General features: G+C 65.5%; 42 protein-coding genes, 2 tRNA genes and 1 pseudogene (1 of these 45 running past the window's edge). 27 read left to right on the top strand and 18 right to left on the bottom strand.

Annotated elements, in window-relative coordinates; translation table 11 throughout:
* The 6 genes from GVL12_RS17945 to GVL12_RS17970 all read left to right on the top strand — a co-directional run.
* Window positions 1-3,036, top strand: a 3,036-nt coding sequence (locus tag GVL12_RS17945) for an Ig-like domain-containing protein (RefSeq protein WP_159916536.1), incomplete at its 5' end; no start/stop codon positions are given.
* Window positions 3,037-3,135: 99 nt separating this feature from the next.
* The gene (locus GVL12_RS17950) at window positions 3,136-4,653 is read left to right on the top strand and encodes a TolC family protein (protein ID WP_159916538.1); all 1,518 of its coding nucleotides are present in this window, start codon (window positions 3,136-3,138) and stop codon (window positions 4,651-4,653) included.
* Window positions 4,654-4,673: 20 nt separating this feature from the next.
* Window positions 4,674-5,468 carry an efflux RND transporter periplasmic adaptor subunit gene (locus tag GVL12_RS17955; RefSeq protein ID WP_200843874.1) on the top strand — a complete coding sequence of 265 codons (795 nt, stop codon included), beginning with the start codon at window positions 4,674-4,676 and terminating at the stop codon, window positions 5,466-5,468.
* A 3-nt stretch (window positions 5,469-5,471) separates the two neighbouring features.
* The gene (locus GVL12_RS17960) at window positions 5,472-7,016 is read left to right on the top strand and encodes an HlyD family efflux transporter periplasmic adaptor subunit (protein WP_200843875.1); all 1,545 of its coding nucleotides are present in this window, start codon (window positions 5,472-5,474) and stop codon (window positions 7,014-7,016) included.
* 224 nt (window positions 7,017-7,240) lie between these two features.
* Window positions 7,241-9,229 (top strand): site-2 protease family protein, encoded by a 1,989-nt coding sequence (locus GVL12_RS17965; protein ID WP_200843876.1) that lies wholly within the window; start codon window positions 7,241-7,243, stop codon window positions 9,227-9,229.
* A 306-nt stretch (window positions 9,230-9,535) separates the two neighbouring features.
* Complete coding sequence (locus GVL12_RS17970) at window positions 9,536-10,039, top strand: hypothetical protein (protein WP_159916544.1); 504 nt, start codon at window positions 9,536-9,538, stop codon at window positions 10,037-10,039.
* 57 nt (window positions 10,040-10,096) lie between these two features.
* Here the strand turns inward: GVL12_RS17970 and GVL12_RS17975 are convergent, their stop codons facing one another.
* The 3 genes from GVL12_RS17975 to fabF all read right to left on the bottom strand — a co-directional run bounded on the left by GVL12_RS17975 (window position 10,097) and on the right by fabF (window position 14,476).
* Window positions 10,097-10,558: a PA2169 family four-helix-bundle protein gene (locus GVL12_RS17975; RefSeq protein WP_159916546.1), complete on the bottom strand. Its 462-nt coding sequence runs from the start codon at window positions 10,556-10,558 to the stop codon at window positions 10,097-10,099.
* Window positions 10,559-10,754: 196 nt separating this feature from the next.
* The gene (locus tag GVL12_RS17980; RefSeq protein WP_159916548.1) at window positions 10,755-12,887 is read right to left on the bottom strand and encodes a TonB-dependent siderophore receptor; all 2,133 of its coding nucleotides are present in this window, start codon (window positions 12,885-12,887) and stop codon (window positions 10,755-10,757) included.
* 317 nt (window positions 12,888-13,204) lie between these two features.
* A complete protein-coding gene (fabF, locus tag GVL12_RS17985; RefSeq protein WP_159916550.1) occupies window positions 13,205-14,476 on the bottom strand; it encodes a beta-ketoacyl-ACP synthase II in 1,272 nt (423 codons plus the stop codon).
* A 102-nt stretch (window positions 14,477-14,578) separates the two neighbouring features.
* Here fabF and GVL12_RS17990 point away from each other — a divergent pair, with 102 nt between their 5' ends.
* The 3 genes from GVL12_RS17990 (at window position 14,579) to GVL12_RS18000 (ending at window position 17,546) form a co-directional block, all read left to right on the top strand.
* Complete coding sequence (locus tag GVL12_RS17990) at window positions 14,579-15,169, top strand: TetR/AcrR family transcriptional regulator (RefSeq protein ID WP_159916552.1); 591 nt, start codon at window positions 14,579-14,581, stop codon at window positions 15,167-15,169.
* A gap of 184 nt (window positions 15,170-15,353) precedes the next feature.
* Complete coding sequence (locus tag GVL12_RS17995; RefSeq protein WP_159916554.1) at window positions 15,354-16,565, top strand: MFS transporter; 1,212 nt, start codon at window positions 15,354-15,356, stop codon at window positions 16,563-16,565.
* A 417-nt stretch (window positions 16,566-16,982) separates the two neighbouring features.
* Window positions 16,983-17,546: a fasciclin domain-containing protein gene (locus GVL12_RS18000; RefSeq protein WP_159916556.1), complete on the top strand. Its 564-nt coding sequence runs from the start codon at window positions 16,983-16,985 to the stop codon at window positions 17,544-17,546.
* A 91-nt stretch (window positions 17,547-17,637) separates the two neighbouring features.
* Here GVL12_RS18000 and GVL12_RS18005 read toward each other — a convergent pair whose 3' ends face one another.
* The 4 genes from GVL12_RS18005 to GVL12_RS18020 form a co-directional block, all read right to left on the bottom strand.
* A complete protein-coding gene (locus GVL12_RS18005) occupies window positions 17,638-18,372 on the bottom strand; it encodes a zeta toxin family protein (protein ID WP_159916558.1) in 735 nt (244 codons plus the stop codon).
* Window positions 18,369-18,614, bottom strand: coding sequence for a hypothetical protein (locus tag GVL12_RS18010; protein WP_200843877.1), 246 nt, complete (start codon window positions 18,612-18,614; stop codon window positions 18,369-18,371). The genes GVL12_RS18005 and GVL12_RS18010 overlap by 4 nt, the downstream gene beginning before the upstream one ends.
* 262 nt (window positions 18,615-18,876) lie before the next feature.
* Window positions 18,877-19,971 carry a redox-regulated ATPase YchF gene (gene ychF / locus GVL12_RS18015; protein WP_159916560.1) on the bottom strand — a complete coding sequence of 365 codons (1,095 nt, stop codon included), beginning with the start codon at window positions 19,969-19,971 and terminating at the stop codon, window positions 18,877-18,879.
* 127 nt (window positions 19,972-20,098) lie between these two features.
* Window positions 20,099-21,082 (bottom strand): porin, encoded by a 984-nt coding sequence (locus GVL12_RS18020; RefSeq protein ID WP_159916562.1) that lies wholly within the window; start codon window positions 21,080-21,082, stop codon window positions 20,099-20,101.
* 570 nt (window positions 21,083-21,652) lie between these two features.
* Here GVL12_RS18020 and GVL12_RS18025 point away from each other — a divergent pair.
* From GVL12_RS18025 to GVL12_RS18060, 8 genes and pseudogenes are all read left to right on the top strand, one after another.
* The gene (locus GVL12_RS18025) at window positions 21,653-22,774 is read left to right on the top strand and encodes an FAD-dependent monooxygenase (RefSeq protein WP_159916564.1); all 1,122 of its coding nucleotides are present in this window, start codon (window positions 21,653-21,655) and stop codon (window positions 22,772-22,774) included.
* 64 nt (window positions 22,775-22,838) lie between these two features.
* Window positions 22,839-23,543 (top strand): DsbC family protein, encoded by a 705-nt coding sequence (locus tag GVL12_RS18030; protein WP_159916566.1) that lies wholly within the window; start codon window positions 22,839-22,841, stop codon window positions 23,541-23,543.
* Between the two features lie 94 nt (window positions 23,544-23,637).
* Entirely contained in the window at window positions 23,638-25,452 is a 1,815-nt protein-coding gene (locus GVL12_RS18035) for a M61 family metallopeptidase (protein ID WP_159916568.1), read from the top strand.
* Between the two features lie 94 nt (window positions 25,453-25,546).
* Window positions 25,547-26,326 (top strand): enoyl-CoA hydratase, encoded by a 780-nt coding sequence (locus tag GVL12_RS18040; protein WP_159916570.1) that lies wholly within the window; start codon window positions 25,547-25,549, stop codon window positions 26,324-26,326.
* Between the two features lie 73 nt (window positions 26,327-26,399).
* A tRNA-Met gene (locus GVL12_RS18045) sits at window positions 26,400-26,476 on the top strand.
* 141 nt (window positions 26,477-26,617) lie between these two features.
* Window positions 26,618-26,694, top strand: a tRNA-Met gene (locus GVL12_RS18050).
* 171 nt (window positions 26,695-26,865) lie between these two features.
* Window positions 26,866-27,084, top strand: a pseudogene (locus GVL12_RS26330) (NAD-binding protein); the annotation flags it as partial.
* 179 nt (window positions 27,085-27,263) lie between these two features.
* On the top strand, window positions 27,264-28,853 hold the full coding sequence (locus GVL12_RS18060) for a DUF4394 domain-containing protein (RefSeq protein ID WP_159916572.1): 1,590 nt from the start codon (window positions 27,264-27,266) through the stop codon (window positions 28,851-28,853).
* Between the two features lie 98 nt (window positions 28,854-28,951).
* Here the strand turns inward: GVL12_RS18060 and GVL12_RS18065 are convergent, their stop codons facing one another.
* From GVL12_RS18065 to GVL12_RS18100, 8 genes are all read right to left on the bottom strand, one after another.
* Window positions 28,952-30,289, bottom strand: a complete 1,338-nt coding sequence (locus GVL12_RS18065) for a tetratricopeptide repeat protein (protein ID WP_159916574.1) — start codon at window positions 30,287-30,289, stop codon at window positions 28,952-28,954.
* Window positions 30,289-30,897, bottom strand: coding sequence for a biliverdin-producing heme oxygenase (locus tag GVL12_RS18070; protein WP_159916576.1), 609 nt, complete (start codon window positions 30,895-30,897; stop codon window positions 30,289-30,291). Before GVL12_RS18070 ends, GVL12_RS18065 begins: the two co-directional genes overlap by 1 nt.
* A 36-nt stretch (window positions 30,898-30,933) precedes the next feature.
* Entirely contained in the window at window positions 30,934-32,400 is a 1,467-nt protein-coding gene (locus GVL12_RS18075) for a surface lipoprotein assembly modifier (RefSeq protein WP_159916578.1), read from the bottom strand.
* A 125-nt stretch (window positions 32,401-32,525) separates the two neighbouring features.
* Window positions 32,526-33,296: a hypothetical protein gene (locus GVL12_RS18080; protein WP_159916580.1), complete on the bottom strand. Its 771-nt coding sequence runs from the start codon at window positions 33,294-33,296 to the stop codon at window positions 32,526-32,528.
* Window positions 33,297-33,674: 378 nt separating this feature from the next.
* Window positions 33,675-36,122, bottom strand: a complete 2,448-nt coding sequence (locus GVL12_RS18085; RefSeq protein WP_159916582.1) for a PKD domain-containing protein — start codon at window positions 36,120-36,122, stop codon at window positions 33,675-33,677.
* Window positions 36,123-36,227: 105 nt separating this feature from the next.
* The gene (locus GVL12_RS18090; RefSeq protein ID WP_159916583.1) at window positions 36,228-39,026 is read right to left on the bottom strand and encodes a TonB-dependent receptor; all 2,799 of its coding nucleotides are present in this window, start codon (window positions 39,024-39,026) and stop codon (window positions 36,228-36,230) included.
* Window positions 39,027-39,106: 80 nt separating this feature from the next.
* Window positions 39,107-40,132, bottom strand: coding sequence for a FecR domain-containing protein (locus tag GVL12_RS18095; RefSeq protein WP_159916584.1), 1,026 nt, complete (start codon window positions 40,130-40,132; stop codon window positions 39,107-39,109).
* Window positions 40,129-40,671 (bottom strand): sigma-70 family RNA polymerase sigma factor, encoded by a 543-nt coding sequence (locus tag GVL12_RS18100; RefSeq protein WP_159916585.1) that lies wholly within the window; start codon window positions 40,669-40,671, stop codon window positions 40,129-40,131. The genes GVL12_RS18095 and GVL12_RS18100 overlap by 4 nt, the downstream gene beginning before the upstream one ends.
* Window positions 40,672-40,932: 261 nt before the next feature.
* On the opposite strand from GVL12_RS18100, the gene GVL12_RS18105 reads away from it, so the two are divergent.
* The 9 genes from GVL12_RS18105 (at window position 40,933) to GVL12_RS18145 (ending at window position 53,600) form a co-directional block, all read left to right on the top strand.
* Window positions 40,933-43,089, top strand: coding sequence for a hydantoinase/oxoprolinase family protein (locus GVL12_RS18105; RefSeq protein ID WP_159916586.1), 2,157 nt, complete (start codon window positions 40,933-40,935; stop codon window positions 43,087-43,089).
* The gene (locus GVL12_RS18110; RefSeq protein WP_159916587.1) at window positions 43,086-44,795 is read left to right on the top strand and encodes a hydantoinase B/oxoprolinase family protein; all 1,710 of its coding nucleotides are present in this window, start codon (window positions 43,086-43,088) and stop codon (window positions 44,793-44,795) included. Before GVL12_RS18105 ends, GVL12_RS18110 begins: the two co-directional genes overlap by 4 nt.
* On the top strand, window positions 44,792-46,519 hold the full coding sequence (locus GVL12_RS18115; RefSeq protein WP_159916588.1) for a hydantoinase B/oxoprolinase family protein: 1,728 nt from the start codon (window positions 44,792-44,794) through the stop codon (window positions 46,517-46,519). The genes GVL12_RS18110 and GVL12_RS18115 overlap by 4 nt, the downstream gene beginning before the upstream one ends.
* A gap of 54 nt (window positions 46,520-46,573) precedes the next feature.
* Window positions 46,574-48,169: an ABC transporter substrate-binding protein gene (locus GVL12_RS18120; RefSeq protein ID WP_159916589.1), complete on the top strand. Its 1,596-nt coding sequence runs from the start codon at window positions 46,574-46,576 to the stop codon at window positions 48,167-48,169.
* Between the two features lie 198 nt (window positions 48,170-48,367).
* Complete coding sequence (locus GVL12_RS18125) at window positions 48,368-49,600, top strand: SpoIIE family protein phosphatase (protein ID WP_159916591.1); 1,233 nt, start codon at window positions 48,368-48,370, stop codon at window positions 49,598-49,600.
* A 14-nt stretch (window positions 49,601-49,614) separates the two neighbouring features.
* Window positions 49,615-50,187: a SiaB family protein kinase gene (locus tag GVL12_RS18130; protein ID WP_159916593.1), complete on the top strand. Its 573-nt coding sequence runs from the start codon at window positions 49,615-49,617 to the stop codon at window positions 50,185-50,187.
* A gap of 34 nt (window positions 50,188-50,221) precedes the next feature.
* Window positions 50,222-50,611: a DUF1987 domain-containing protein gene (locus GVL12_RS18135; protein ID WP_159916595.1), complete on the top strand. Its 390-nt coding sequence runs from the start codon at window positions 50,222-50,224 to the stop codon at window positions 50,609-50,611.
* Entirely contained in the window at window positions 50,612-51,373 is a 762-nt protein-coding gene (locus tag GVL12_RS18140) for a GGDEF domain-containing protein (protein WP_159916597.1), read from the top strand.
* A gap of 28 nt (window positions 51,374-51,401) precedes the next feature.
* Complete coding sequence (locus GVL12_RS18145) at window positions 51,402-53,600, top strand: bifunctional diguanylate cyclase/phosphodiesterase (protein ID WP_200843879.1); 2,199 nt, start codon at window positions 51,402-51,404, stop codon at window positions 53,598-53,600.
* Window positions 53,601-53,604: 4 nt separating this feature from the next.
* Here GVL12_RS18145 and GVL12_RS18150 read toward each other — a convergent pair whose 3' ends face one another.
* From GVL12_RS18150 to GVL12_RS18160, 3 genes are read right to left on the bottom strand one after another with little or no spacing between them, the layout of a single operon-like run.
* Window positions 53,605-55,326, bottom strand: a complete 1,722-nt coding sequence (locus tag GVL12_RS18150; protein ID WP_159916601.1) for an ABC transporter ATP-binding protein — start codon at window positions 55,324-55,326, stop codon at window positions 53,605-53,607.
* 1 nt (window position 55,327) lies between these two features.
* The gene (locus tag GVL12_RS18155; RefSeq protein WP_159916603.1) at window positions 55,328-56,257 is read right to left on the bottom strand and encodes an ABC transporter permease; all 930 of its coding nucleotides are present in this window, start codon (window positions 56,255-56,257) and stop codon (window positions 55,328-55,330) included.
* Window positions 56,258-56,290: 33 nt separating this feature from the next.
* A complete protein-coding gene (locus tag GVL12_RS18160; RefSeq protein WP_159916605.1) occupies window positions 56,291-57,274 on the bottom strand; it encodes an ABC transporter permease in 984 nt (327 codons plus the stop codon).
* Window positions 57,275-57,442: 168 nt separating this feature from the next.
* Between GVL12_RS18160 and nikR the strand changes: the two genes are divergently transcribed.
* Window positions 57,443-57,671, top strand: partial view of a nickel-responsive transcriptional regulator NikR gene (gene nikR, locus GVL12_RS18165; protein WP_159916607.1) — the 5' portion only. The gene runs 206 nt beyond the window's last position; only the first 229 of its 435 coding nucleotides appear in the window; it begins with the start codon at window positions 57,443-57,445; its stop codon lies off the right edge, out of view.

Here is a 57,671-nt window from a genome sequence, read left to right on the forward strand (position 1 = left end):
CCCACCATCACCTACGAGTACGAACTCAAGACCCCGGTGGACGACACCAGCAAGTCGCCCACCGACGAGTTCGACGTGACGGTGACCGACAAGGACGGCGACAGCACCACGGTGACCGTGGTCGTGGACATCACCGACGATGTACCGGAAGCCTCCAACGACACCGCCACCGTAGACAACGGCAGCAATATCGCCACCGGCAACGCCCTGGGCAACGACACCCTGGGTGCCGACCGCGATACGCTGGTCTCGGCCATCGCTTCCAACAATGTCTCCGGCAACACTGTCGTGTCCAACCCCGATGGCTCGTTCACCATCGCGGGTGAACATGGCACGCTGACGATCCAGCCCGATGGCGCGTATGAGTATGTGCGCAACAACGGCGAGCCCCTGACGGCCACCGATGTGTTCACCTACACCATCACCGACAAGGACGGCGACACCTCCAGCGCCACCATCACCATCACCATTGCGGACCACACCCCCGTGGTGACGGACAAGGACGGCAACCCGCCCGTGCTGCTTCCTGTCGACCCGGCAGACCCCACGGGCCCGACCCGTCCCGTGATCAAGCCCGACGCCAGCGTCAGCGAAAGCGGCCTGCCCGACGGCAGCGACCCGGACTCGGGCAGCAACATCACCACCGGCACCATCACCCTGGTGCCCGGTGACGGCACGACCACGATCACCATCACGCCCCCGGGCGGCTCACCTGTCACGATCCACCCCGGTGTCAACCCTCCGATCGAGACGCCTCATGGCGAAGTGACGGTAACGTACACACCTGGCAATGGCACGGACGCCCCCACCATCACGTACGAGTACGAACTCAAGACTCCGACCACGGATGACCCGGGCACGCCTCCTGCCGATGCATTCGTGGTCACTGTCACCGATGGCGACGAAGACCCATCTTCCGTGACCGTGGTCGTGGACATCACCGACGATGTGCCCGAGGCCGCCAACGACACCGCCACCGTAGACAACGGCAGCAACACCGCCACCGGCAATGCCCTGGGCAACGACACCCTGGGTGCCGATCGCGATACGCTGGTCTCGGCCATCGCTTCCGACAATGTCTCCGGCAACACTGTCGTGTCCAACCCCGATGGCTCGTTCACCATCGAGGGCGAACATGGCACGCTGACGATCCAGCCCGATGGCGCGTATGAGTACGTGCGCAACAACGGCGAGCCCCTGACGGCCACCGATGTGTTCACCTACACCATCATCGACAAGGACGGTGACGCCTCCAGCGCCACCATCACCATCACCATTGCCGACAAGGCCCCGAGCTTTGGCAGCTCTACAGGTGGAGGCATGACTCCGCCCCATGGTTCGGTCAATGAATCCGGCCTGCCCGAAGGCAGCCACCCAGGTTCAGGCAACACCACAACGGGTGAACTGATCATTGAGGAAGGTGATGGCGCCACCACGGTGACCATCACGCCACCACCCGGCTCTGCGGATACGACGCCCAAGGACCTGACCCCAGGCCAGAGCACCACGTTCGAGACGCCCAACGGTACGGTGACGGTCGACTACGGCACGGACCCGGTGACCGGCAAGCCAAAGATCGAATACACGTATGTGCTGAAGACACCGTCCAGCGGGGACAACACAAGCGATACGTTCACGATCACCATCACGGACAAGGATGGTGATACCGCATCGGTGCCGGTGATCATCGACATCCTGAACGATGCTCCGACCGCCGAAGACGACACCCACACCACCAAGGTGAATGTGCCTGTCGAAGGCAACCTGGGCAGCAATGACACGGCGGGTGCCGACGGCGGTCTGACCTGGCAAAAGGCTACCGAGCCAGCACATGGCACGGTCACCGTCCGCGCAGATGGCACCTACACCTATGTCCCCCACCCGGGCTTTGTCGGCGCCGACACGTTCACCTACACAGTGACGGACAGGGACGGCGACACCTCCACGGCAACGGTCACGATCACGGTGGTCAATACACCGCCCCTTGCCGTCGATGACAGCAACGTCACCGAGCCAGGCGAGCCGGCCACTGGCAACGTGATTGCCAACGGCTCGGCGGGTGACCACACCGACAGCGATCCAGATGGCCAGTCCCTCACGGTCACGACAATCACGGTAGAAGGTGTCACCTATACCGTGCTGCCAAACGACACATTGCTGATGGTGATTCCAGGCAAGGGCGCTCTGCAAATTGGCAGCGATGGCAGCTACACCTTTGTGCCGTATGGCTCATGGAATGGCCAGGTGCCGGACATCCTGTACACGATCTCCGATGGCTTCGGCGGTACGGCAGAGGCCACGTTGCGCATCACGGTCACAGCCGCGCCCTTCAATGTAGAGGTGCCACACAGCCCGTCCGGCGAGATTCCCACGGACCATGGCGGCGGCAGCGAACGACCATTGCACGACCCCAAGGGCGAATCCCCATGGAAGGGCAATGCGTTCCTCGATCCAAGCGTCTTCTGGGAGGACTTCAGCTTCATGCGCGAAATGCGCCTGCCCACGGTCCTGCACCCCATCACCTACGTGAATGTCGAGGTGCAATTGATGCAGCTGGAAAGCCAGTTGCAGGACATGCTGAGCAACTGGTCTGGCTGGTACCACGAGCAGGCCCAACTGATGTCGGCATCCAACCATCTGGCGATGGACCCGAATGTGTTTGTGGCGCACGCCGTGCGCGCTGCACAGCAGGAACGCCGGTTCTGGGAGTTCCTGGCAAGCGGAATGATGGTCAATTTGCCGGTGGAAACGCCGGATCAGGAACGACTCTTCAAGATCGATGCAGACGAAATAGAGTCGTCCAACCGCCAGAACGACAGCGATCCGACCGCAGCAGGGCAGACATCCCAGAGTCCCGCTCCATCCGAAGCCCCGCAAGCGCTGCTGGACCTGCTGCAGCACTGGGATCAAGACGATGCAATGGCCGATCTGGCCGGGTCGAAGGACACGCAGGCCGCGGCGACACAAAGCAAGGCTGCTTCGTTCAGTGACCAACTCAAGCTCCTGGCCCATCAGCTTCCGAGCCACGTGAGCTGATCCAGCTCCTCAAAGTTCTTTCATCCCTTGAAGTTGACCGACGCAGCAATGCGCCGGTCACCCCCCCTCTCTTCATTGTCCGACTGGAATCACACAATCATGACAAGCCGCATTCCTCCTTTCGCTCTTCGCATCACCACCGCCTGCCTGCCTCTGCTGCTGGCCGCTTGCGGATCCATCACGCCCAAGGCATTCAGCACCGATGAAGTCCGGGAGCGTGCCGCTCAGGACATGCTGTCCATGTACAAGGACCAGGAACCCATTGCCGGCCCTATCGACTTCCATGAGGCCGCTGCCCGCGCACTCAAGTACAACCTGGACTACAAGCTCAAGCTGATGGAGCTGGCACTGGCCCGCAGCCTGCACGATGTCTCTACCTATGAGATGCTGCCCAAGCTGGTGGCCGGTGCCGGTTATGCCAGCCGCAACAATGACTCCGGCGGAGTCTCCGTGCTGATCGAGCCACCGCGCACCGTGTCGCTGCAGCCATCGACCTCGCAGGAGCGTGATCGCTCCATGGCCAATTTGTCGTTCTCCTGGAACGCACTGGACTTTGGCGTGTCCTACTACCGCGCTCAGCAAAAAGCCGACCAGGTGCTGATGTCCGAAGAGCGCCGCCGCAAAGTCATCCAGAACGTGCTGCAGGATGTGCGCAACAGCTACTGGCGCGCATTGGGCGCACAGAAGCTGCTGGGCCGCGTGGACACCTTGCTCGATCGTGTGAACAACGCATTGGCCCGTTCCAAGGAAATCGAGAAACAGGGCCTGATGCCTCAGGCACAGGTGCTGGGCTACCAGCGCGCGCTGCTCGATGCGGTGAACACCTTGACACTGCGCCGCCAGGATCTGGAACTGGCCATGTCCGAGCTGCGCGCCCTGATGTCGGTAGCCCCGGGCGTGAAGTTCACACTCGCCGAGCAAAGCGAGTTGCCTCTGCCCCGCGTGCCGGCCAGTATCGAGGCACTGGAAAAAATGGCTCTGGAGCACCGTCCCGAAATCATGGAAGAGTGGTATCGCAAGCGCGTGACGGAAAACGACATCAAGGCCGCCAAGGTCCTGCTGTGGCCCAACATCAGCTTTGATGCAGGCTGGCAGTACGACTCCAACAAATACAGCTACAACAACGACTGGATCGATACCGGCGTGCGCGTGTCCTGGAATCTGCTCAAGCTCGCCCAGTACCCTGCCTTGCAAAACGCCCAGCGGGCCCAGAACGAAACCGACGACATGCGCCGCATGGCCTTGTCCATGGCGGTGCTGACACAGGTGCGCGTGGGTGTGCAGCGCTATGGCCTGTCGCTGTCCGAGCTGAAATTTGCAGAAGAAAGCATGCAAGTCGACCAGCGCCTGCTGAACTACGCCAATGCAGCAGCCAAGAGCCAGTTTGATTCCGAGCTGGAAGTGATCCGCACCGAAGCGCGCGCCTTGCTGGGCGAGTACCAGCGTTATGCGTCCTACTCCAACGCCCAGGCAGCCTGGGGTCGCCTGTACAACTCCGTGGGCCTGGACATCCTGCCGGCCACCGTGGAAAGCCACGATGTGAAGACGCTGGCCCATTCCATGCAGAGCACCATGGCGCAATGGCAGAAGGCGGTGTTCCAGACCGCAACCAAGTGAAGCACCGTCCCATGCTATTCATGAAAAAAAGCAAATATGCGCAGTGGGCACTGGGCTGCACTGCCATCTGGCTGGCCTCTCAAGCACTGGCCCAGACCACGGCAGTGGCGCCCGCGGTCCGCAGCGCCCCCCCCATGGCGGCACAGGCGGACCCTCACGCGATTCGCGTACTGCTCAGCCCCGAACTGGAAACCGTTCTCGCATCCCAGATGCTGGGGCGCATTGCGACCCTGAACGTAGGCCTTGGCACCCGAGTGGCCAAGGGCCGTACCTTGCTGAGCTTCGACTGCAGCGAGGCGAATGCCCGCCTGCGCATGGCCCAGGCCGAGTACGCCAACGCCAAGGAGACCCAGGATGTCAAGGAGCGTTTGCGCAAGCTCGATGCCGCCGGTGACTCCGAAGTCATGCTGGCCCGAACCCAGGCCGACAGGGCCAGGGCAGCGATTGCCCTGACGGAAGTGCAAATGGGGCAATGCGTGGTCAAGGCACCGTTTTCTGGCCACATCGTCAAGCTGCATGTCAAGCCCGCACAAGGCGTGAACGTGGGTGTTCCGCTGCTGGAGATGGTCAGCGACGGCCCGCTCAAGCTGCGCCTGAACGTGCCCTCCCGCTGGCTGCACGCACTCAAGAACGGCACGACGTTTGAGGTGGTCATTGACGAAACGCGCAAGACCTACCCAGCCAAGGTGACCGCCATCAACGCCCGCGTCGATGCGGTAGCCCAGACCATTGAAATGGAAGCACGTATTGATGGCCAGCATCCCGAGTTGCTTGCAGGCATGAGCGGCGTGGCCCGCTTCCCCGGACTTCAATAAACCATGGCAAGCGCATCCCCCTCGGCTGCCGCCCTGGTGGCCCAGTTGGAGGCGCGTGCCCGTGCCTCCAACACGCCAGCTGAGCTGGCTTTCTCCATTGCGAACGACAGCTTTGGGCTGCTCGGTTTTCGACAATCCTTTGTCATGACGGGCAGCGGCAGGCAAGCCCGCCTGCAAACACTGTCTGGCCTGGCGATACCGACCGAAGACAGCCCTTACCTGATCTGGCTGCGCCGCAGCTGGCCCTGGATACAGGAGCGCCTGAACAATCAGGCCGGCTGGCTGCCCTCTGCAGCCTCCCGCGGGCATGAACCAGTTGCGCCTGTAGCCTCCCGCGCAGCTCAGGCTCCAGCATCCGGGGAACCCTCCACCCGGGCACATCAGCCCGCGCCTGATGCCAACAGCGCGCAGACACCTGGCCGACCTGATGCAGCCCATGCAGCAAAAGCAGCAATGCAGCCGCCAGCCGCGCCGCCCATCGAGCAGCCGGCCCCCAGCCCCATGCCCGCCGAAGTGTTTGACGGCTGGCAGGAGTGGTGGCCCGAAGGGCTGTACGCCTTGCCACTCAAGCGCCGTGATGGCGTCATTCTTGCCTGGGCAGCTTTCCTGATGGAGCAAGAGCCCAGCAGCCTGCAAAGGCAGGCGCTGGGTCACTTGGCTGTGTACTGGGGCTATTGCTGGGAAATGCTGGGCGGAAAGCCGCGTCCCAGCCTGCGCCAGCGTTGGCAGGCTCTGGGGAGGAAACGCCATGTCATCTGGGTTGCGCTGGCCATGCTGTGCGTGCTGCCGGTGCGCCAATCGGCGCTGGCACCCGCTGAAATCGTGGCGCTCGATGCAACGACCATCGCCTCGCCACTGGATGGTGTGGTCAAGACATTCCACGTTCGCCCCAATCAGGCCGTAAAGGCAGGCGATCTGCTGCTCTCGCTGGATGACACCACCCTGCGCAACCGACTGGCGGTGACTGCGCAGTCGGTCGCCGTCGCCGATGCGGAATGGATCGCATCCAGCCAGAAGGCGTTTGACAACATGCAAAGCAAAGGCGATCTGACCCTGCTGCAAGGGCGCACCCAGGAAAAGCGCGCCGAACTGGCCGCAGTGCAAGCCCAGCTCACCCGCATCGAAGTGCGTGCACCACACGACGGCATTGCCGTCTTCGGCTCCTCGGACGACTGGCTGGGCCGTCCGGTGGTAACCGGCGAGCGCATCATGCAAGTAGCCAACCCCCAATCGGCGGGCGTGCTGATCTACCTGCCCATGGCCGATGCCCTGGTGCTGGAAGAAAAAGCACCCGTGAAGCTTTTCCTCACGGTCAAGCCCTTGTCGCCTCTGGATGCGACCGTGACAGAGACCAGTTATCAGGCCAGCCTCTCGCCGGACAATGTTTCCAGTTACCGCTTGCGTGCCACGCTGGCCCCTGAGCAGTCACTGGACGATGCGCGCATCGGCCTGCACGGGACCGCCAAGATTTCCGGTGGCTGGGTACCCCTGGCCTACTACCTGCTGCGCAGACCGCTGGCCACCGTGCGTGAGTGGAGCGGTTGGTAATGTCTCAGGCAATTGCCCCGGCTGGTGTGGAGAGCCTGACCGCCAAACCGGGAGGCCAGCCCCCGGACAGGAAAACACCTGCCGCCCTGGGCCCCCTCGGCGCAGGCAAACCGCAAGGCAAGCGTCCTGCAGCCCCACCGGCTGCGCCACTGCGAGAAGACCTCAAGCTCCACCGCAGTGCGGCTTTTGCCGACGGCGCTCCCGCCTGGGCGATCCAGGACCCCGTGAGCAACCGGTTCTATCGCATTGGCTGGCTGGAATACGAGTGCCTGCTGCGCTGGAATCTGCCGCCCGCGCGCATTGCGCAGGGCATCAGCGCCAGCACCACGCTGCAGGTGGATGAGGAGCAGGTGGCCGAGTTTGCCAAGTTTCTGGATCAGCACAGTCTGCTGCGCGCCACGCCACAAAAGGTGGAGCAGCTGCAAAAGAAAAGCGGCGAAGCCAAATGGAAAAGCGGCAAATGGTGGCTTCACACCTACCTATTCATCCGCGTGCCACTGGTCAGGCCGCAGCGCCTGCTGCAGGCCATGATGCCTTGGGTCGCGCCGCTGTTTACATGGACTGCGCTGTGGTTGTTGCTTGGCGCCACGACCTTGGGCCTGATACTTGTCGCCCGCCAGTGGGAGACTTTTGCCAATAGTTTCATGGACATGCTCTCGCCCTCGGGCCTTGCAGGTTTTGCGCTGGCGCTCATTGTCTCCAAGACATTGCACGAGCTAGGCCATGCCCTGGTGGCTACACGGCTGGGCGTGCGGGTGGCGCACATGGGCGTTGCGCTGGTCATCTTATGGCCCATGCTCTACACCGACACCAGCGAATCCTGGCAACTGCGCAACCATAAACAGCGCCTGGCAATCTCCATCGCCGGTGTGAGTACAGAACTGGCACTGGCGGGCCTTGCCACCCTGGCCTGGGCCTTGCTTGACGACGGCCTGCTGCGCCAGTCGATGCTGTATCTGGCCACCACAGGCTGGATACTTTCGCTGGCACTCAATGCCAGCCCCTTCATGCGGTTTGACGGTTACTTCATCCTCTCCGACATCCTCAACTTCCCCAACCTGCACGAACGCGCAGGCGCCACCGCCAAAGCCTTCATGCGGCGCAAGCTCCTCGGTCTCAAGGAGCCGGATCCCGAGCCATTTCGACCGCAAGTGCAGTGGAAATTGCGCCTCTTTGCCTATATCACCTGGCTGTACCGGCTCATCGTCTTTCTCGGTATCGCCTTGGCGGTCTACTTCTTCTTCTTCAAGGCACTGGGCATTTTCCTGCTCGCCGTGGAGTTGTGGTGGTTTATCGCCAAACCTGTTTGGACTGAAATCATGGTCTGGAAAAAACGCTGGCCCGAAGTCCCCACCCGCAACCGCCTTCTCCTCCGGGGTTGCGTGGTGCTGGTGATCGCATTGGCCGCCTTTCCCTGGTCTGCCGACCTCAAAGTGCCAGGCGTCGCGCGCGCCGAACGCCAGCAAGTCATCTACAGCCCTCAGCCAGCCCAGGTCATCGAGCTTCAGCCCCAAGGCTTGGTCGAAGCCGGTCATCCGCTGGCCCAGCTAGACACGCCTGACCTGCAGGCCCGCATGGCCCGCACGCAAGCCAGCGTCACGACCCTGTCCCAGCAGCTTCCACGCCTGATGGGCCAGGAGCAGGGGCTGGATGTTCAGCAAGCCACCATCCGCCGCCTGGAAGAACAACTGGCCGAAACCCGGGCCATCGAAGGCGAAGCAGCCCAACTGCAACTCAATGCCGAGTTCGACGGCCACTGGCGCGATGTGGACCCCCATCTGCGGGCAGGGACCTGGGTCAACACCCGCGTTCCGCTGGGCGTGCTGGTCGATCCCGAAAGCTGGGTCGTGGACACCTATGTCGACCAACAACAGATCAGCCGCATCACCGTCGGCGCCAAGGCCCAGTTCTGGCCCCAGCGCTGGGGCACACCGATGAATGCCACCGTGCTCGAAATAGACAGCACACGCAGCCAGCAGCTCCCCTACTCCATGCTGGATGCACGCCATGGCGGCACCATTGCCACCCAGCCCCACGAGAAGGAGTCACTGCCTGTCCAGCCCCTGTACCGGGTGCGCCTGACACTGGAAGACGCCCCGGCACAAATGCGTGAACTGCGTGGCATGGCACACATTCGCGCCGAGCGCAGCAGTTGGCTGTGGCATGTGCTGCAAAACGGCCTGGCAGTGGTGATACGTGAAAGTGGATTCTGACGCACCGCTCCCCGTGCGTTCTGGCATGCTCCCAGCGCCTGGCCACCTGCCAGCGGTGCAGCAGAAGCCCGAAGACGGCGCGCAGGAAACGGGGAATGGGCCCGGCGGGATGCGGCAACTGCTGCACGCGTGCGGGCCGGGCCGGCCTAAAAAGCCAGCGGCCAGGTGCTGAAGCCCGCGGCGACACGGCTTTTCGTCCTATGGCGCCGGGCGACCGGAAACGCTAGGCTGGACTTTCAAGCAGACGGCGGAAAACGGGCCGCGCCCATGCCAGCCGAATCCGCCCCCAACCTGAGGAGCACAGCAATGGATCCTGCAGAACACCGCGCCTATGGCGTGTTCAAGCCCATCGGTCACATGGTGGTTTCGTTTCCCGATGCGGCCAGCGCCAACAACGGCCATGCGGCGCTCACGGCGCTGGGCAGGTCGGCGGCCGATATCCACCGCTACACCGCCGCACAGATGCTGGCCCAGTGCGATGCCGATATCGCCAGAGCCAGCCCTGCGGCTTCGGTCGGCCAGGAGCTCAATCTGGTGAAAGCCAATCGTGAACTGGCCGCTCAGGGCTTCCACTTTCTCGTGGTGCGCGTGGAGAGCGATGATCTCGCGCGCCAGGCAGCCGATGCGCTGCAGGCCCAGGGAGCGGAACGCGCCCAGCTCTATGGCCATTTCATCATCGAGGAAATGATCACGCGCGCGGCCGACCTGCCCCAGGTCAAGGAGTCGCCGGACACCGGACTGGACCCGCAGACGCCTTCGGGCGAGGAAAAGGAAAGGGCGCAATTGCGCCCTCCGGAATCCAAGTCCTAGCGCATGACGGCCAGCAGGCGCCCCGCGCGGCGGGGCAGCCGTTGCCGTCAGCGGCTTTTATACCTTGTCGGCGCGGCGCGCCGCATCGCGCAGTTCACGGATCTGCAGGTGGTTGCGCTTGGCGCCTTCGTATTGGCGCTGCACGACGACGCGCACATCGGCCGGCAGGTCTTCCTCAAGCGCCTTGCGGTAGCGCTCGAGCGCCTTGTCTTCGCCGCGCTCGGCTTCCTCGAGCATGTTGAGATCGCTGTGGCCCGCAAGCGTGCCCTTCACGGCCACCCAGCCCCGGTGCGCCGCACCCGCGAGCGTGCCGCCGTCGGGGGTCGAGCGGCCGCCGAGCTGGCCGACAACAGTGCGCAGTTCCTCGGCGGCCAGACGGCAGTCCTGGGCGCGCGACAGGAAAGTGTGCTTGAGGCTGGCGGTGCGCGCATGCTCGGCGCTGCTGGTAAAGCCGAATTCGCCATCCTTGCAGTTCTCGATCAGGTCGTTCAAGGTCTCGATGACTTTCTTGTTGTCCATGGTGCGGTTTCCTGGTTGATTGACGAAATGGCCCGCCTCGTTGGGCGGGCCTGGTTCGCGGCATATGCCATGCCCGCGGCTCAGCCACGGGGAAACTCCATTTAACGCCCGCGAAAAACCTCCTGGAGTCGGTCTACGGCCCATGTCGGGCGCATCCAGGGACTACAAGCGCCGGCCCTGCACGATGGCGGCGCAATCAGAAGCGATGATTGAGCGTCAGCTCGCAGCGCCGCCCTTGCCCCGCAAACCACTGGGTGGTCGTGTAGTAGGCCGTCGTGAAGAAGCGCTGGTCGAAAACATTGAAGCCGCGCAGCGTCAATGCGGTGGCCGCGCTCGCCTGCCATTGCAGCGCGAGGTCCGCCGTGCTGTAGGCCGGCAGCGCCAGGATGTTCGCGCTGTCGGCGTAACGCTTGCCGACATGGCGCAGGCCACCGGACAGCGTCCAGTCGGGCTGGAGCTTCCAGCCGAGCCAGACATTGGCGACGCGCTGCGGCACATCCGTGGGCACCTTGCCATTGCGCGAGACGACAGCGCCACCGGCCCACTCGCTGAAATCGTCGTAGCGGGCCTTGAGCAGCGCCACATTGGCATCGACTTGCAGCGCGCGCGCGACCTGCATGGACAGCGTGCCCTCGACACCTTGCGACGAGCGTTTGCCGACCTGGATGCGCAGCGCCGGATCGTGCGGATCGCGCGTCAGCAGGTTGTTGCGCGTGATCGCATAGGCCGCCAACGTCCAGTCGCCCTTGCCCTGCCAGAACGATTGCTTGATGCCGACTTCGAGCTGCCGGCCTGTGGAGACATCGAAACGGGCGTTGGCCGCCGACAGCATCAGCAGGCCGCTGACCGGGTCCGCGGCCTGCGCGGCCTGGGCATAGAGCGAGAGTTCGGGCTGCAGCTGGTAGACAGCGCCGACGCGCCAGCCGCTGTGGGCGTAGCTGCGATCGAAGGCCAGCGTGCCCGCCACGAGGTCGCGGCGGGACAGATCCGCGTGGTCAAAGCGCGCTCCCGCGACCAGGGACCAGCGGTCGGTCAACTCCAGCCGGTCCTCGGCAAACAGCGCGTATTGCTGCGCCTGGTTGCGGGCGCGCGCAATATAGGGCTCGGCGCTGAAGTAATGGCCAGGATCGGGCTGGTGCACGTCGACCGCGCCCGAGCTGCCCGCGTAGTTGTTGTGGCGGTGCCTGAACGCTGCGCGGTTGATGTCAAAGCCCAGCGACAGCTGGTGGGCACGCCCGAAAAGCGCGCCCATGAAAGTCACATCCGTGGTGTTGCCGGTCTGCGTCTGCTCATGGCCGATCTCGGTGTTGTCGGGGCGGTCGATCAGGCCGGTCGCGGCGTTGAACGTATAGGTCTCGGCGTTGCGCCAGTGGCGGCGGCTGGTGATGTGGTAGAGCTTGCTGCGCGCGACGATGTCACCGCCCGGCGCCCATTGCGCGCTCAGCTCGGTCCAGCGGTCGCGAAAGCGGATGTCGCTGTCCTCCACGTTGTAGTTGCGCGTGTGGATCGCGGGCGCCTGCACGCCATGGATCAGCGGCACGCCGAAGTAGCGCATGGGCGCCTGGCGGCCTTGCGCGTGCGCGAGCTGCAGGTGCAGATCGGGCGTTGCATCCCAGCGCAGCGCGGCCGTGGCCGTGGCGTTGCGCGTATCGCCGCGGTCCACCCAGCCATGCGAGCGGTCGGCGCTCAGATCGAGCCGGTATGACCACTGCGCGCCTATCGCGCCGCCGCTGCCAAAAGCCAGCGCGCGCCTGCCCGCGCTGCCGGCCGTGGCCTGGATTTCATGGCGCACCGGCGCGCGCATCGGCTTCTTCGGGATGACATTGACGACGCCGCCAATCGCACCATCGCCATGGACCACCGAAGCCGGTCCGCGCAGCACTTCGATGCGCTCTATCGACCAGGTGTCGAACGGAAAGCTCACGCCCACGCCGCCATATTGGCGGGTTCCGTCATACAGCCGCATCACGGCCGTCGTATCGGTGAAACCGCGCGCCGACAGGCTTGCGCTGTTGCCCGCATGGCCCAGGCTGGTGATTCCCGTGGAGCGGGTGATGGCGTCGAGCAGCAAGGAATCCCCACGCGCTTCGAGCTGCGCGCGCGTGATCACGTCGACGCTGGCCGGCGTCTCGCGCGCGCTCAGATCGAGGCGGCTGCCGGTGCCTACAGAACGCTCCAGGCGGCTGCTGCCGGCGGAGTGAACGGTGATGGTTTCTAGGCCGGGATCTGCCTGCGCGCCGCTGGGCGTAGCGACAAAGGCCAGTGCAATGAGCGAGGGCAGCGGCGAAACCAGGCGGGACAGTGGCAGGCAATGGTGCAACAAAATCATAGCCAATGATTATTGCAAATAATACATCGATAGCTTTAGTGATTAAACGGATTGACGCACTGCGACAAGGCCCCAGCTGAATTCCGCCAAGGCAGCCCCCATCCATGGCCCGCTTCGCAAGCGGATGGCGTCGCCATCGCCGTCGTCAATGCCCTGCTTGCGAGCCTGATCCGGCACTGCCTGGCCACGCAGGTCGGTGCGTCGGCTTCAGCCGAGACGCTGCGCGAAGCGCCGGGCCGCAATGAGCGCCGGCGTGGTGCTCGTACTGCCGCGCCGCAATGGACACGCGCCCGTCCAGAAGCCGGCAACCGACGCCATCAGCCCACAAACCGCCGCAGGATCAGCGAGGCATTGACGCCGCCAAAACCAAAGCCATTGAGCATCGCGTGCTCGATTTCCTGCGCCCTGGCTTCACCTCGGACCAGGTCCAGCCCGTCGGCCAGGGGGTCGGGATGGTCGAGGTTGAGCACGGGCGGCACGATCTGGTCGCGCAATGCGAGCACGGTGAAAATCGCGGCCGCGCCGCCGGCGGCGCCCAGCATATGGCCCAGTGCCGATTTGGTCGCGGTGATCGTCGGGCCCTGGCCCATGCCAAACACCTTGCGTATGGCCGCGAGCTCGCCCCTGTCGCCTACCGGCGTCGACGTCGCATGGGCGTTCAGATGCTGGATGTCCTGCGGCTGCAGCCCTGCCTGGCGCAACGCCATCTGCATCGAGCGCGCGGCGCCCGACCCATCTTCCGGCCCCGAAGTCACATGGTAGGCGTCGGCCGACGTGCCGTAGCCCACGACTTCCGCCAAAGGCGTCGCCCCGCGCGCGAGCGCGTACTCAAGGGATTCGAGCACCAGCAGCCCCGCGCCTTCGGCCATCACAAAGCCATCGCGCGCCGCGTCGAACGGCCGCGAGGCGGTTGCCGGGTCGTCGCCGCCGGAATTCGACAACGCTTTCGCCGCGGCAAAGCTGCCCAGCGCCACGCGATCGATGGTGGCTTCGCTGCCGCCGCACAGCGCCATGTCGGCTTCGCCACTGCGGATCAGCCGCGCCGCATCGCCCATCGCCTGAATGCTCGCCGCGCAGGCCGTGACCGGCGCGCCCAGCGGGCCCTGGAGCTGGTGGCGTATCGACACCTGGCCCGCGGCGAGGTTGGCGAGAAAAGCCGGCACCGTGAACGGCGACAGGCGTTGCGGCCCTTTGCCGTCGGTCGTGCGCACCGCTTCGACAATCGTGCCGAAGCCGCCCACGCCCGAGCCGATGACGGTCGCGGCGCGCTCCTTCTGCGCGGCGCTGGGCTCCCGCCAGCGCGCCTGCGCCAAGGCCTGGTCGGCCGCGCCCAGGGCAAACGCAATGAAGCGGTCCAGGCGCCGCAGTTCCTTGGCGCAAACCACGGCCTCTGCATTCCAGCCGGCGTCGGGGTCTTCGTCCAGGCCCGGGACTCTGCCCGCCACGGCCGCGCCGGTGCCGGCGCTGATCGCGGGATCGAGCGCGCGCACGCCCGACTGCCCCGCCAGCAGCCGCTGCCAGGCCAGCTCCACATTGCAGCCCAAAGGAGAAACCAGCCCCAAGCCGGTGATCACGACACGTCGCCCCATACAACACCTTTCGCTCGCCAAGCCCGTGCGCCGCAGCGCCATGACTCCATTGATGATGGCACTCATCATAAATTACTTTTGATGATGGCTATCATCTAAGCCATGAAAGTCAGCAAAGCCCAAGCCGCGCAGAATCGCGCAGGCATCGTCGAAGCCGCAGCCCGCCTTTACCGCGAAAAAGGCCTGAGTGGCGTCGGGGTCGCGGAGATCACCCGCGACGCCGGCCTCACGCATGGCGGCCTGTACCGGCACTTCGAATCCAAGGATGCGCTGGCGCGCGAAGCCTGTCTGCGCGCCTTCGAGTGGACCATCACGCCGCTGGATGGCCTAGAGCAGGACAGCGATGCCTCTTCCACGGCCAGGCTTCAGGCCATGGTCGACAGCTACCTGTCCGCCAGCCACAGGGACCATCCCGGCGAAGGCTGCCCCGCAGCCGCGCTGGCAGCCGATGCGGCGCGCGCCGGCCCCGAAATGTCCGATGTGTTTGCCCAGGGCGTGGAGCGCAATATCCAGCGCTTCATGCGCGTGCTCGAAGGAGAATCGTCTGAAAAGCGCGCGCAGACCATGGTCATCCTGAGCAGCATGGTCGGCGCCCTGGTGCTGGCGCGCGCGACCGCGGCGGGCAATCCCGCGCTGTCGGAAGAAATCCTGCAGACCCTGCGCGAACGGCTGGTGCCCAGCGCGCCCGCATGAAGCCACAAGCCCGGCATGGTCGCAAGACCTCTTTGAAAAGTATCGGGAAAAACCAACAATCCTTTGGAAATGTAAACTCGCGCCGAGGTCCCTGCACCTTGCGTTTTCCTCTCCCCCTTCCCTGCTTCTTCTCCTCGAATCACCCTATGCCGGCCCGGCCGGCGGGTTGCTGCATTGCCCGCATATGGATAGCACCGTCACACCCCCTTTGTCCTCCCCGGCGTCCGCTGGCAGCACTTCCGCTGCGTCCTTTCTCAAGGCCTTGCTGGCTCTGGGCGTAGGCGGCTTCAGCATCGGCACCGGCGAATTCGTCATCATGGGCCTGCTGCCCGATGCAGCCCGGGAGCTGGGTGTCTCCATCCCGACCGCGGGCCATCTGATCAGCGCCTATGCACTGGGCGTGGTGATCGGTGCGCCGGTGCTGGCGGTACTGGGCGCGCGCATGCAGCGGCGCAAGCTGCTGATGGCGCTGATGCTGCTCTATGCCGTCGGAAATTTCGCCAGTGCCGTGGTGCCTGGCTATGCCAACCTGGTGCTGATGCGCTTTTTCAGCGGCCTGCCACACGGCACCTATTTCGGCGTGGCGGCGCTGGTGGCCGCGCATCTCGCACCACCCGGACGGCGCGCGCAGGCCGTGGGCTACGTCATGCTGGGCCTGACCATTGCCACGCTCGTGGGCGTGCCGTTGGCGGCCGGGCTGGGCCAGTGGCTGGGCTGGCGCGCAGCCTTTGCGCTGGTGGGCGCCATTGCGATGCTCGCGGTGGCACTGGTGTGGCGCTGGATTCCTGCGCTGTCCGCGCCCGCGGGCGCCAGCCCGTGGCGCGAACTTGGCGCACTGCGCAGCAAGCAGGTCTGGCTCACGCTGGGCATTGCCGCCATCGGCTTCGGCGGCATGTTCTCGGTGTTCAGCTACGTCAAGCCCACGCTGATGAACCTCGCGGGCCTGCCGGAGCAAGGCGTCCCATTTGTGCTGGCGCTGTTCGGCGTCGGCATGGTGGCCGGAAATCTGGTCGGCTCGCGCCTTGCGGACAAGGCGCTCATGCCCACCATAGGCGGCATGCTTGCCTGGTCGGGCGCCGTGCTGCTGCTGTTCTGCTTCACGGCCCACAACCTGTGGCTGGGTTCATTCAATGTGCTGCTGGTGGGAACCGCGGTGGCGCTGGGCCCGGCCTTGCAGATACGCCTGATGGACGTGGCCGGCGAAGCCCAGACCCTGGCCGCCGCCCTCAACCACTCGGCCTTCAACCTGGCCAATGCGCTGGGCGCCTGGCTGGGCGGCATCGCCATCTCGATGGGCCTGGGCTGGGAATCCACCGGCTGGGTCGGCATGCTGCTGGCGCTGGGGGGCCTGGTGATCTTCGGCATTGCGCTGGCTGACATGAAGCGCCGGGGCTGAAGCTGCCCGGGCTTGCTGCTCGGCGCGCCCCAAGCCCACAAAAGCCGTTGCAGCATCCGCAGATTGAGCGACACCACCACGGCGGCGCGTGGAAATTCCTCTCGACTCACGTCAAACGCGAGTACCAACGCGAGAATGCGCACGGCTAGAAAGCACCCGGTGTGGCAAGAAATGTGCTCGTTGGAAAGGTTCGCACCTGTTCGAAAAGAAGCCGACATTCCTTGCTGCCATGGGGTTCGCAGCGCATGAAGCGATGGGATTCACATTTTTGAAAATGTTCAGCCACCGCGGAATTCTTCGGCGTCGTGGGTGCAACGCGTGGCCGTCCGAAAAATTCTTGAATCCAAAGCCTGGGGTTGCTGCGTATTCATTTCAGCCGAAACGCTTCGGCATCCACTCAACCTCAAGGAGCTTTCCATGACATCGACCCAAACCACCCGCAAGATCGCCTCGTTCAGTCTTGCCCTCGTGATGTCTGCCGCGTCCGTCGCCGCCATGGCGGATGTGATGGTCGGCGGCGCTCCCATGCTGGCGTCCAAGGACATCATCGACAACGCGGTCAACTCCAAGGACCACACGACCTTGGTTGCCGCAGTCAAGGCAGCGGGCCTGGTCGATACGCTCAAGAGCCCGGGCCCGTTCACGGTGTTTGCGCCCACCAACGCCGCCTTCGCGGCCCTGCCGGCCGGCACCGTGGACACCCTGCTCAAGCCCGAGAACAAGGGCACGCTGACCACCATCCTGACCTACCACGTGGTGGCCGGCAAGTGGGATGCCGCGGCTCTCGCCAAGATGATCAAGGATGGCAAGGGCATGGCCAGCATCAAGACCGTCAGCGGCGGCACGCTGGTGGCCAAGTCCAATGGCTCCAAGATCATGCTCAGCGATGAAAAGGGCGGTACGGCCACGGTGACGATTGCCGATGTCTACCAGTCCAACGGCGTGATCCATGTGATCGACAAGGTGCTGCTGCCCAAGTGAGTCCACGAATGGCAAAACGCCCCGCAAATCACAAATTTGCGGGGCTTTTCAAACCCCATGCCAGGGCATGGGGCAGCTGCGGGCAGTCGCCCTATTCAAACTTGTCCCACAACGCCGTCTTGAACCAGGCAGGCATTTCATCGGTCTTCATCTCGATTTCCACGCCGTCCGTGACTTCCGCCACCCAGACACGATCCGAGACCGAGTTGTCGAAGATGTAGGCCCTGTCCGCATGCATCACTGCTTGCGACAGCAACTCCAAAGAGCGCACATACCGGCTGCGAATCTTGTCTTCTGCCACCGGGTGCCCGCCAGTCTGCACACGGTAGCTCACGCGCGCCACATTGATTTCGGGGTCTGCCGTAGCCACAAAATACAGGTGGGTGCGGTATCCCGCCTGCTGCGCCTTCTGCAGAAACGCCACCTTGTCAGGCGAGGACATGACGGTCTCGAATGTGAAAGAGACCTGGGCCGCCAACAGCTTGTGGCGTATGAAATCGGCCAGCACCGAGGCCCAGTAGGAATTGACAGCCACTGCACCAAATACGACCCGGCCATCCACCAGCGTCAACTGCTGAACCTGTTGCAAAAGCCCGGCGTTCGCCAGCAAGGTGGACGCCTGCAAGAACGCCAGAAGTTCGTCCGCACCCGCCTCGACCTCGAAGTCCGCCAGGCTCAGGCATCCATTCGCACGAATGGCCTTTTCTATCTCATCGGCGTTGACGTAAACGCCCAGCCACTGCGACGGCAGCATGTCCTTGAGCGTGCTTTTTCCCGAGCCATTCGGGCCTGCAAACATTCGCAACCGAGGAACCGGTGCATTCATGCTTTACGTGCCCGCACACGCTTCTCACCGACACGCACTTGTGTTGGCTTTGCGATGCTGCGGATGACACGCACGGCCCCTTCCGCAGTGGTTTCAATCAATTGACCTTGACGCGCCTCAATCACCTTGCCGCTGGTGGTCAGCGCTTGCAAGTAGGCAAGCTTGAACGCACTGCCCGCCAGCTCGGGAATACGGGCCTCCATGCGCTGCATGGACTCTTCACTCATTCGAGTCTGGTTCATCGTTGTCCTCCATGATTCGGTGCTACTCGCACCGGTCCAATTTCTTGAGCCCACACAGGCAAATCCTCAGCCATGGTATCGAGAATTGAGTATGCCCATAAGGCCAGGCACATGCTCAAGCACCTTCAGTGCGGCATCCTGAGCCCATGCCCAATTTTTCCAAAGACAAAGTGACACATCCCGAACTAAAAAAGCCCTGCAAATCAATGATTTGCAGGGCTTTTTGGCACCCCATGCAAGCGCATGAGGCAACAGTCAAAACTCAAACGTTGAACAGGAAGTTCAGCACGTCGCCGTCCTTGACCACGTATTCCTTGCCTTCGGCGCGCATCTTGCCTGCGTCCTTGGCGCCTTGCTCGCCCTTGTAGGCGATGAAGTCGTCAAAGGCAATGGTCTGGGCGCGGATGAAGCCACGCTCGAAGTCGCCGTGGATCACTCCCGCGGCCTGGGGTGCGGTCGCGCCCACGGGCACGGTCCAGGCGCGCACTTCCTTCACGCCGGCGGTGAAGTAGGTCTGCAGGCCCAGCAGGCTGAAGCCGGCGCGGATCAGGCGGTTCAGGCCGGGTTCGTCCTGGCCCATTTCGGCGAGGAACATGTCACGGTCCTCGTCGCTCATTTCCGACATTTCGGCTTCCATCTTGGCGCAGATGGCGACCACGGGCGCGCCCTGGGCGGCCGCGTATTCCTTCAGGCGCTCGAGCAGCGGGTTGTTGTCGAAGCCGTCATCGCTGACGTTGCCGACGAACATCGCGGGCTTGGCGGTGATCAGGCAGAACTGCTTGAGCAGCGGCGCATCTTCCTTGGAGACCGGCACCACGCGCGCGGGCTTGCCTTCGTTGAGCGCGGCCAGGATGGGCGTGAGCAGCGCCACCAGCTTGGCGGCGTCCTTGTCGTTGCCCGACTTGGCGGCCTTGCTGTGGCGGTTGAGCGCCTTCTCGACGGTGGCCATGTCGGCCAGGCACAGCTCGGTCTGGATGACTTCGATGTCCGAGATCGGGTCGACGCGGCCGGCGACGTGGATCACGTTGTCGTCCTCGAAGCAGCGCACGACGTTGACGATGGCGTCGGTTTCGCGGATGTGGGCCAGGAACTGGTTGCCCAGGCCTTCACCCTTGCTCGCGCCCGCGACCAGGCCGGCAATGTCGACGAACTCGACGATGGCCGGGACGATGCGCTCGGGGCTGATGATCTCGGCGAGCTGGTTGAGCCGCGGATCGGGCACTTCGACCACGCCGGTGTTCGGCTCGATGGTGCAGAAGGGATAGTTTTCGGCCGCAATGCCGGCCTTGGTCAGTGCATTGAAGAGGGTGGACTTGCCCACATTGGGCAGGCCCACGATGCCGCATTTCAGGCTCATGGCAGGGCTTTCTGGAAATCTGGGGACAAACCCGGCATTTTAGGGCTTGGTGCATATCCCTGCCAGCCATGCCTGCAGCGCATGGCCGGCCGCCGGGCTGTCCCCTGCGCAGAGCCTGCGCCGGCGATCAGAATGCGTGCGACATTCCCACGCCGAAAGCGGTGCGCGATTCCACATGGGCGTCGCGCTTGTGGCCCAGGCTCGCGTACAGCGTGGTGCGCTTGGACAGCGCGTAGTCGGCGCCGACCGAGACAAAGCGGTTGGTGTCCTGGTTCAGGCGCTGGTGGCCATAGCCGGCCTTGAGCGTGGTCTGGCCCATCTGGTAGGTGCCGCCCAGCGTGGTGGCGCGGGACTCGCCGACATTGCCTGCGCTGCGGCTGAAGTCATGGGCCAGCATCACGGCCGCGCTGCCGAAGCGGTACTTGCCGGCGAGAAATGCGTTCTTGTCGCCCAGGCTGTTGCGCTCGTAGGCAGCCATCGCAGCCACCGCCTGCTGGTCATATTCAAGCACCGCCGAATACGGCCGGCCCGTGGCGCCGAGCGCGGTCTGGCGCTCGGGCGAGGCGCTCAGGCGCAGCGTGAAGCCGGCGATCTGGGGCGAATCGTAGAAAACGCCGTTGTTCAGCCGGCCATACTCGGGCGTGCCGTTGTTGCCGAACGGATCGCTGGGCGTGAGGTAATGCCACTGGTGCCAGGCCGGCGAGGCAATGCGGTTGAAATTGCCCCAGGGATCGAACTTCCAGTCCTGCGCCCACATCGCCGTCAAGGCCCGCCCCACGCGCACCGTTCCCCAGCCGCCTTGCAGGCCCACGGTGGATTCGTCGTGCCAGAAAGGTTTGAAACCCGCGCCTTCGGTGGTGCCGGTATCGAGTTCCAGTCGCGTGCTCAGGCGGAACACCGCTTTGAGGCCGCCGCCCAGATCTTCGAATCCCGAGATCGCCACATTGCTGCGCTGGATGGTGCCCAGTTGATTGACGCCATCGAAACCCCGATAGACGCCGGCGTCGAGCAGGCCGTTGATGGATACCGAGGATTGCGCCCAGGCGGGCATCGATGCCGCAAGGGTGCCAAGGACTGCACAGGCCAGAAGCCGGGGTGGGTTGCAGCGCATGATGAATTCTCCTTTGGTCGTTCGCTTGACGCGACGCAGTCCCGGCCCCTTTTGCAAAGGCGGAAAGCTAGCGCTTCCCGGGACGGGCGGCGTCTGAAAGCGAATGGAATGGAGGCAGGTGCCTCAATGATGGCCGGGCCTGCGCGTCGTGCGCGCGTCACCAGCCGGCAGAAAGCTGCAGGGCCGCACACCCTGTCCGGGCCTTGGCGAGAAGGACCATGACGATGACAGCCGCAGCAGCGTCGAGAGAGCCGCCCGGAGCATTGGAACAAAGCACGAAGCTCCAGGCATTGCCCTGCGGCAGACCTCCCATTCCAGGCTCCAGCGCCCCCTGCAGACAGACGACGGCCGCGAAGCGGAACTCCACCGGCCGTCGTCTTCCAGCGGACATTCTATTCACAGCCTCATGGGTATCCGGATGAAAAACCCCGTCGCGCCGTCAGCGCCGTTTGCGGGAACGTTCTGCGCCCAGGCCGGTCCATACAAGCCTGGGCTGGCTTTCCCGAGGTATTTGCCGCGCGCATTCTGCGCCGGCCACCGAGGAATACACAGCCTCCTACAATCCCCAACATGGCGCAAACCTTTGACATCTGTATTCGTGGGGCCGGCATCGTCGGCCGCACCCTGGCCCTGTTGCTCGCCCGTGAACGCCTGCGCGTCGCGCTCGTGGCGTCTCCAACGCCACCCGCGGGCCACCACGACGTGCGGGCCTACGCCCTGAACGCGGCCTCGCGCCAGCTGCTCGAATCGCTGCGCAGCTGGCCCGACGCCCAGCACGCAACGGCGGTGCGGCACATGGAAGTGCATGGCGACCTCGATGGCAACGTGCATTTCGATGCCCAGGCCCAGGGGGTCGATGCGCTGGCCTGGATTGTCGATGTGCCCGCGCTCGAAGCCCGGCTGGGCGAGGCCGTGCGCTACCAGCCGCTGGTCGAGGTGGTGGCCGCACCCGTGGCCGCGCCGCTCACGGCCGTCTGCGAAGGGCGCGCAAGCCGCACGCGCGCCGAATTCGGTGCCGAGTTCGCGATCACCCCCTATGGCCAGCATGCGATCGCCACGCGCCTGCATTGCGAGAAACCGCACGGCGAGAGCGCGCGCCAGTGGCTTGCGCCCGAAGGCATTCTGGCGCTGCTGCCGCTGGACGGCGCGCAAGGGCAGACCGTGGCCGTGGTCTGGTCGATCGCCCAGGAAAACGTCGACACCTGGATGAACGCCAGCCCCGAAGCGTTTACCCAGCGGCTTGAAGACATCAGCCAGGGCGCGCTCGGCCGGCTCACGCTTGCCAGCGAGCGCCTGAACTGGCCGCTGCAGCAGGCCATGGCCGACCGCTGGAGCGGCGCATCGGCCGATGGCCGCAGCTGGGTGCTGGTGGGCGATGCGGCCCACAATGTCCACCCGCTGGCCGGCCAGGGACTCAATCTGGGCCTGGGCGATGCACAGGCCCTGGCGCGTGTTCTTCAGGAACGCGATGCCTGGCGCAGCACGGGCGACCGCCGGCTGCTGCGCCGCTACGAGCGCGAGCGCAAGGCCGCGCTCGCTCCCATGGGCCTGGCCATGGATGGCCTGCAGCAGCTGTTCACGCGCCGCGAAGCGCCGTTGCAGGCGCTGCGCAACTGGGGCATGAAGGGCTTCGAGCACAGCGGCCCGATCAAGGACTGGATGGCCCGCCAGGCCATGGGACTCGGGGCCTGAAGGCGCAGCGAAGGCCACTGCCTGCCGCGCCCTCCCGCCCCTCAATGACTACGGAATACTCGCAATGAAACTGATTTTCTCCCTGCTGGCCTCTGCGCTTCTGTCCATCGGCATGACGGCCCAGGCGCAGGACGCCAACCTGCGCAAGACGCTGACCGAACGCATTCCCCAGCTCGACAAGATAGAGGAAGTGCGGCCCACGCCCATGGCGGGCCTGTATGAAGTGCGCATAGGTACCGACCTGTTCTACACCGATGCCAAGGGCAACTACCTGATCCAGGGCGAACTGATAGACACCAAGGCGCGGCGCAACCTGACCGAGGATCGCATCAACCAGCTCACTTCGGTGGACTTCGCGGCGCTGCCGCTCAAGGACGCCTTCACCATCGTGCGCGGCAACGGCGCGCGCAAGATGGCGGTGTTCGAAGACCCGAACTGCGGCTACTGCAAGCGCTTCGAGCGCGACCTGCAGAAAGTCGACAACGTCACCATCCACCTGTTTCTCTACCCCATCCTGAGCCCCGATTCGGCCGAGAAGTCGCGCAACATCTGGTGCGCCAAGGACCGGATCCAGGCCTGGCATGACCTGATGCTGCGCGACAAGGTCACGCCGCCGGCGAGCTGCGACACCGCGGCGCTGCAGCGCAACCTGGCGTTCGGGCGCAAGTACAAGATCACGGGCACGCCGACGCTGATCTTTGCGAACAACGCACGCGTGCCTGGCGCGATCAGCGCCGCCGACGTAGAAAAGCACCTCTCGGCCCAATGAGCGCCGGGCGCTTGCCGCGCCCTGCACCTTTCTTTCCTGCGGTCCGGGGCACGGCATTGCATGCGTCCAGGGCCCTGCCCTGAACCGTCACGCCATGCCCGCCACCCAGCACACGCCTACGCCAGCCGCCCCCGCCACCCTTCCCGCCGACGTGCATTACCACGTCAGCGCGCATGACCTGCACGCCCGCCTGTTTGCCATCGAGCTGCGCGTGCAGGCGCCTGCCGCCCAGCAGCAGGTCGCGCTGCCGGTCTGGATTCCGGGCAGCTATCTGGTGCGCGAGTTCGCGAAGAACCTGCAAGGCCTGCAGGCCACACAGGACGGCGCAAGCGTTGCGGTGCGCCAGCTCGACAAGCAGCGCTGGCAGATCGACTGCGTGGCCGGTGCACCGCTGACGCTGAGCTACCAGGTCTGCGCCTACGACAACTCGGTGCGCACCGCCTGGCTCGATGCGCAGCGCGGCTTCTTCAACGGCACCAGCCTGTGCCTGCGCGTGCTCGGCCAGGAAGACACGCCGCACAGCCTGGAAGTCGCGGCCACGGCCGCCACGGCCGGCTGGTCCATCGCCACCGGGCTCGAGCCCGCGCGCATCGACGACCAGGGCTTTGGCCTGTACCGTGCGCTCAGCTATGACGAACTCGTCGACTGCCCCGTAGAAATGGGCCGTTTCTGGAGCGGCTTCTTCGAAGCCGGTGGCGTGCGCCACCAGTTCGTCGTCGCCGGCGCGGCCGAATCCTTCGACCACGCGCGCCTGCTCGAGGACAGCCGCAAGATCTGCGAAGCCGCGATTGCCTTCTGGCAGGGGGCACCCCACGGCCGCTATGTGTTCATGCTCAATGTCGTCAACGACGGCTATGGCGGGCTCGAGCACCGCAACTCCACGGCGCTGATCTGCGGGCGGCGCGACCTGCCGCGCCTGGGCGACGGCAAGACCAGCGATGGCTACACCACGCTGCTGGGCCTGATCAGCCATGAATACTTCCACACCTGGAACGTCAAGCGCCTGCGCCCGGACGCGTTCGCGCGCTATGACTACGACCAGGAGAACTACACCGAGCTGCTGTGGTTCTTTGAAGGCTTCACCAGCTACTACGACGACCTGCTGCTGCTGCGCGCGGGCCTGATCGACGAGGCCCGCTACCTCAAGCTGATCACCAAGACCATCAACCAGGTGCTGCAGACGCCGGGCCGCGCGCTGCAAAGCGTCGCGCAGTCGAGCTTCGACGCCTGGGTCAAGTACTACCGCCAGGACGAGAACACGGCCAACAGCACCGTGAGCTACTACACCAAGGGCGCGCTGGTCGCGCTGTGCCTGGACCTGAGCCTGCGCCGCGAGGACCACAGCACGCTGGACGCCGTGATGCGCGCGCTGTGGCAGCGCTGCGCAGCGGGGCCCATGAGCGAGGCCGACGTGCTGGCCGTGCTGGAGCAGCTTGCGGGCCGCAGCTTCGCGCCCGAACTGGCGCAATGGGTGCATGGCACGCTAGACCTGCCGCTGGCCGAACTGCTGGCCGCGCACGGCGTGCGCCTGCAGGCCGAGCCGCCCCAGCCCGCGCAGCGCCTGGGCCTGCGCGTGCAGGAGAGTCACAGCGTGCTGGTCAAGGCCGTGCTGCGCGGCGGCCTGGCCGAGCGCGCGGGCCTGATGGCCGGCGACGAATGGCTGGGCATAGAGCTGGCCAGCGGCGCGGCCTGGCGCATCGCCAAGCTCGACGACCTGGGCTTCTACGCGGGCCAGGCCCAACAGCTGACCGCGCTGGTCGCGCGCGACCAGCAACTGCTGCGCCTGCCGCTGGCGCTCAGCGAGGCCGATGCGCCCACGGCCAATATCGGCCTGGCGATCAGCGACAACGCGCTGGCGCGGCGCTGGCTGCGCGATGAACCGACGGCCACGGACGAAGTGCTGCCCTGATGCGGACTGCAGGGCGACGAACCGGTGACAGGACCCCGGCGCCGCCTTGGGTATAGTGGCAAACGCAAACACAACTACTACCGGAGATATCCCCTTGGCCTACGAAATGCTGGAAGTTCGCACCGAAGCCGACAAAGTCGGCGTCATCACACTCAACCGCCCCAAGCAGCTCAATGCCTTGAACGAACAGCTCATGACCGAGCTGGGCGCGGCGCTGCAGGCGTTCGATGCCGACGGGAACATCGGCTGCATCATCATCACCGGCAGCGAAAAGGCCTTTGCCGCGGGTGCCGACATTGGCGCGATGGCCAACTACAGCTTCGTCGATGCCTACAAGGGCGACTACATCACGCGCAACTGGGAAGTCATTCGCAGCATCCGCAAGCCCGTGATCGCGGCGGTGTCGGGCTTTGCGCTGGGCGGCGGCTGCGAGCTGGCGATGATGTGCGACTTCATCATCGCCGCCGACAACGCGCGCTTCGGACAGCCCGAGATCAAGCTGGGCGTGATTCCCGGCGCGGGCGGCACGCAGCGCCTGCCGCGCGCCGTCGGCAAGGCCAAGGCCATGGATATGGCGCTGACCGGCCGCATGATGGACGCGACCGAAGCCGAACGCGCGGGGCTGGTGAGCCGCGTCGTGGCGCTCGACAAGCTCATGGACGAAGCCCTGGGCGCGGCGCTGCAGATCAGCGACTTCTCGCAGATCGCGGTGATGGCGGCCAAGGAATCGGTCAACCGCGCGTTCGAAGGCAGCCTCAGCGACGGCGTGATGTTCGAGCGCCGCCTGTTCCACGCGCTGTTCGCCACGCAGGACCAGAAGGAAGGCATGGATGCGTTTGTGAACAAGCGCCCCGCCAAGTTCACGCATCAGTGAAGCAGAAGATTTTTTGCAAGAAATTCCTTGTACGGTGTGAGGCCTCGATTTTTTGCATATAATTGCTGGCTTCGGTCGTATAGCTCAGTCGGTTAGAGCGCAGCATTCATAATGCTGATGTCGCAGGTTCGAGTCCCGCTACGACCACCAAACTGGAAACCGCAGTGTTTGCAAAAGCACTGCGGTTTTTTCTTTGCAGCAGCGAAATTTGTAAGCGCCGTTTCGGCCTGCGGATAAAAATTTCCAACGTGGCTGCAAAGGCAATTTCTTTCTATATAATTTCGGGCTATCGGTCGTATAGCTCAGTCGGTTAGAGCGCAGCATTCATAATGCTGATGTCGCAGGTTCGAGTCCCGCTACGACCACCAAATACAAGCCCCAAGCGCGCAAGCGCTTGGGGCTTTCGCTGTTTGCAGAGGCCGCACTCAGCCCCGGCCCTTTCAGGGACGGCCGGGTGCTGGGCCGGGCGCCCGCTTCGCTGAAAACCTACGCCAGCCCCGTCCCATTTCTTCCGTCCCAGCCAATCACGGGCCGTTGTCGTCGGCGGCGGCACCATGGGGGGCGATGTGGCCGTGGTGCTGGCGCGCGCGGGCTGCCAGACCACGGTGGTGGATCTGCAGGCGGCGATCAATCTCAACAACATCTTTGACAAGAGCTACTACCGCACCATCGGCACGGGCACGGGCACGGGCACGAGCACCGGCAACTGGTACGGAGATCCGCGCAATGTGATGGGGTCGCTGCACGCCGCATTTTGAGTTGACGGCCATGCAGCCAGCGCTGGCGCGCATTGCCGCAGGCAGACGCGCCAGCGCGGCAATACGTATTTCTTTGTTACGCGCTGCATCCAAGCGCGCGCCTCGCGGGTAGTGGATAGGTCGGCACCAAATCTCAAAAAACAAAGTGCGTGACATTTCCTCAACTTCAAGGACATGCAATGAATCGTTTCCAGATCTTTCGCCCTGCAGCGCTCGTGTCGGCTGTTTTCGCTTTGGCTGCCTGCGGTGGCAACGGTGATGCGGATGTACCGGACCAACCGTCGGTCACCTTGGGCAACACCATCGCTGTCACCGCCTCCGGCCGTGTCATCAGTTTCAACCGTACCGCTCCTGGCTCGCTGTCCAGCAATGCTGCGCTTTCCGGCTTGGCGACGGGTGAAACCCTGGTCGGCTTCGATGTGCGTCCGGCCGACGGCCTGATCTATGCGGTCAGCTCGACCAGCCGAATCTATACGCTAGACGCCAAGACCGGTGCGCTGACGTTCAAGTCGGCGCTCAGCACACCCCTGGCGGGCAGCCAGTTCGGCGTCGACTTCAACCCGGTCGCGGACCGGCTGCGCCTGGTCAGCAATACGGGCCAGAACCTGCGCGTGGACGTCACCACGGGCACGGCCACCGTCGACGGCGCCATCAATGGCGTGGCCGGCGCGGTCATCACGGCTTCGGCGTACACCAATGCGTTCGCCGGAGCGACGACCACGCAGCTCTACAACCTCGACGCCGCCGGCACGCTGTACCTGCAGGATCCGCCCAACAATGGGACGCTGGCCAATCCCGTTCCACTGAAGGTCGCGTTCTCGGCCAGCAATGGTTTCGACATCGATGCACGGAACAACCAGGCCTACGCGGCGCTGTCCGTGAACGGCAGCGCCCAGCTCTACACGGTTGCGCTGAGCGGAACGGACGGCGCGAAACTGGTGGGAACAATAGGCACCGGGGAAGCGCTGGTGGGGCTCACGCTCACACAGCCAGACGCACCTGTGGTCTACGCGCTGGATGACGCCTCTCAGCTGAGAAGCTTCTCGCCGTCCACGCCAACCACGCTGTCAGCCCCCATGAAGATCACCGGCCTGGCAAGCGGCGAAAACGTTCTCGGGGTGGATTTCCGCCCAAGCAACGGGCGCCTCTATGCGCTGACGAGTACCGGCCGTCTGCTGACCGTGGATACGGCAAACGGCGCCGCAACGGCTGCTGCGACATTGAGCGCAGACGCCACCGACACAACCCTGCCTTACGCCGGCTTGAACGGCACCAGCTTTGTCGTCGACTTCAACCCGGTGGCCGACCGCCTGCGGGTCATCAGCAACCTCGGCCAGAGCCTCAGAATCAACGTGGACACCGGCGCGACCACGACCGATGGGGACATCAACCGCGGCACGCCCGCCGTGGTGGCTGCCGGGGCCTACACAAACAGCTTCGCCGGCACCACCGCCACCGATCTCTACGACATCGACAGCGCGGAGAATGTACTGGCCAAGCAGGCGCCGCCGAACGATGGCACGCTCGTGAACGTCGGCGCGTTGAATCTGACCGTGAGCGGCGCGGGGTCGCTGGACATCGCGGGAGGCGCCAACGGCCTCGTGCTGGCCGCGCTGCGGTCCGCACCCTCCGGGCCTTTCAGCCTCTACACGGTCTCGTTGACGACGGGTGCCGCCACGCTTTACGGGAACACCAGCGGGGATGCGACGCGCTCCTATATCGGCGGCGCAGCGGGCCCGGTGGTGCGCGACATCGCCATCCGCTATTGAGTCCATGACGCGGCGCGGTCCACGCCTTGCCATCAAGGCAGCGTGGGGCGCTGCGCAAACCGGAAGATGACGCCAAGGCCCGGCGCCCGGCCCGGGAGTCAACGCATCTCTCGCGCTTCATTGCTGCGCAAGCGCTCGGCGCGCTCGGCATGGGCGCGGGCCTGGCCCTCGCGCTGCTGGCTGCGGTAAAGCGTGACCAGGTTGTCGAGCAGCGGCAGCAGTCGCGGCGACTGCGCGCCCGCCGCCTGCTCGGTCAGGGCCAGCGCGCGCAGGAAGCGCGCTTCGGCCTGGGCCAGGCGCCGCTGGCGGTAATCCTGCCCGGCCAGGAAGTTCAGCGCCTGGGCCTGGCCCAGCAAGGGCTCGGCGGCGTCGCCGTGTTCCTCATAGATCGCCAACGCCCTGGCGTAGAGCGCCTGGGCCTTTGCGCCCTCGCCCCGGGCTTCGTGCAGCTGCGCCAGATTGGCGCTGATGCGCGCGGTCTCCAGGCTGTTCGCGTCATGGCCGGCGACGATGACCAGCGCGCGCTCCAGCATGTGCGCCGCGGTCGCATATTCGCGGCGCTGCAACTGCCACAGGCCCAGCTCGTTGAGATGGCCGGCCAGGGCCTGTGCCTGCGGCGCACTTTGCTCCAGCAGCGCCACGGCACGGCCATGCAGCCCGGCCGCGGCGTCGTGGTCGCCATCCTGTGTCAGCATGGCAGCGAGCGCCGATAGCGTGCGCAGCAAGGCCATGGGATCGTTTTCAGCGCCCTGCTCGCGCAGCGCCAGCGCCTGCGCCAGCGCTGCGCGCGCGGCCGCAGACTGGCCTTGCGCCGCGTCGATAAGCGCCTGGCGCTCCAGCGCATCGGCTTTCAGCGCCGGACTCAGCGCCATGCGGTCGTCGAGCAGGCGCTGGTTGTAGCGTGCGGCTGGTTCGGTCTCGCCGCGCGCCGCATGGGCGCGCGCCAGCGCCGACAGCGCCTGGGCGCGCACCGGCGCATCCGGCGGCAGGCGTTCGGCGATGTCTGCGCTGCGCTGCCAGGCGGCCAGCGCCTGATCGCCGCGCCCCAGCGCGTCGAGTGCATTGCCGAAGTTCAGCGCCAGGGCCGCCGTGGCGGCCGGGTCAGCCGCCGACTGCGCGCTGACGGCCAGCGCTTCTTCCAGCAGGGCTGCGGCATCGGCTGCATGCCCCTGGCGCTGGCGCACCAGCGCCAGCAGGTTGAGACTGCCGGCCACGAAGGACTGGTTGTCGCCCTGCCCGGCGCGGGCCTGGCGCAAGGCATCGCGCGCGGCCTGCTCCGCCTGCGCCAGATCGCCCGCCGCATAGGCTTGCTGCGCGCGGTCCTGGGCTGCCTGCCACGATTGCATGGCGCTGGTCTGCGCCTGCGCGGAGGCCGCTGACCCCAGCAAGCACAGCGCCAGCACGCCCGCGCGCACGGTGAATGGCGCGCAGACCATCAGGCCGGCACGGGCAGGAAACGCTCCACATGGCCGCGCGCGGCAGTGAACGCCGCGCGCGCGCCCTCATCCACACCGCCTTCATCGGCCGCGGGCAACTGCACTGCGTCAAGCTGGGCGATAAAGCCGCGCCAGTGCGCCGCCCGGCTGTCGGCCTGCGGCGCCAGATGCCGCGCACCGAAGCCGACGCCCAGTCCCAGCGCCGCGGCCGCCTTGAGCAGAAAGGCCGCGCCTATGTTGGAGCCCTCGATGGTGTAGAGCCAGCCCAGGGCCACGGGGATGTGAGCCACCTCGGCGCCCGCCGTGAAGACCGGCGCCGGCAGCGGCGCGGTATCCAGCGCCACATCAAGGTCCTTGAGGTCCTGCGCGATCAACGCCAGCCGGCTGCGCGCGCGCAGGCCGGGCAGCAGCCCGTTGAGCTGCGGGTCGGCAAACAATGCCTCGGCGTCGCGGTGCAGGCAGTACTGCGTGCGCAGGAAGGCGCCATAGCGTTCGCGGCTGGCAAACGGCTCGGCGGCCATGATGCGCTGGTCCAGTCCGCCGTGTACGTCGCGGGTCGCGAGCTTGAGGCGTTGGCGGCGGCTGTCGTCAGGGGAAAGTGATGTCATGGTGGGTTGGAGAGCAAGGGGCGGCGGCTGCCGGTTTCAGAAAGCCTTGTGGAATCCCAGCGTCAGGCGGTTTTTCTCGTAGCTGTAGGCATGCGGAATGGAGCTGCGGTTGTCGCGGTATTCGTAGGTCATGGTGGGCGTGAGCCCCTGCCAGGCATGGCCCGGCAGCGCCACATTCAGGTAGAGGCTGCCTTCATGGTCGCGCTGGCGCCGGCCGAACACCGCATTCGCGGCCTGGGCCTGGCGTTCGCGCCAGCCATAGGCGGCATTGACCGTCACCTGGCCGGAGAAATTCTTGAAGATGCCGAGCCGGGCGGATTTCTCCCGGTAGAAGAAGATGGGCTGCTGCGCTTCGCTCTTGCGCACCGCCAGACTGGCGTAAGCCTGCAAGCCCGGTGCAATCACATAGCTGCCGAATAGCGAGAGGCTCTTGAAATCACCTTGCAGATTCTCGGCAAACAGCGCAGAAAAACGGCGCTCCTTGTATTCATAGCTGGCTTCGAGCTGCGTGCGCTGCGTCAATTGGCGCATATAACCCAGGCGCGCACCGAAAGCATGGTAGATCTTGCGGCCACCTTCTTCGTTGAATTCAAAAAGCGGAAGGAATTGAAACTGGTTTTTCGCCGAGGAAAACTGGTAGCCCAGATAATTGGTCGAGACAAGATTTTCATAATCCTTCTCATGGCGGTACTGATTGCCGTAATTGATACTGCGCAGCAGAACGCCATGGTTTCCCGCGAGCGGCCAGAGTTTGCTGAGCATGGCCTCGAAATAGATTCCGCTGTCGGGCTTTTTCTCGCCCGGAGTGTTCTGCAGGCAGGTGCCGTAGAAAACCAGGGCACAGGCGTCGACCACGGTCGACATGCTGTTGACGTTGTCCTCGCGCACGGCGGCCAGCGTCAGCGAAAACTGCGGCCGCTCGCGCTGCGCAATGGCCGTGCGGTAAGCGTCGACATGCCGCAGCACTTCGGGCGGCAGCGGCTGGCCGCGCAGCCGGGCGAATGCCGCGTGCGCGTCGCGCAGGCGGCTGTCGTCATAGAGTACGCGCGCCAGATCGAGTTCGGCGCGCGTGAATTCGGGGCTGGCCTGCACGACCTCGCGGTATTTCTCGATCGCCAGGGCATGCGCGCCATCGGCCGCCAGCCGGCTGGCTTCGACGAAAGTGGCCAGCGCCGGATCATGCTGGGGAACCTGGACATATTGGCGCAGCAGCCGTTCGGCGCCAAACCAGTCGCGCCGGTTCACCGCCGTCAATACCGCGCCCAGCAACTGCTGCGCGCGCGCCTGCGGCGTCCTGGTGAGCGCGGCAAATGCGGGGTCGTACAGCGCGCGCTGCGCGTCCTCGGCCAGCGGCGCGGGCGCGGCGGGCCTGCGCGACTGCTGCTCTACGCCCTGCCAGAGCCGGTCGGCGGTGTCCTGCTGGGCCCAGGCAGAGCAGACGGTGAAAACGCCCAGGAATGCGGCCGGCAGGCGTGCCTGCAAGGCTTGCGGAAAAAGAGTCATGAGGAGAAGGGAGTGCGCCGGTTCACGGGAGGGAACCTGCCTTGCATTCCAAGGCAGGTTCCTGGGCACATCATGGGAATTCAGCCTTTGCGGTCTTTGAGATCTTTGAGGTCAGTGATATGCGCTCAGTTGCGGATGCCGCCAAACGCTGCCACATAGCCCGTGCCGCTGGCCGTGCCAGCCACGGCGCTGGTGGTGCCGGCGCCATAGAACTCACCCTTCGCCGTGCCGGTAACGCCGCCGTACGTCGAGGAGCCCGTGAAGGTACCGGTGCTGGCATTGACATTGGTATTGATGCCAAGCGCGGTGGTGGTCGTGCTCGTCAACGGCGACCAGACACCAGCCGAGGTCTCCGACTTCAAGGTCCCGGCCGTGTCATAACGCAGATTGCCGGTCAGGACATGCGTGGGGCTGAAGCCTGGCGCTGCCAGATAAGCCACGGTGGCGTAGTTGGTGTTCGAGGTCGGAACCGCGTAGTTGGTGCGGTCGCCGACATAGAACGCGGCCTGGGCGTTGGTTGCAGGCTCGGTGGCCAGACCGAAATAGACTTCGCGGGCGACGCCGGCAGAAGCGACCGAAGGAATGCGGAACCAGTTGAAGTTGGTCGAGACCGTGCCGCCCTCATCGACATGCTGGTAGCCGTCGAGCTTGTACTTGCTGAACGTCACGCCCGAAACGGCCTGGCTGCCATTGCCGGTGTAGGCAGCAATGCCGCCCAGGTCAATGATATTGCCCGCAGTGTCGACCCCGACGCCGGGCTTGCCGGCGCTGTGCGGGCCGCCGACCACGGTCGAAGCGCCGACATAGACAATGCCGGTATTGGTCGAAGCGCCCGTGACCTGGGCCTGTGCGGCAAAAACGGAAAACAGAGCGGCAGCAATCAAAGTCTTTTTCATTACAAATTACTCTTCAGGAATATGTGTGCATATGCACACGGGTGGTTGAAACACATTAACCCCGACTGAACAACCAGCGTTAATGCCATTGAATGTTTGCCTTGAATTTCATTTGATGCAAGAAAAAAATACAACCACGACACCGAGAATGATATTCAATAAACTACAGGCGCGCCTGCCCCTTCCTCACTCACCAGGAAATTCAAACCAGGCACGGATTTATATTCAACGGAATTAAATAATATTTTCGATATTAGATATTCATTGAGCAATTAACAGAGAACAGGATAATCTGCCGCCACATATAAGAATTGCTTGCGGCCGGCCCGGTCTGCGCCGCCGGCTTCGCAGGAAGCCGCGGCGCAGACCGGGTGCCGGTTACCGGGGGCCGATGAAGAAGGTATAGCCCTCCCTCTCGGCCACGCGGAAGGACCAGGTAAAGCCATAGGATGCAAGCAATGCGGTCTGGCTCGCGGCCTCCTTGTCGAACGCGGCCTTGGCTTCGCTGCTGTTGAAGCTCTCCGACGCAAGGAGCTGATAGCGCGCAGCCAAAGCGGCTTCATCGGCAATGCGGGGCCGTTCGATGGAGAACGTCACCGACTGGCCCTTGCGAATGACCTGGCCATTGACCAGCCCCTTGAAGCTTGGCGCATAGCCGTTGATCGCGGCGCTGGTCTGCAGGCCGGTGATGGTGTAGTCGCGGTCGAACGCCGTCAGTCGGTACCACTCCGTGAGATTGCCCGTCAGGTGGGTACCGGTCACGTTGACCGAGTCATGGCGCGACAGGGGAAAGTAGCTCTGCTCGTAGACCGAATCGTCGGGCGCCGAGTCCTGACCGAAACTGGTTTCAATCAGCAGCGACGGAAAGTTTGCCCGTTCCACATAGGTGATGCTCGCACGCCGGGGTTCGGAGCTGGCCACGCCGTCGCTCACAAGTACCTCGATTTCATAGTCGCCAGCCTGCGTGAGGACACCCAGGCTGCCAAGCGATCCCGCGTCACGGGTCAGCAGTCTGTCGGACAGGCTGGCAAACGCGCCGCTGCCTGCGGGCTGTTTGGTCGCCGAGACAAGGAAGTACAGCGGCGTATCCTGGTCCGGATCAAACGCCTGCAGCGTGGGCTCCAAAAAGTTCAGCGGTCGAAGAATGCGCGGCTGGTCGGCCGCAGGCTCGACCGGGAAATTGCCGTACAGCGACAGCTTGGCAATCACCGGCGGATTGTTTTCGGCCTTGGCAAAGACCGTGCCATGCGCCACGGCCGACGTTGTCGCGCTGTACAGGCCGCCCGCGTCGCGCAGCTTCAGCCGCACGGTATAGATGCCGGGCTGGTCGGCGACCACCGAGGGCTTGGCGCTGGCGGTGCCGGCGTTCTGCAGGGCGGCGGCGCTGCCGTCCGGCCGGTCGATCAGTTCCCAGAGGTAGTCAAAGCGGTCGCCGTTGGCGTCGGTGCTGGTGCTGCCGTCGAACTCCATGGTTTCGCCCTTGAGCACCTTGGCGGACGCGATCGACACCCGCGCGACCGGGGGCAGGTTGGCGCCGGTCTTGATGACGAACTTGCGGGTGTCCACGGCACTGTCGACCTGGCCGTCATTGACCACCAGTTCGGCCTGGTAGGTGCCCGCGGGCAGGCTGCGGCCCAGATTCAGCGAAGAACCGGTGGCCGTCTCCCGGGCACCGGGCGTGGCCGTGTTCCACCAGGTCCACTTGTGGGTCAGCGTGTCGCCATCGATGTCATGGGAGCGGGTACCGGGCGGAGTGGCCCAGGCGCCGATTTCGTATTCGAGGGCGTCGACACCCTCGTACAGCACCGAACCGATGCGCGCCACGGGCGCGGTGTTCGCCGCGCCTTCGGGCTTGGTGACAATGATGGTCGAGCGCTGCGTGGTCGCGACGCTGCCGTCGTAGATGGTCAGATCCACCACATAGCTGCCGCCGGCGTCGGGCACGAACGATGCGCGCGCGCTGCTGGCGTTGGTGATGGTGGCGCTGGACCCTTGTGGAATCGCCTGCGCGATTTCCCGGGCGAAATTCCAGCGGTAATGCAGCGGCGTGCCGTCGGGATCCTGGCTCGCGCTGGCGTCGAGCACGATGGTCTGGCCGCGCACCGCCGTGGCCGGCACGTTCAGCCCGATCACGGGCGCGCTGTTCGTGGTGCTGACGGTGACCACGGCCTCGACCGCGGCGCTGAGCTTGCTGCCGTGGCCTGCCACCAGGGTCGCGCGGTAGATGCCGACCTTGTCCGCGGTGAAACTGGCCTTGGCGCTGGCAGCGCTCCTGAGCGTGGTGGCCGTGCCCTCGGGCTGCTCGGTCAGTCGCCACTGGTAGGTGAGCGCGGCGGCGTCCGCGCCCGTGGGCGCGAGGCTGGCACTGCCGTCCAGCGTGACGGTCGCGCCCAGCAGCACGCCCTGGGTCTGGGGCGTGACCACGGCCAGGGGGTCCGGGTTGGTGGCAGCAATGGTGACGCGCGCGGCGGCGCTGCTGGCCACGGCGTCTTTCACCACCAGTGCGGCGGTGTAGCTGCCGGGCCGGTCCGGCACAAAGGAAGGCTTGGCCGTGGCCGCATTGGCCAACGTCGCGGCGCTGCCGTCCGGACGGGTGGCAAGCGCCCACTCGTAGCTGAGGCTGCCGCCGTTGGGTGTCGTGCTTTCGCTGCCGTCAAGCGTGATGGTGCTGCCGATGGGCACGCTGGCCTGGTCGGCGCGGGCCACCGCCGTGGGCGGGGTCGCGGTGGACCCGCTGTCGCCATCGCCGCCGCCGCCACAGGCGGCGAGCAGCAAGGTGGCGGCGCTTGCCAGCCCTGCCAGCAGGTTGCGCAAAGAGTGTTTCATGATTCTGGATTCCTTCTTCAATGGATGGATGCCGGCACGCGGCATGCGAAGTGATGGATGAAATCGGTGGCGTGGTCGCGCGCCGGCAGCAGGTCGCGGCGACGCTCAGAACTGCACGGTCACGGCGAGTCGCGCCGTGCGGCCCGGCGCGGGAATGAGGCCCAGGCCCAGCGCGTCGAGGTAGTAGCGGTCGGTGAAGTTGTCGAGGTTGAAGTCGACGCTGACGCGGTCGTTGACGCGGTAGCTCGCGAAGAAGTCGAACACCTTGTAGGCATGCCAGGGCACGACTTGCAGGAAGCTGCGGTGGGTGTCGTCGTTGTATTCGGGCGTGCGGTTGCGCTGCCCCATGAACACGCTGCGCACGCCCAGTACCAGCTTGCGCTCGAGCAGGCGCGTGCCCAGCGTGAGGTTGCCGTGCCAGCGCGGCGGAACCATGTTGTTGAAATAGCTGCCCGCAATGCCGTAGTCATTGCAGTTGATGACGCGGTAGCTGCCGGCGTGGCAGACCTCGATCTTGTTGTACCTGGTGACGCCGAATTCGGTGAACACCGGGCCGAGGTCGTAGGAGCCCGAGAGCTCCATGCCCTGGAACAGCGCGCCCTGGATATTGCGCATGACCAGGGCGTTGGCCAGCGCGTTCTCGCTGCCGCCGGTCTCCCACAGGTTGGCCGTGGTACGGGTCAGGTAGTCCTTGGTGTAGTTGCGGAAGTACGCGAACTTGAGCCTGAGCTTGTCGTTGCCGCGCAGCAGGCCGTCCTGGAGGAAATTGACGCCGACCTCCTTGTTCTGGGTGTGCTCGGGGCGCAGGACCACGTCGGGCTGGGCCTGGACGGAGAATCCGCTGGTGCTCTCGAACAGGCTGGGCATGCGCAAGGCCTCGGCGTAGCGGCCGTAGAACTGCAGGCCGCGGCTGCCGGGCTCCCAGCTCAGGCTGACCACGGGCGCCGTGCCGCTTTGCCGGTTGCTGTTGGGCAGCGGGTCGCAGGCGCTCGCGCTTATGTTGTGCGTGCACCAGGGACTGGTGTTGTCGGTCAGCACGATGTCACGCGTGTCGCGCGCGCTGAAGCGGCTGTGGCGCAGGCCGGCATCGAATACCACGCCGGGCACGGGCTTGTACTGCCAGGCCGCGAACAGGCTGGCTTCGTCGCGGCTGCCGCTGTGCCCCGAAAGCGCGTAATAGGTCTCGGCCAGCGAGACCGAGCCGACCTTTTCCGTCTGCAGCGCCAGGCCATAGCGCCACTCGCTCGTTCCCCAGCCTTCGGCATGGCGCAGGGAGGACATGTTCTCCAGGCTCAGCCCCCAGCGCCGGTAGATTTCGCGTTCGTTGTTGTAGAGGTCGGGAACGGTGTCGCTGGGGCTGTTGTTGGTCGCCCCGGTGCGGGTATGCCACAGGTTGGCGCGCAGATCGACCATCGGCCGGGCCTCGGGATTCCAGCGGTAGCGGCTGGTGTAGGTATCGACCGCGACGGCGCTGTTGCGCGGCTGGGAAACGGGTGCGAAGTTGCCGAAGCGGGTGATCTGCGACGGCATGATCTCGCTGTAGGCGCTGCTGTAGCGCAGGTAGCTCAGCTCCAGTTCCTGCTCATTGGGCAGCCAGGTGGTGGCCTTGAGCAGACCCGTCTTGCTCTGGAAGTTGGTGCCGGGAATGCGTTCGCCGGCCTGGAAGACCGAGGCCCCGTGGATGACGGGGGACACCTCGGTATAGAACGGCCGCCGGCGCTCGTCCGATGTGTCGACCCAGGCGCCGGGGCCGTGGGTGCCGGCGTAGTAATTGCCCTGGCGCCGCTGGGCATAGGCGGCCACGAGATCGAACTTTTCCCAGCGCCGGGCCGCGGCGATGCTGCCGGCCCAGCTCCTGGCATCCAGGGCGCCGGGGCGGTCAAGCCCGTCCGCATGGCCCCATTCGGTGGGCAGCGCCGGCGTGCAGATGCTGGCGGTGACGCAGTTGGTGCGGTAGACCGGCGCGGCGCCGAAGAAGTTGCCGGTGAAAAGGCCTGCGGGCGTGCCCGGCTCCATCGGCCTGCCGGTGTTGTTGCCCATGGCCTGGCCGCGCAGGCGCAGGCCCGTGGTCTGGCCGGGGCGCACGATGTCGTCGGCATTGAGCGTGCGCATATTGACCAGTCCCCCCGTGGCGCCCGTGCCCTGGGCGGACATGGTGGGCCCCTTCTCGACCTGGATGCCGCCTATGAGGTCGGGGTCTATGTAGCTGCGCGAGGCCACGCCCGAGTAGCCGCGGTAGACGGTGGTCTCCTGGCGCGCGCCATCGACCAGCACGGGCACGCGGCCCTGGCCCTGCATGCCGCGGATGTTGACGTCGAGGCCGCCGCTGTTGCGGTTCTCGCCGATGAGCACGCCGGTCGTGCCCTTGAAGATGTCACCGACCGAGCTGCCGCGCGAACGCTCTATGTCCTCGCGCGAAAGATAGCTGGACGATCCGGCGCTGCGAAAGGCGCTGTCCTTGAGCTCTTCTTCGGGCTGCACGGCACGCACCTCGACCGTCGCCAGGTCGACCTCCTTGAGCGCCGTGCCGTCCGCAGGCGCAGCGCCGGCCGGAATGTGGTCGAGCACGAAGCCCCAGGCGGTTGCGCGCGCGACCAGGCCGGTGCCCGCGAGCAGGCGGTTGAGGCCGGCTTGCGATGAGTGGTTGCCGCGCAGGCCCGCCGACGTCTTGCCCTGGACCTGCGCGGGCGGGAATGACAGCGCGAGCCCGGATTGGCGAGCAAAGCGATTGAGCACCTCGCCCAACGGGCCGGAAGCGACGTCGTAGCTGCGCACCTCGCCAGCCGCACTCCGGGCTGGCTGGGCGTGGGCGGAGGGCGGCAGGGCCAGCAGCAGCGCTGCCGCGGCGGTGGACAGAACACTGAGCAACAGGGTGCGGGGAGGCGCGGAGGGGAGTCTGGGCATGGGTGCGTTGTGTAGCTATACCCCTTCTGCCGGACCAGTCCGCAAAACCCGACAGGAAATTTTCGGGATTGCGTGCAGCCTCAGCGCCTGCGCCGCACCTGGGTCCAATAGCGTGTGCGCAGCGCGGCCTCTATCGGCAGGGCTTGCGACAGCAGGGCGAGCACACGCGTCGTGTTGGCCAGGGGATAGGTGCCGGAGATCCGCAGTTCGGCCACGTCGTCGTCCCAGCCGAGATGGCCGGGGCGGTAGCGCGCGACTTCGGTCAGGAAATCGGCCAGCCGCATGTCCTGGATGACCAGCAGCCCTTCGGTCCAGCCGTGGATGTCCATGCCGGCGGCGGTATCGGCCCGCAGGCCCGAACGGGTCATGAGCCAGCGCTGCCCGGCTTCGGCGACGACGGGACGCACACCTGCTCCCGGCAGACGCGGCTGCATGCGCACCGCGCCCTGTTCCACTCCGAGCCGGCTCGCTGGCGGTGCATGGTCGGGCAGCAGCCGCACCGAAAAGCGCGTGCCCAGCGCTTCGAGCCGGCCTTGTGCCGTTTCCACGCGAAGCGGACGATGGACAGGGCTGGGCGCGTCGGCGCCGCTGCGCACGAAGATCTCTCCGCGGTCAAGCAACAGGCGGCGCTGCGTCGCATCGAAGCGCACCCGTACGGCACTGTCGGTGTTGAGCGAGAGCAAGGTTCCATCTGCAAGAACGACGTCCCGCCGCTCGCCCGTGGCCGTGGCGTAGTCCGCGCCTATGCGCTGCCAGGCAAGCTCGCGCCGGGCCAGCCAGGCGGTCGGAGCAACGGCAAGTGCCAGGGCGGCCAGTCGCCCGAGGGCCCGGCGCCGCCCCCCGAGCGCGCCAGCACGCTGGAGCGCGTGCATGGCCGGACCCGATTCGCCGTCGGGCAGGCGCAGAAAACTCTGGCGCATCAGTGCGTAGGTGTGCTGCACCGACTGCCAGGCGTGTTCATGGTCCGGATTGGCGCTGCGCCAGTGATCGCAGGCGCGCTGCACCCGCGGGTTGACGGGCTGGGACTGCAGTCGCACCAGCCAGGCAATGGCCTGGCGCTCCAGCGCTTCGAGGTCCGAGGGCGGCGGCGTCGCCGCTGCCGTCACGATGCGCTGCGCGCGGTGTCGCCGCGCAGGATGCGGTGGCAGCGGTAGAGGGCGTCGGCCATCCAGCGCTCTACGGTGCGCACCGAGACGCCCATGCACTGCGCAATCTCGGCATGGGTCTGGCCTTCGATTTGCGCCAGCAGGAAAGCGGTGCGCACGCTGGGCTTGAGTGCTTCGAGCAGACGGGCGATCTGCTCCAGGGTTTCGAGAATGATTGCGCGCTCCTCCACCGAAGGCGCAACGGCCTCGGGGCGCGCGGCAAGCGCTTCGAGGTAGGCCTTCTCCAGCGTCTGGCGGCGCCAGTGGTCGATCATCAGGCCATTGGCAATGGCGCGCAGATAGGCCAGCGGTTCGCGCAGTTCGCCCGCGGGCGGCGATGCGCCCTGGGTGCGCATCAGCAGGCGCACGAAAGTGTCGTGTGCCAGGTCTGCCGCGTGGCTGGCATTGTTCAGCTTGCGGTGTATCCAGTCCCTGAGCCCGTCGTGATGACGCAGGTAGAGCCACTCGATGGTGTCGGCAGTCGGAGTCTGGACGGTCATGGCTCGCAGGTGAGGGAAGGAATGGCAACCGATCCTAATGCAAATGAGATTCAATATCAATTAATGACGCTACTCCGCGCATGCCTTCAAGACTGCTGCCGTCTCGAGACGGCAGCCGCCCAGGGGGTGATTTCCAAATATGAAAGCATGAAAAGCTTCGTTGGGTAAACCGGCACGCAAACCTAGCATGGTCAGGCTATCGCTCATCCGCCAGCTCCCTGGTGGAACGCAGCGACTCCATCACCTGCCGCCAGAGTACCCATGCCCTCCTCCCAAGCCTCCCAAGCTGCCGCCCTGGACACGCGCGTGCGCGTCGCTGTCGATGTCGGCGGAACCTTTACCGATGTCGTGCTGCTGCGCGGCGAGACCAAGCACACCGTCAAGGTGCTGACCACGCCCCAGGCGCCCGAGCTGGCCGTGCTGTCGGGCGTGGCGGAAATCCTGCGCCTGGCCGGCCTGGACTGGCCGCAGGTCGAGCTGCTGATCCTGGGCACGACGCTGGCCACCAACGCGCTGATCGAGCGCAAGGGCGCGAAGACCGCGCTGATCACCACGCAGGGTTTTCGCGATCTGGTCGAGATCGGCCTCGAAGACCGCTTTGCGCAGTACGACGTATTCCTCGAGAAGCCCGCGCCGCTGGTGCCGCGCCATTGGCGCCATGGCGTTGTGGAGCGCGTCAACGCCGCGGGCCAGGCGCTGACCGCGCTCGACGAAGCCCAGGTCGCGGCATTGGCCAGGCAGCTCGTGGCCGACGGCATCGAAAGCGTGGCCGTGTGCTTTTTGCACGGCTATGCGAACCCCGCCCATGAACGCCGCGTGCGCGCCATCCTGGCCCAGCATGCGCCTGAACTCTGGGTGTCTCTGGCCTCCGACGTGTGCCCCGAAATCCGCGAATACGAACGCCTCTCGACGGTGTCGGCGAATGCCTATGTGCAGCCGCTGGTGGCCGGCTATCTGCGCCGGCTGCAGCAAGGTCTCAAGGAACGCGGCCTGCACTCCGAGCCTTTCCTCATGACTTCGGGCGGCGCGCTCACCACGCTGCAAAGCGGCATAGACGAACCCGTGCGGCTGGTCGAGTCCGGCCCCGCGGGCGGCGCGGTGCTCGCGCGCCAGGTGGCCGAGCAGATCGGCGCGACGCGCGCGCTGTCGTTCGACATGGGCGGCACCACGGCCAAGATCTGCTTCATCGACGACTACCAGCCGCAGATCAGCCGCAGCTTCGAGTTCGGGCGCGTGCACCGCCATCTCAAGGGCTCGGGCCTGCCCATACGCATTCCGGTCATCGAGATGGTCGAGATCGGCGCGGGTGGGGGCTCGATCGCGCGCGTCAACCACCTGGGCGTGGTGCAGGTCGGCCCCGACAGCGCGGGCTCCAGCCCCGGGCCCGCAGCCTATGGACTGGGCGGCGAGCAGCCCACGGTCACCGACGCGCATGCGGCGCTGGGCCATGTCGACCCGGCACGCTTTGCCGTCGGCAAGGTGCAGCTGGCCCCCGAACTTGCGCGCGCCGCGCTGGCCCGGGGCCTGACCGCGCAGACCGGGCTCGAACCCGAACTCGCGGCCCAGGCCGTGGTCGACATCGTCACCGAGAACATGGCCAATGCCGCGCGCGTGCATGCGTCGGAACTGGGCAAGGCAGCCGATGAAAGCACGCTGATCGCCTTTGGCGGCGCGGCCCCGCTGCACGCCGCGCTGCTGGCGCGCAAGCTGGGCATTGCCCGCCTGGTCGTGCCCAACTCGGCCGGTGTCGGCTCGGCGCTGGGCTTTCTGTGGGCGCCGGTCGCCTACCAGACGGTGCGCAGCCTGCACCAGCGCCTGGACCGCATGGACCACACGGCCGTCGAGCGGCTGCTGGGCGAACTCACCGAGACCGCCGACGCCGTGGTGCTGCGCGCCGCACCGGGCGAAGTGCTGGTGCGCCAGCGCCAGGTCTTCATGCGCTACGCGGGCCAGGGCCATGAGATTCCCGTGCCGCTGCCCGATGGTCCGTTCGATGCCGCGGCCAGCGCCGCGCTGCACCAGCGCTTCGAGCAGCGCTATGCCGAACTCTATGGCCGCAGCCTGCCGCACATTGCCGCCGAAGCCGTGAGCTGGTCGGTGGCGGTGCAGGCCGGCGAACATGCGGCGCCCGCGCCCGATTTCATTCCCGCCGATCAGGCGCAGGCGGTTTCCACGCAAAGCCGCCAGGTCTATGACGCCGACAGCGGCGACTGGCAGGCCGTGCCGGTCTATGAACGCCATCTGCTGCAGCCCGGCCAGTGGCTTGCGGGCCCGGCGCTGGTGGTGGAAGACGAAACCACCACGCATGTAATTGCGGGCTTCGAAGTGCGCGTCAGCCAGTTGGGCGCGCTGATCCTGGACGACACCTTGCAACTCGCGCAGAACGCGCTGGACCATGAACAGGCGGTGACCGCATGAGCGCCACGCAACAACGCCACGCCACACGTCAAGCGATACGCCAGCAACTGATCTGGAGCCGCCTGCTGGCCGTGGTCGAGGAGCAGGCGCAGGCGCTGATACGCACGGCCTTTGGCACCTCGACGCGCGAGGCCGGCGATCTGTCGGCCGGCGTCTTCCTGCCTGACGGCCGCATGATCGCCCAGGCCGTGACGGGCACGCCCGGCCATGTGAATTCGATGGCCGACTCGGTGCTGCATTTCCTGCGCGCCTACCCCGCCGACACCATGCGCGACGGCGATGTGTTCATCACCAACGACCCCTGGAAAGGCACGGGCCACCTCTATGACGTGGTCATGGTCACGCCGGTGTTCCACTTGGGACAAATCGTCGCGCTGTTTGCCTCGACCGTGCATGTGGTCGACATCGGCGGGCTGGGCGCCGGGCCCGACGGGCTGGAGATCTACCATGAAGGCCTGTTCCTGCCGCTGCTGCACTTCGTGCGCGAAGGCGTGCTTGAAGAATCGATTCTTGCCATCGTGCGCGCCAATGTGCGCGAACCCGAACAGGTCGAGGGCGATCTGCACGCGCTGGTGGCCTGCAACGCCGTGGGCGCGCGCCGGCTGCAGCAGCTGCTGCGCGAGTTCGCGCTCGACGACCTGCAGGCCCAGGGCGACTACATCGTCGAACGCTCGGCGCGCGCCATGCGCGCGGCGCTGCGCGAATGGCCCAAGGGCACCTGGCACAACCATATGACGGTCGATGGCTACGACACGCCGCTGGAACTGCATGCGGCCGTGACCATTGACGAAGACGGCGTGCGCGTGGACTTCACCGGCACATCGGGCACCGTGCCGCGCGGCATCAACGTGCCCAAGGCCTATACCGACGCCTATACCTCGTTTGGCATACGCTGCCTGATAGGCGCCGACGTGCCCAACAACTCGGGCTCGCTGGCCGCCATCCAGGTGAGCGCGCCCGAAGGCTCCATCGTCAACGCGCTGCCGCCCGCGGCCGTCACCGCGCGCTCGGCCATAGGCCAGATGCTGCCCGACCTGGTGTTCGGCGCGCTGCGCCAGGCCCGCCCCGACCGGGTGCCGGCCGAAGGCGCGTCGGCGCTGTGGAATATCCACCTGGTCGGCGGCCGGCCGTTTCCCGGCGGGCCGAATGAGGCGCTGGCCAAGGCCCGGCGTTTTTCCATCACCAGTTTCACCACCGGCGGCACGGGCGCGCGCCCGGGCCAGGACGGGCTGTCGGCCACGGCCTATCCCAGCGGCGTGCGCAATGTCTCGCTGGAAATTCTGGAGACCCAGGCGCCGCTGCTGTTCCGGCGCAAGGAATACCGCGCCGATTCGGGCGGCGCCGGCGCGCAGCGCGGCGGCCTGGGCCAGACAATTGCGGTGGAGAACGCCGACGGCGCGCCCATGGTGCTGGCCGCGAGCTGGGACCGCGTGCGCTTCGCGCCGCGCGGCGCGCTGGGCGGCAGCGATGGCGCCAAGGGCCGTGCCTGGCTCGAACACGCAGGCACGGTGCTGCGCGGCAAGGGCCGCCAACTCATTCCGGCCGGCGAAGTGCTGATTGTCGAAACGCCGGGCGGCGCGGGCCTGGGCGATCCACGTGAACGTGACCCAGCACGGCTGGCCAGGGATTTGCAGGCCGGCCTGATCACGCCCGACAACGCGGCGCTCTATCAATCCGAACCCGCGGCCAGCGAGGTGACAGCATGAGCCAGGCCAAGCAAGTCATCAAGCAGCAACTCGCCTGGAACCGGCTGCTGTCCGTTGTGGAAGAACAGGCGCAGACGCTGATACGCACGGCGTTTGGCACGCCCACGCGCGAAGCCGGCGATCTGTCGGCCGGCGTGTTCCTGCCCGACGGCCGCATGGTCGCCCAGGCCGTGACCGGCACGCCCGGCCATGTGAATGCCATGGCCGAATCGGTCAAGCATTTCCTGCATGCGTTTCCTTTGGAAACCATGCGCGCCGGCGATGTGTTCCTGACCAACGACCCGTGGAAAGGCACGGGCCATCTGTTCGACATGACCATGGTCACGCCGGTGCTGCGCGCGGGCCGGGCCGTGGCGCTGTTCGCGGCCACGGTGCATGTGGTCGACATCGGCGGCATAGGCTCCAGCCCCGACGGCCTGGAGATCTACCACGAAGGCCTGTTCCTGCCCATACTGCGCTTTATCCGCGAGGGCCAGGTGGACCCGGCCGTGCTGGCCATCATTCACGCCAATGTGCGCGACCCGGCCCAGGTCGAAGGCGATCTGTTCGCACTGGTCGCCTGCAACGAAGTCGGCAGCCGGCGGCTGCTGACGCTGATGCAGGAGTTCGCGCTCGACGACCTCACGGCGCTGGGCGACTACATCATCGGCCAGTCGGCGCGCGCCATGCGCAACGCGCTGGCCGACTGGCCCCGGGGCGTGTGGCACAACACGCTGGTCGCCGACGGCTACGACGCGCCGATCACGCTGACGGCCACCGTGACCATCTCGGACGACGGCATCGATGTGGACTTCGCCGGCACATCGGGCGCGGTGGCGCGCGGCATCAATGTGCCCAAGGCCTATACCGACGCCTATACCTCGTTTGGCGTGCGCTGCCTGGTCGGCGCCGATGTGCCCAACAACGCGGGCTCGCTCGCGCCCATACGCGTGCAGGCACCCGAAGGCTGCATTCTCAACGCCCTGCACCCGGCCGCGGTGACCGCGCGCCATGTGGTCGGCCAGCTGCTGCCCGACGTGGTGTTCGGCGCGCTGCGCCAGGCACGGCCCGAACGCGTTCCCGCCGAAGGCGCGTCGTCGCTGTGGAATCTGCAGCTGGTCGGCGGCGAAGGCCTGGCCGGCGCGAGCGCCGCGGACAACGCCGCGCTTCGCGCCGGGCCGCGCTTCAATGTCATCAGCTTCTCGACCGGCGGCACGGGCGCGCGCCCGGGCCAGGACGGGCTTTCGGTCACCGCCTACCCCAGCGGCGTGCGCAATGTGTCGCTGGAAATCCTCGAGACCCAGGCGCCGCTGGTGTTTGACCGCAAGGAGTTCCGCACCGATTCGGGCGGCGCCGGCGCGGCGCGCGGCGGGCTGGGACAGGTGATCGAAGTGCGCCATGCCGATCCGTCGGCCGCGCTGCTGATCGCCGCGGCGTTCGACCGCGTGCACCACCCGGCGCGCGGCGCGCTCGGCGGCCTAGACGGCGCGCCCGGGCGCCTGCAGCTCGCCTCGGGCGCGACGCTGCAGCCCAAGGGCCGCCAGGTGATTCCAGCGGGCGACCGGCTGATTGTCGAAACCCCGGGCGGAGGTGGCCTGGGCCTGCCCGCGCAGCGCCCGGCCGCGCGCATTGCGCAGGACCTGCGCCATGGCCTGGTCTCGCCCGAGGCGGCGGGCATCTACACCCGCGCCCGCGCGCACGCCGAAGCTGCGACCGCGCGCGAACTGCAGCCCAGTGGTCCTTGATCGCCACGCCCCTGCTTCCTGCGACCTTTTGTCTATCGTTTCCCTGTACACACCATGAAACTCTCGCGCACTTTCCGCACCCATTCCCTTCTGGCCTCGGCCCTGCTGGCCATCGGTTTCGCCAGCCATGCCGCGCCGCCCGATCACGCCGGCTCGCTCACGCTGCTGCTGCCCACCGAGCCCACGGCGCTGGTCACCGTGAGCAACGTCGCCACGCCCATCCTGAGCGTCAGCGCCAAGGTCACAGAGGGCCTGCTCAAGTACGACTACAGCGTCAATCCCCAGCCCCAGCTCGCGACCACATGGAGCATCAGCCCTGACGGCCTGACCTATACCTTCAACCTGCGCCAGGGCGTGAAATGGCATGACGGCCGCGAGTTCACTTCCGCCGACGTGGCCTTCTCCATCGATCTGCTCAAGAAGATCCACCCGCGCGGGCGCAACACCTTTGCCAACGTCAGCGCCATCGACACACCCGACAAGCACACGGCCATCATCCGCCTGTCCAGGCCCGCGCCGTATCTGATCCGCGCGCTCGTGGCCACCGAGACGCCCATCATTCCCAAGCACCTCTATGACGGCACGCAGGCCCAGTCCAACCCGCACAACAATGCCCCCGTCGGCACCGGGCCGTTCAAGTTCAAGGAATGGGTGCGCGGCAGCCATATCGTCTATGAGCGCAATGCCGACTACTGGGACAAGCCCAAGCCGTTCATTGACCAGCTGATCGTGCGCTTCGTCACCGACCCGGCGGCCGCGGCCGTGGCGTTCGAGACCGGCACGGTCGACCTGGGCTACCGCACGCCCGTGCCGCTGTCCGATCTGGAACGCCTCAAGAAGATTCCTTCGCTGCGCTTCGAGACCAAGGGCAACAGCTATTCGCACAACGTCACGCGCCTGGAGTTCAATCTCGACAACGCCTACTTCAAGAACGACAAGGTGCGCCAGGCCGTGGCCCATGCGATCGATCGCAATGTGATCGTCAAGGTCGTGAACTACGGCTACGGCAAGGTCAGCTACTCGCCCATCGCGCCGGGCCTGACGGCCTACCACGACCCCGCGCCATCGCCCTATGCCTACGACCTGAAGAAAGCCAATGCGCTGCTCGACGAAGCCGGCTATCCGCGCAAGGCCGGCGGCGTGCGCTTCGAGCTGCCGCTGGACTTCAATCCGATCAGCGCCGAAGGCTCGCGCCTGCCCGACTACATCCGCACGGCGCTGGCGCGCATAGGCATCGCGGTGACCGTGCGCGCCCAGGATCCGAGTGCCTTCATCAAGCGCATCTACACCGACCGCGACTTCGCGTTCACCACCAACGGCGCCAGCAACCTGTTCGATCCGACGGTGGGCGTGCAGCGGCTGTACTGGTCGAAGAACTTCATCAAGGGCGTGCCTTTCTCCAACGGCACGCACTACAACAACCCCGTGGTCGACAAGCTGCTCGAAGACGCGGCCGTCGAGAACGACGTGGTCAAGCGCAAGCAGCTGTTCAAGGACTTCCAGGACACGGTCGCGCGCGACGTGCCCGATCTGAACCTCTACCAGCCCGAGTTCATCACCATCGCCAACCAGCGCGTGCACGACCATTCGCTCACGGCCGATGGCGTCGAGTCGAATCTGGCCGATGTCTGGGTCGAGCCGAAGAAGTAAATACCGGCCCTTCGACAGGCTCAAGGCGAACGGGGGCTTGAAAACCCGTTCGGGCTGAGCCTGTCGAAGCCCCGGCTCGCCTGGTCGCCCAAGTCGACCAGGGTTTGGCGCAAGGTCCGTGCGCATGAAACAAATCTGTCACGAAAACGAAATACGCAAAAAGTAACATTTACACACATCGTTCCCTTCGTACTGTTCATGCCCGAAATCACTGAGTATCTAAGCGACTTTCGGCCCCGCTTTCGCCAGCCCAGCGCGGCCGACCTCTGCATCGAGGTACCGAGCATGACGCCCGACGAAACAAACGAGAAGGTCATGGAGGTTTTCAGCCGGCATCGTGATCTGGTGAGTCTTCCTGTCGTGGAGGGAAACAAGCCCATCGGTCTCATCAATCGCAACATCTTCCTGTCGCAGATGAGCAAGCAATTCCGGCAGGAGCTGTACGGCAAGAAGAGCTGTATCGCCTTCATGGACAAGGAGCCCCTGATTGTCGATGCCGCGCTGGACATCGATGCGCTGACCTTGAAAACCGTGGAGTACGGCGAGAAGACCCTGTCCGATGGCTTCATCATCACGCGCGAAGGTGCCTTCGCAGGAATAGGCAACGGATTGCAGCTCATGCGCGTGGTTGCCGACATGCAGGCCTCGCGCAACCGCCAGATCATGCACAGCATCGAATACGCGAGTGTGATCCAGCGCTCCACGCTGCGCAGTTCGCTCGATGCCATGACCCGTGCCTGCCCCGACGCCCATCTGGTCTGGGAGCCGCGCGACATCGTGGGCGGAGATTTCTACCAGTTCTGCACGGACACCGATGGCTGGTTCGCCACCGTCGCCGATTGCACGGGCCATGGCGTGCCCGGTGCTTTCATGACCTTGATTGCATCCACCAGCCTGAATCAGGCGATCGAGCAAAACGGCCCCAAGGACCCCGCGAGCCTGCTGGGCCATGTCAATCGCAGCATCAAGCAGATGCTCGGCCAGGTGAACGGACAGGACGGCACGCCGGGCTCCGACGATGGCATGGATGCGGCCTGCTTCTGGTTCGAACCCGCCAGCGGGCGGCTGATTCTTGCGAGTGCGCGGCTGGCCATGTTCGTGCTGCGGCCGGACACCGACAGCATAGAAATGCTCGACGGGCAACGCAAGGGCGTGGGCTATGTGGACAGCGATTTCGACTACGCCTGGCACAACCAGGAAGTGATGCTGCCCGCAGGCAGTCTGGTCTTCGTGAGTACCGACGGACTGATCGACCAGATCGGCGGCCCCCGTGGCATTGCACTGGGCAAACGCCGGGTCAGGGAACTTCTGCTCGAACACAAGGAAAAAACGCCGTCAGAGGTCAATGCGGCCCTGCTGAATGCACTGCGGCTCTGGCAGGGTGAACACCACAGACGCGATGACCTGACTTTCTTCTGTTTCCGTACATAAGGAGAGCCCCATATATGCCATCCGCCATGATTGCCGAAAAGTACGGCTCCTTCTTCAACCTGGCGCGCCAGCACCAGGTCATCTTCTACTACGTCGGGTACTTCTCGCAGCACATCGTCGCCGCCATGGCGGATGCGGTGAAGCTCCAGCTGGAAGTGGCCGGAGTGGCCGCACCCACACGGCGCAAGCTTTTTTCGTCCTTCGTCGAGATGGCGCAAAACATCATCCATTACTCGGCGGACTCGCTGACTCCCGCGAGCCAGAACAATGGCGAACTGCGCCACGGTTCGGTATGCATTCGCCGCGAGAACGACGGCAGCTTTCTGCTGCTGTGCGCCAACCCCATCGAGCCCTTGATGGCAGAGGACCTGCGGGTGAAGCTGGGTGCGCTGCGCAAGATGACGCTGGAGGAAATCAAGCAGGCCTACCGTCAGACGCTGCGCGAGGAAACCCCCGAAGGCAGCAAAGGTGCGGGCATGGGATTTCTCACCGTCGCGCGCGATGCACGTCTGCCGCTGGAGTTTGACTTCGACACGGACGACGCGTCTGGCGATTCACCGGTCTTCTACTTGAAGGCGGCGATCTGAGCTCGACGAGCTTGTCAACGAATCGAGATTACGCATGGAAAACCTCTACATCGCCCCCACGCCCAGCTCTCCCGAAGTGGATTTCAAATTTGATGCCCGCATATTGAGCCTGCGGGGCGAGTCCTACCCCGAAAATGCCGCGGCCTTCTATGGCGACGTCATCGCGCGGCTCAAGGACTTCCTTTCCACGGAGCAAGGAATCACGCTGGAAGTGAACATTGCGCTCGCCTACTTCAACAGCTCCAGCACGAAAATGCTGTTCAACCTCATCGAGGCACTGAGCAACGCGGCAGAGGATGGGAACCAGGTGCTGCTCAATTGGTACCACGACGAGGAAGACGACACCATCCTCGAGTTCGGTCAGGAATTGAGCGAGGATTTTCCGGCAATCACGTTTGTCACCCGCGCCATCGGAGCCGCTTGAATGCACGCCTCCGCCGCCGGGCCGGCCCACGATCTCTTCGATGCCGAAAACCAGGCGCTGCTGGCGGCGAAGTCGGCCTATTCGGCGGGCGCGGACTCCGCGCCAGGCCAGGGTGGGCAAGCGCTGGGGGATCTGATCATTGCCTTTGAGCGGCTGCTGCGAGAAACACGTCGGCTGGTGCGCCGCAGTGACAAGGCAGAGCTGGAGATGAACCAGCTGAACATGCGGCTTCAGGACCTGGCGGCCGAACTGGAACACCGCGCAAACCATGATCCGCTGACGGGCGTGCTGAACAGGGCCGCGATCATCGACCTGGTCAATCGCCATTTTGCGCACCAGGATCTCGCACTGATCGTGCTCGACATCGATCATTTCAAGCGGGTCAACGACAGCTTTGGACATCCCATGGGTGACAAAGTCATTCTCGGCGTGGTGGCTTGCCTTCAAGCGGTCGTGCCTGCCGCGGCGCAGGTAGGGCGCGTTGGCGGAGAGGAGTTCACCGTTGTGCTGCCGCGGCACAGCGGCGTCGAATCGGAACAGGTCGCGCAGGATTTGCGGCGCGCCATCGAAAGCCATGCCTTCGATCTGCCCGATGGAAGTGGTGTCACGGCCAGCTTTGGCGTCTGCTGGGCCTGCGCCGGCGGCGATTTCGACACCGCCTATGGCCTGGCCGATGAGGCGCTCTTCATTGCCAAGCGCGCAGGCCGCAATCAAGTCAGGCTGGCGCCCCCTTTCTCGCACACTTCCGAGCATGTGGTGTAACCCTGCACCGGGCGCGCGGGATACGGGCTTGTCCACGCTCCATGGCGCACAAGCGGTGGAGCAGGGCACGGGCCTGCAGTGGCGGGTACTTGTCGTTGACAACGATCCCGACGTTCATGCCGCAACCTGCGCTGCGCTCGAAGGCCAGCTGCTGTTTGAGCGCCCGCTGGTGTTCATGCATGCGTTCTCGGGAGACGAAGCACGCGCATTGCTGCTGCGCGAACATGACCTGGCGATGGTCCTCATCGACGTGGTGTCGGAGCGGGCCTGCTCGGGGCTTGATCTGGTGGACTTCATTCGCCACACCGCCGGCCTGAGAAACACGCGCATCGTGCTGCGCACGGGCCTGCCCGGGCAGGTTCCCGATCTGGAGACGCTGCTCCGGTACGACATCAACGACTACCGGACCAAGGCGGAGCTGACACGCGACCGCCTGCTGGCCATGGTGGTCACCGCCGTTCGCTCCTACAAGCAGCTTTGCGCCGTGGACGCCAGCCGGGTCAACCTGGAACTCATCCTGCGTTCCAGCGCATCGCTTCTGGAGACCAAGGATGCCTGCGAGTTCGCTTCCGCGGTCTTGATTCAGCTGTCCGCCTTGCTGAAGGTCGAAGGGGACGGGCTGGTCTGCGCCCAGCGTGGAGAGCGCGTGGGCGACTACTGCGTCCAGGCCGCCACTGGACGCTTTGGCGAATTCACGGGCCTGCCGCTGGCTCTGCTGCCACCAGGGCCCGCGCTGAATCTGCTTGAGGCAGCCATGAACGGCAGATGCAATGTCTATGGAGAGCACGGCGGGCTCGCGCTGCATATTGGCCACAAGGATGAGAAAGACATCGTCGTTTTCGTGGACGTTCCCACGACGCACAGCGCGCTGGACCCGCAATTGCTCGATGTCCTGTGTGCCAACCTGAGCACCCTGCTGCACAACCGGGGGCTTCTGGGGCGTCTGCACGACAGCGCATATCACGACCCGCTGGTCAATCTTCCCAATCGTTCTCACTTCATCGAGAAAGTCAATGAGTGCGAACGACAGGGAATGGATGACTATATTCTGGCCTTGATCGACATTGACGATTTCAGTGCCACGAACGACATGATGGGCCATCATTTCGGCGACCGCCTGCTGGAGAAAGTCGCGCGCCGCCTCCAGGACTCGCTACCCTCCGACGTGCTGCTGGCGCGGCTCGGAGCCGACACGTTCGCAGTACTGGGCTCGGTGCAACAGGTACAGCCCCGGCGTCTGCTGGAGTGTGCGCTGCAGCCATTGCATATTGATGGTGTGCCCCACAAGGTGTCCCTGACCTGCGGCTATGTGCTGCTGCCCAAGGCGCCGCAGCCCGGCGCCGATCTGATCAAGGATGCAACCATCGCGCTCAAGCGCGCCAAGCGCGACCATCGCGGCCAGCACCTGCGGTATGCAGATCAGATGGGAACGGAGGCGCGCGCCCGCGCCGTGCTGCTGTCCAAGCTCAGGGAAGCCATCGAGAAACAGCAGCTGTTCCTCGTGTACCAGCCGCAGCTCAATCTGGACACGCAGCAGCTGATAGGGCTCGAAGCCCTGCTGCGCTGGCGCACCGAGGACAACCGCTTCATTCCCCCCGATCAGTTCATCCCTGTCGCCGAACACTCCGGCCTTATCCTGGCCTTGGGGCAATGGGTTCTGTCGACCGCCTGCGCAACCATGCGCGAGCTGCTGGACACCGGGCTCGCACCGCGGCGCATGGCCGTCAACGTCTCGACCGTACAGCTTCAGGATGCGGGGTTCTTCGACCTGGTGCGCGCCGCGCTCGCGGCCAACGGCTTGCAGGGGCGGCATCTCGAACTGGAAATCACGGAGTCGGTCGCGGCACTGCCGACCAAGCTGTTGGACAGCACTCTTTGCGCATTGCGCGCAGAGGGTGTTTCGATTGCCATCGACGACTTCGGCACCGGGTACTCATCGCTGAGCTATCTCGAGCGCCTGCCGCTGGATCGCATCAAGATCGACCGTTCATTCACCCGCCAACTGGGAGACCCGCATGGTGCGCGCATCGCGGAAATGGTGGCCGAGCTGGGACGCAAGCTGGGGCTGACCGTGCTGGCGGAAGGCATAGAGGATGCCGGCGCCTGGCAAGCCCTGCTTGCAATGGGCTGCCAGGAGGGACAGGGCTATCACATCGCCATGCCCATGGACAAGGCGGAACTGATCCATTGGCTGGGCCGGCATCCTGAGCGCCTGCGCGCGACCTGACGCTTCAGGCCGCAAGCCTGTGCTGCGCGCCCGGCACCGAAGCGATCAGGCTGCGCGTATATGCATGCTGTGGCCGCTCCCAGATGTCCTGGTGGCTGCCGGTCTCGACAATCCTGCCCTGGTGCATCACCAGCACCCGGTCGGCGAAATAGCGCACCACCGACAGGTCGTGTGAAATGAACAGGTAGGACAGGCCGAAGTCCTCCTTGAGTTCGACCAGCAGGTTCAGTATCTGCGCCTGCACCGACACGTCGAGTGCCGACACCGGCTCGTCGAGCACCACCAGCGACGGACGCACGATCAGCGCGCGCGCAATGCCTATGCGCTGGCGCTGGCCGCCCGAGAACTCGTTGGGGTAGCGCGCCGCGGCGTCGGCCGGCAGGCCCACGCGATCGAGAATGCGCGCGATGCGCTGGCGGCGCTCGTCGCGCTGGTCCACGCCATGCACCAGCAGCACGCTGTCGAGAATGTCGAACACGCTGCGCCGCGGATTGAGCGAGGCATACGGGTCCTGGAACACCATCTGCATGCGCCGGCGCCAGGGCTTGAGCGCGCGCGCATTGAGCGGCGCAATGTCCACGCCGCCCAGCACGATGCGCCCGCTGGTCGGCTGCACCAGCCGCAGCAGCGTGCGCGACAGCGTCGACTTGCCGCAGCCCGACTCGCCGACCAGGCCCAGGGTTTCGCCGGGCGCGATATCGAAGGACACGCCATCGACCGCATGCACCACGCCCCCCTGGCGCGTGGCGTACTCGGTATGCAGGTCCTGCACCGACAGCAGCGGTGCGCAGGCGACCGCCGCGGCCTTTTGCACCGGCGTCGCCGTCGGCAGATGCAGCGCAAAGTCACGCGCCTGCGTCGCGGCATCGACGCGCACGCGGATCTCGGGCAGCCGCTCGGCCGTGTAGTGCAGCGAGCGGCCCGCATGCAGCGAAGCGCCCAGCAGGCCGCGCGTATAGGCATGTGCGGGCCGGGCAAAGAGTTCGGCCGTCGCCGCCTCCTCGACTTTTTCGCCCGCATACATGACGGCTACGCGATCGGCCCATTGCGCGACCAGGCCCAGGTCGTGGGTGATCAGCAACAAGGCCATGTCGAACGCGCGGCGCAGGCCGTCGAGCAGCTCGAGAATCTGCGCCTGCACCGTCACGTCGAGCGCCGTGGTGGGCTCGTCGGCAACCAGCAGGCGCGGGCGGCAGGCCATCGCCATGGCAATCATCACGCGCTGGCGCTGGCCGCCCGAGAGGTGGTGCGGGAAGTCGTCCAGGCGGCGCTGGGGCTCGGGAATGCGCACCAGATCAAGCAGCTCGATGGCGCGCTTGCGCGCCGCGGCCGCCGTCAGGTGCTCGTGCTGGCGCAGCGTCTCGATGATCTGCGCGCCAATGCTGTGCACGGGGTTGAGCGAAGTCATGGGCTCCTGGAAGACCATGGAGATATCGCGCCCGCGCAGCGCGCGCAGTTCGGCCGCAGGCATGGCGACGATGTCGCGGCCGTCGAACAGGATGCTGCCGCTCAGCGTCGCGCCCGGGGCCAGCAGCCGCAGGATAGCCAGGGCCGTCGTGGACTTGCCGCAGCCCGATTCGCCGACCAGCGCCAGCGTTTCACCGCGCTGGATTGTCAGGTCCAGGCCGCGCACGGCCTGGATGGGCCCGCGCGCGCCGCGAAACTGGATATCGAGGCCGCGGATATCGAGCAGCGGGGCCGAGGGAGGTATCAGTTCAAGCGCCATATCAACGTCCTCTGAGGCGTGGGTTGAGGGCGTCGTTCAAGCCCTCGCCCACCAGATTCAATGCCAGCACCGTCAGCACAATCGCCGCGCCCGGCAGCGCGCACAGGTACCACGATGTGCGCAGCAGCTCCCGGCCTTCGCCAATCATGCTGCCCCAGCTCACGGTGTTGGGGTCGCCCATGCCGAGGAACGACAGCGCCGACTCGATCAGGATGGCGCTGGCCACGAGCACCGAGGTGGTGACGATCACCGGCGGCAGCGCGTTGGGCAGCATCTCCTGCAGCATGATGCGCAGGTGGCCACAGCCCTGGCTGCGCGCGGCAAGCACGAACTCCATTTCGCGCAGCGTGCGAAATTCGGCGCGCACCAGGCGCGCGATCACGGGCCACGAGGCCAGGCCTATGGCCAGCACGATCACCGTCACCGACGGCTGGCCTATCGCCACCACCACGATCACGAAAAGAAACGAAGGCATGGTCTGGAACAGCTCGGTGATGCGCACCAGCACATCGTCGACCAGACCGCCGAAGTAACCCGCCGCCGCGCCGACGACGATGCCGATCAACAGGCTCAGCACCGCCGCGACCACGCCCACCGACAACGACATGCGCGCGCCGTGCGCAATGCCCGCGAGCACGTCGCGGCCCATGGAATCGCTGCCCAGGGGAAACGCCGGGTCCTGGCCCGGCCACAGCAGCGGCGTCGCGACCATGTCGAGCGGGTCGCCCGGGAACAGCCAGGGCGCGGCCAGCGCCAGCGCGAGAACCAGCAGCAAAAACACCACGCCGCCGACGCCGGCCGCATTGCGCACAAAGACCTGCAGCGCGGCATTGCCGGAAACGACGCCAGCCGATCGGCTGCGCAGCCGCTGCCACCAGGCGTGCAGCACGGGCCCGGGGCGCGTGCCCGTGGCGGGATAGGAAGTGGACATGGAGCAGGAAGTGATGGGAGAAAGGGGTTAGGCTCAGCGCAGCTGGATGCGCGGGTCCAGCCAGGCATGCAGCAGATCGACCAGCATGTTGGCCAGGATGACCAGCAACGACGACAGCAGCAAAATGCCCAGCAGCACGGTGTAATCGCGCGCCATCACCGACTCGAAGGCCAGCCGGCCCAGGCCCGGCCAGCTGAACACGGTCTCGACGACCACCGCGCCGCCCAGCAGCGTGCCGAAGTGCATTCCCGCGACCGTGGTCACGGGAATCAGTGCATTGCGCAGCACATGGTGGAACGTCACGCGCAGCGGGTGCAGGCCCTTGGCCACGGCCGTGCGCACGAAGTCCTGGCGGCTGACTTCAAGCATAGAAGCGCGCGTGAGCCGCGCAAAGATGGCGATATAAAAGCCCGACATCGCGAGCGCGGGCAGCACCAGATGGCGCAGCCGGTCGACCACGCTGTCCCAGCCCGTCAAGTTGGCGCCTATGCTGGCGCTGCCGCCCGTGGGCAGCCAGCCCAGGTGCACGGAGAACAGCACCACCGTCATCAGGCCCAGCCAAAAGCTGGGCGTCGAATACAGCAGCAGCGCCAGCACCGACAGCACGCGGTCCGACCAGCGGCCCACGCGGCTGGCCATGATGCTGCCCAGCAGCACGCCGACAGCCAGCGCCGCGCCCAGCGCGGCAAGCATCAGCAGCAAGGTGTTGGGCAGCCGCGCACCAATGAGCTCCGTGACCGGCATGTTGTAGCGCGGCGAAGTGCCCAGGCTCAAGTGCGCGAGGTTGTTCAGATAGGCGCCCAGTTGCTCGAGCACCGGCAGGTCGAGGCCGAAGTGGCTGCGCATCTGCGCCATGGTCTCCAGCGTGGCCGAGCCGGACTCCGCGGCGATGACGTCGGCCGCATCGCCGGGCACGAGTTGCAGCAGGCAGAAGTTGAGGATGACCACGCCAAGCACGGTCGGCACGGCCTGCCACAAGGTGCGCCGCAGAACCCGGCCGGCTTTGAGAAGATTCATGGGAGTTGGTGCGATGGAGAACAGGAAAAACCAGGAAAACGGATGCGCCCACCAGCATAGAAGCGCGACCCGGGCGCGCGCAACGAACGAAACCGAGTAAGCAAAATCGGTTTTTCTCGAGGCCATCGCCCGCCCCTGCCCGGCACGATCGTCGCTAGCATTCAGCCCATGCAACGATTCACCATTTCCCTCCAGGACAGCCTGGCCCGGGAGTTCGACGCCTTCATGGCGCGCACCGGCCACAGCAACCGCTCCGAGGCCATACGCGACCTGCTGCTCACCCATCTGGCCCAGCAGCGCGAAGCCACGCAGGCCATGGGCCCCTGCGTGGCCAACCTGTCGTATGTCTACGACCACCATGAGCGCGAACTCTCCGAGCGCCTGGCGCGCCTGCAGC

Source organism: Pantoea sp. 18069 (assembly GCF_902706035.1).
Lineage (GTDB): Bacteria > Pseudomonadota > Gammaproteobacteria > Burkholderiales > Burkholderiaceae_C > Comamonas.

Coding starts and splice junctions, on each gene's coding strand:
- GVL12_RS17950 (WP_159916538.1), top strand. CDS start 3,136: ATGACAAGCCGCATTCCTCCTTTCGCTCTTCGCATCACCACCGCCTGC.
- GVL12_RS17955 (WP_200843874.1), top strand. CDS start 4,674: ATGAAAAAAAGCAAATATGCGCAGTGGGCACTGGGCTGCACTGCCATC.
- GVL12_RS17960 (WP_200843875.1), top strand. CDS start 5,472: ATGGCAAGCGCATCCCCCTCGGCTGCCGCCCTGGTGGCCCAGTTGGAG.
- GVL12_RS17970 (WP_159916544.1), top strand. CDS start 9,536: ATGGATCCTGCAGAACACCGCGCCTATGGCGTGTTCAAGCCCATCGGT.
- GVL12_RS17975 (WP_159916546.1), bottom strand. CDS start 10,558: ATGGACAACAAGAAAGTCATCGAGACCTTGAACGACCTGATCGAGAAC.
- GVL12_RS17980 (WP_159916548.1), bottom strand. CDS start 12,887: ATGATTTTGTTGCACCATTGCCTGCCACTGTCCCGCCTGGTTTCGCCG.
- fabF (WP_159916550.1), bottom strand. CDS start 14,476: ATGGGGCGACGTGTCGTGATCACCGGCTTGGGGCTGGTTTCTCCTTTG.
- GVL12_RS17990 (WP_159916552.1), top strand. CDS start 14,579: ATGAAAGTCAGCAAAGCCCAAGCCGCGCAGAATCGCGCAGGCATCGTC.
- GVL12_RS17995 (WP_159916554.1), top strand. CDS start 15,354: ATGGATAGCACCGTCACACCCCCTTTGTCCTCCCCGGCGTCCGCTGGC.
- GVL12_RS18000 (WP_159916556.1), top strand. CDS start 16,983: ATGACATCGACCCAAACCACCCGCAAGATCGCCTCGTTCAGTCTTGCC.
- GVL12_RS18005 (WP_159916558.1), bottom strand. CDS start 18,372: ATGAATGCACCGGTTCCTCGGTTGCGAATGTTTGCAGGCCCGAATGGC.
- GVL12_RS18010 (WP_200843877.1), bottom strand. CDS start 18,614: ATGAACCAGACTCGAATGAGTGAAGAGTCCATGCAGCGCATGGAGGCC.
- ychF (WP_159916560.1), bottom strand. CDS start 19,971: ATGAGCCTGAAATGCGGCATCGTGGGCCTGCCCAATGTGGGCAAGTCC.
- GVL12_RS18020 (WP_159916562.1), bottom strand. CDS start 21,082: ATGCGCTGCAACCCACCCCGGCTTCTGGCCTGTGCAGTCCTTGGCACC.
- GVL12_RS18025 (WP_159916564.1), top strand. CDS start 21,653: ATGGCGCAAACCTTTGACATCTGTATTCGTGGGGCCGGCATCGTCGGC.
- GVL12_RS18030 (WP_159916566.1), top strand. CDS start 22,839: ATGAAACTGATTTTCTCCCTGCTGGCCTCTGCGCTTCTGTCCATCGGC.
- GVL12_RS18035 (WP_159916568.1), top strand. CDS start 23,638: ATGCCCGCCACCCAGCACACGCCTACGCCAGCCGCCCCCGCCACCCTT.
- GVL12_RS18060 (WP_159916572.1), top strand. CDS start 27,264: ATGAATCGTTTCCAGATCTTTCGCCCTGCAGCGCTCGTGTCGGCTGTT.
- GVL12_RS18065 (WP_159916574.1), bottom strand. CDS start 30,289: ATGGTCTGCGCGCCATTCACCGTGCGCGCGGGCGTGCTGGCGCTGTGC.
- GVL12_RS18070 (WP_159916576.1), bottom strand. CDS start 30,897: ATGACATCACTTTCCCCTGACGACAGCCGCCGCCAACGCCTCAAGCTC.
- GVL12_RS18075 (WP_159916578.1), bottom strand. CDS start 32,400: ATGACTCTTTTTCCGCAAGCCTTGCAGGCACGCCTGCCGGCCGCATTC.
- GVL12_RS18080 (WP_159916580.1), bottom strand. CDS start 33,296: ATGAAAAAGACTTTGATTGCTGCCGCTCTGTTTTCCGTTTTTGCCGCA.
- GVL12_RS18085 (WP_159916582.1), bottom strand. CDS start 36,122: ATGAAACACTCTTTGCGCAACCTGCTGGCAGGGCTGGCAAGCGCCGCC.
- GVL12_RS18090 (WP_159916583.1), bottom strand. CDS start 39,026: ATGCCCAGACTCCCCTCCGCGCCTCCCCGCACCCTGTTGCTCAGTGTT.
- GVL12_RS18100 (WP_159916585.1), bottom strand. CDS start 40,671: ATGACCGTCCAGACTCCGACTGCCGACACCATCGAGTGGCTCTACCTG.
- GVL12_RS18105 (WP_159916586.1), top strand. CDS start 40,933: ATGCCCTCCTCCCAAGCCTCCCAAGCTGCCGCCCTGGACACGCGCGTG.
- GVL12_RS18110 (WP_159916587.1), top strand. CDS start 43,086: ATGAGCGCCACGCAACAACGCCACGCCACACGTCAAGCGATACGCCAG.
- GVL12_RS18115 (WP_159916588.1), top strand. CDS start 44,792: ATGAGCCAGGCCAAGCAAGTCATCAAGCAGCAACTCGCCTGGAACCGG.
- GVL12_RS18120 (WP_159916589.1), top strand. CDS start 46,574: ATGAAACTCTCGCGCACTTTCCGCACCCATTCCCTTCTGGCCTCGGCC.
- GVL12_RS18125 (WP_159916591.1), top strand. CDS start 48,368: ATGCCCGAAATCACTGAGTATCTAAGCGACTTTCGGCCCCGCTTTCGC.
- GVL12_RS18130 (WP_159916593.1), top strand. CDS start 49,615: ATGCCATCCGCCATGATTGCCGAAAAGTACGGCTCCTTCTTCAACCTG.
- GVL12_RS18135 (WP_159916595.1), top strand. CDS start 50,222: ATGGAAAACCTCTACATCGCCCCCACGCCCAGCTCTCCCGAAGTGGAT.
- GVL12_RS18140 (WP_159916597.1), top strand. CDS start 50,612: ATGCACGCCTCCGCCGCCGGGCCGGCCCACGATCTCTTCGATGCCGAA.
- GVL12_RS18150 (WP_159916601.1), bottom strand. CDS start 55,326: ATGGCGCTTGAACTGATACCTCCCTCGGCCCCGCTGCTCGATATCCGC.
- GVL12_RS18155 (WP_159916603.1), bottom strand. CDS start 56,257: ATGTCCACTTCCTATCCCGCCACGGGCACGCGCCCCGGGCCCGTGCTG.
- GVL12_RS18160 (WP_159916605.1), bottom strand. CDS start 57,274: ATGAATCTTCTCAAAGCCGGCCGGGTTCTGCGGCGCACCTTGTGGCAG.